We start from the raw sequence: 47822 nt of genomic DNA on the forward strand, positions 1-47822 counted from the left end.
TCGGTGTACCAGCAGGCGGGAGCGGCAGGAGCCGATGGGGCCGGCCCCCAACCGGGCGCCAACGGCAGCGGTGCCGCCAGCGACGACGTGATCGACGCCGAGTTCACCGAGAGCAAGTAAGCCCTCGGGTTCGCCGGGGTCCCAGCGATCCAGATCAGCCCCCGCTCCGGCGGGGGCTTTTTTCATGCTTCGATCTGCTCGGCCACCCAGGCGGCGCTGGCCGGTGCCAGCAGGATGCCGTTGCGGTAATGACCGGTGCTCACCAGTAGCCCGGGCCTCGGTTCGATCAGCACCGGGGCCGGCTGGCCCACGGGTCGCACCCGAAGCCCCTGCCACTGGCGCACGGTGCTGGCCTGACGCAGCCAGGTCGGGGCGTCACCCTGCAGGTTGGCCAGGTTGGTCAGCGCATCGGGGCTGGCGCTCTCGCCCGGCTCCAGGGTGGCCCCGATCCAGAGCCGCCGCTGGGGCCGGGGCACCAGGTTGATCCCTCGCCAGACCAGTGATCCTGGCCAGAGCTCGGGGGTTGAGGCTGCCAGTTCCAGTTCCAGGGCCTGGCCCAGCACGGGCTCCAGGGGGAGTTCGATCCCCAGCGTTTCCAGCAGGGGGGCGCTGCCCAGCCCGGCCGCCACCACGATCTTGTCGGCGCTCAGCTGCGCGCCGCCGGCCATCCGTATCCGCCAGCGGCCCGATGGACCTGGGGCGGGCTCGAGGTGCTCCACCGGTTCGTGCTGAAGGTTCAGGCCATGGGCGCGGCCATCGCACTCCAGCGCTTCACCCCAGCGGCTGGGATCGAGCTGGCCGTCACGGGGGGACCAGATCCCCCCCAGGGCGCCGCGGGGCAGGGCGGGCTCCAGCCCTTCGAGTGCGGAGGCCGTGCGCAGTTCCAGCGGCGGCCCGCTGGCTCCGCTGCGGCACACCAGGGCCTGCTGCCTCTGCCAGTCGTCGCCGTCATGGGCCAGCAGCAGCAGACCTCGCCGCAATTCCACCGGCTGGCCCGCCGCCGCCAGCAGGCCCTGCCATTGCTCCAGCAGCGCCAGGGAGTGTTGGCGCAGGCGCCAGCCCCGGCCACTGCGGCGCCGGTAGACGTCGGCCATCAGCAGCCCAAGGGCGGCTTCGCTGCCCCCTCTCACGCCCGCCGGCTGGCCCCCATCGATCAGCTGTACCTCGTGGCCCCGCCGGCTCAGAAGCCAGGCGCAGCAACGGCCGACGAACCCCCCGCCGATCACCACCACCGAACGGGCGGCGGCCGGCGGGGGGGCCATGCTCACACCTGGTTGAGGGCCGTCTTCACTTCCTGGGGCAGCACCTGGGCATAGCGACCGATGCCGCTCGCCACCTGGATGTAGGCCTTGCGCAGGCGCTCACCGTCCTGCAGGCGGGCCGCCTCATCCAGCTGGGCCAGGGAGCTCTTGACCTGGGCCGCCAGCAGGTCGGCCGAGGGGCGATCGGCCGGCAGCAGGCGTTGGTTGATGTACAGCATCTGCCGCCCCATCTCCTGGAAGGGGCCATGGATCAAGTTGCGGGTGAAGACCCAGTTCTTGTCGTTCACCAGGGTGGCCAGTTCGGTGAGCTCGTTGCGGGAGGCCAGGAAGCCTTCGGCCTGGCGCTGGATCACCGCCAGATCGGCGGAGCTGATGGTGGGTGGTTTGGAAGGTTCACCGGAGCAGGCCGCCAGAGCGAAACTGAGCACCACCGCGAGGCCGATGGCCAGGAAGTGTCGAACGGTCGAAACCAGCAGGGCGGCCATGGGGGGGGGACGAGCTGGGCGACTTTAACGGCGGTAACCGGCACAATGCCCCGATGCTTCAGCAACTGTCCGGAGGGAAGCGATGAGCGATCCCACGGCCATCCTTCAGTTGATTTGCCCGGATCGTCCGGGGTTGGTGAGTGAGCTCTCAGGCTGGGTGGCGGCCAACGGCGGCAACATCCGCCATGCCGACCACCACACCGACCTGGGGGCGGGTCTGTTCCTGAGCAGGATCGAATGGCAGCTCGAGGGATTCGGTTTGCCGCGCGAAGCGATCGTGCCCGCCACCTCGGCCCTGGCCCAGCGGCTCGAGGGGGTGGGTCAGGTCCATTTCTCCGACGAGACGCCCCGGGTGGCGATCTTCGTGAGCAAGCAGGACCACTGTCTGGTGGACCTGCTCTGGCGCACCCGCGCCGGCGAGTTGCCGATGCAGGTGCCGCTGGTGATCTCCAACCACGGCGACCTGCGGCCGCTGGCGGAGGATTTCGGTGCCCGCTTCGAGCATCTGCCGATCAGTGCCGCCACCAGGGAGCTGGTGGAGCAGCGTCAGCTGGAGTTGCTGGCCGATGAGGGGATCGAACTGGTGGTGCTGGCCAAGTACATGCAGGTGATCAGTCCTGCTTTCCTGCAGCGCTTCGACGCCCCGGAGGCCTTTCAGCGGGTGATCAACATTCACCATTCCTTCCTGCCCGCGTTCAAGGGCGCCCAGCCCTACCACCGGGCCTGGGAGCGGGGTGTGAAACTGATCGGCGCCACGGCCCACTACGTCAGTGAAGACCTTGACGGCGGCCCGATCATCGCCCAGGCCACCGTGGGTGTGAGCCACCGCGATGAGGTGGATGATCTGATCCGCAAGGGCCGCGACACCGAGCGCTTGGCCCTGGCCCGGGCCCTGCGCCTGCACCTGCGGCGCCAGGTGATGGTCTACCGGGGCCGCACGGCGGTGTTCGATTGAGAGATGAGGGGCCGGTCGGTATGGGGCGGTTCGAGTTGATCAGGGCGCGCTGGGGTCGCCAGCTGCTGGCGGAGCGGCCTCCCCAGGCCCATCCCCTGGGCTGGCGATGCTTCCAGTTGGGTCTGTTGCTGCTCGCCTCCAGCGCCCTGTTCGGCTCCCTGCTGCTGCTGTTGGCGCTGGTGCTGGGCAGCCGCGGCCGGGAGCCGTTCTGGCGCGACCGGGTGAACCGCCTGCTGGTGCTGGCCGCCGCCCTGATGGTGCTGGGCTGCTTCACGGCCAGCAGCGGTTGGCTGGCCTGGGTGGGCCTGGGCAACTGGGTGCCCTTCTTCTGGGCGTTCTGGGGCTTCCAGCCCTACGTGGCCACGGCCGCTGCCCGGCGCAAGGCGGCCCTGTGGCTGGTGGCCGGCACGGTGCCCGTGGTGCTCACCGGTCTGGGCCAGCTGTGGTGGGGCTGGAGTGGTCCGTTCCGATCGCTCCACGGCCTGGTGGTCTGGTGGATCGAGCCGGGGGGTGACCCGCCGGGACGGCTTTCAGGCTTGTTCGACTACGCCAACATCGCCGGTGCCTGGCTGGCGCTGGCCTGGCCCCTGGCCTTGGCGGCCCTGCTGGAGCGGCGCCTGGGCTGGAAACTGCGGAGTGTTGCCCTGCTGCTGGTGCTGGGCCAGGCGGTGGCCCTCTACCTCACCGATTCCCGCAACGCCTGGGGTGCCCTGGTGCTGGCGCTGCCGGTGGTGGCCGGGCCACTCACCTGGAGCTGGCTGCTGCCCCTGCTGCTGGCTGGGTTGCTGCTGGTGGGCCTGGCCAGCCTGCCGATGGTGCCGGCGGCCCTGCAGCACGCGGCCCGGGTGCTGGTGCCCGATCCGATCTGGGTGCGGCTCAGCGATGCCAACTTCGCCGGTCAGCGGCCCCTGGCGATCACGCGATTGAGCCAGTGGTCGGTGGCCGTGGGCCTGATCGCCGAGCGCCCCTGGCTGGGGTGGGGGGCGGCGGCCTTCAGCGTGATTTATCCCCTGCGCACGGGCCACTGGCATGGCCATCCCCACAACCTGCCGATCGATCTGGCCCTCAGCCATGGGCTGCCGGTGGCGGCCCTGTTGGTGGGCCTGGTGCTCTGGCTGTTGATCCGGGCCTGGAGGCTGGGGATGACCGCTGCCCCGGTCTTCGAGCGGGCCTGGTGGGCCTCGGCCCTGGTGCTGGTGGCCCTCCATGCCACCGACATGCCCTTTTACGACAGCCGCATCAACGTCGCCGGCTGGATCCTGCTGGCGGGCCTACGCCGCTTCGAGGGCCGGCCCGGCCGGATCGAGGGCGCTGCGGCGATGGCCGGCGAGGGTGGACTTGGGCAGGGGACCCTCCAGGTGGTCCCAGGGGAGCACCCGCAGGGGATCCCAGCTGTCGTGGATCACCTCCCCCCAGGGGGGCAGCGGGGCTGATCCTGGCTCGGGGCCCTGCTCCACCAGCTCCCGGTAGGTGCTTTTCCAGCCCCCCAGGCTTTCGTGGCGGCCGCGCACGGCGGCAATCACCGGCGCCAGGCGCCGATCGCTGCGCGAGAGCAGGGCCTGGATCACGCTCCAGCCGTAGCTCTCGGGCCGCAGTTCGATGCCCCTGGGCTTGAGGCGCTTGGCCAGCAACTTGAGGCGCTTCTCGGCCTCAGGGCGCACCCCTTCCCATTGGAACGGTGTGTGGGCCTTGGGCACGAAGGTGCTCACCCCCAGCGACAGCCTCAGCCCGGGGGTGGCTTTTTTGAGGGCCAGCAGCAGCTCGGCGGTGGCCTCGACGTCCGCCTCCTCCTCACTCGGCAGCCCGGCCATGCCGTAGAGCTTCAGGCCCGTGAGGCCACCTTCTCTGGCGTAACGGGCGGCGGCGAAGATCTCCTCGCCGCTCAGCTTCTTGTTCACCACCTGGCGCATGCGCTCGCTGCCGCTTTCGATCGCGATCGTCAGTGATTTGCTGCCGCGCTTGGCCAGGATCCGCCCCAGCTGGGGGGTGACCGTGGCGGCCCGCACCGAACTCACACTGAGGCGTATCCCATCGAAACGGTCAGCATCCAGCCAGCCCAGCAGATCTCCGAACTGAGGGTGCTGGGTCACAGAGGCCCCCAGCAGCCCCAGCCGCTGGGTGGCCCCCAGCCCCTTCTCCACCGCCGGGATCAGGCCGTCGTCGAGGGAGGGGGTACGAAAGGGCAGGGTGAGGTAACTGGCCAGGCAGAAGCGGCAGAGCTCCGGGCAGCTGCGCACCACCTCGACCATGTGAATCGAGGGCCAGGCCGCCTCGGGGGTGATCACGGTGGAATGGCTGAGGGTGTTGCCGCCCCAGGTCTGCTTGGCCACGGTGGCGGGGATGCCCGGCTCGATCGGCTCAACGGCCAGCAACCGGCCATCGGAGCCATAGCGGGGGGCGTAGAGCGAGGGCACATAGATCCCAGGCACCTGGGCCAGGGCCCGCAGGCGCTCGGCCCTGGGCGCGCTTCGGTGCGCCTGCACGGCGTCGATGAAGGCGGGCAGCAGCAGCTCCCCATCCCCCAGCAGCACCGCATCGAAGAAGGGGGCCAGGGGTTCTGGGTTGGCGGTGAGCACCGGACCGCCGCCGAACACGAGCGGGTCCGTCTCATGGCGATCGTGGCTCCAGATCGGGATGCGCTGTTGCTCCAGCAGGTCCAGCAGAACAGGGCCGTCCAGCTCCCAGCTCAAGGAGAGCCCGAATAGATCGAGACCGCCCCTGCCTTTCTGGTGCGGTGGGTCCCCCTGGTCGGTGAACAGCCGCCGCACATCCACATCGGGGCGTCGGGCCAGGGTCGCCCAGACCACCTGGAAGCCCAGGCTGGTGATCCCCACGGAATAGGTGCTGGGGAAGGCCAGCACCGTGCGCAGGGCATCGGCCGCCGGGGTGGCGGGCTCGAACAGCAGGGTTTCCTGGTTCAGTGGAGGTGGGAGGTCGTCACTCCCCCCAGCGTGTCACCGCCCCGAGCCTCCTGGGTGGAAGCAGGCCTGCGCCTACTGGCCCATCAGCCCCGAGAGGGGGCCGATCAGGCCGCTGATGGCGGAGCTGGCGGCAGCCTTGTCCGGGGTGGCGCCCGCGAAGGTGCTGGTCACCTTGGCGGCGGCGGCCTCGATGGCGGGGAACTTGTCACCGGCGAGGGGCTTGATCACCGGAGCCGCCTTCTCCCAGAGCCCTTTGAAGCCAGCGATGGTGGTAGAGGCTCCGGCCAGATTGCCGCCCTCCACCTCACCCTGGCCTTTCTTGAGCAGCTCCAGCACCGGGTTCACCGCGGGCGCCAGGGCGCCTTGGGCGCCGGCCGTGGCGGCGGTCTTGGCCGCATCGACGGCACCGGAGGCCGCATCCTTGACGGTGTCGGCGGTCCTGGAGCAGCCGCTGAGGACGAGTGCACCGGCCAAGGCGGCGGAGGCGGCCAGGTTCAAGCTGAAGCGGAACGGATGGGTCATCCCAAGGCATGAGGGGGGTCCGTCCGCAACGTAGGGAGGTCTCTTGGGCCCGAAGGACCCCGTCGCGAGTTGTTACTCCTGCTACAAGGTTCTGCTCAAACCGCGGCCAGCACCTGGGCCTGTTCCGCGCTGCTCACCACCCGTCCGTCATCCGCGAAGCCCTCGATCTGGTCGAAGTTGAGGTAGCGGTAGAGCTCGCCTGAGAGGGGATCGATCTTGGCGGCCGCAATCTCCAGGTACTCGGCCGGGCTGGGGATGCGGCCCAGCAGGGCGCAGACCGCCGCCAGCTCGGCGCTGCCCAGGTACACCTGGGCGCCGTTGCCGAGGCGGTTGTTGAAGTTGCGCGTGCTGGTGGAGAACACGGTGGTGTTGTCTTCCACCCGGGCCTGGTTGCCCATGCAGAGTGAGCATCCGGGCAGCTCCATGCGGGCGCCGGCGGCCTCGAACTTGGCGGTGTAACCCTCGGCGCGCAGCACCTCGTCGTCCATGCGGGTGGGGGGGCAGACCCACAGCCGCGCGGCGCTGGTGCCGGCTCCATCGAGCACCGTGGCGGCGGCGCGGTAATGGCCGATGTTGGTCATGCAGGAGCCGATGAACACCTCATCGATCCGCTCGCCCACCACTTCACTGAGAAGTTTGACGTTGTCGGGGTCATTGGGGCAGGCCAGCACCGGTTCGCTGAGCTCATCGAGGTTGATCTCGATCACCTCGGCATACTCCGCATCCGCATCGGCGCCCATCAGCTGGGGATCCGCCAGCCAGGCCTCCATCGCCTGGATCCGCCGGGCCATGGTGCGGGCGTCGGCGTAGCCGCGGGCGATCATGTTCTTGAGCAGTGCCACGTTGCTGCGCAGGTACTCGGCGACGGTGGCTTCCGAGAGCTTGATCGTGCAGCCGGCACAGGAGCGCTCGGCGGAGGCATCCGTTAACTCAAACGCCTGCTCCAGCTTGAGATCGGGCAGCCCCTCGATTTCCAGGATGCGGCCGGAGAAGACGTTCTTCTTGTTGGCCTTCTCCACGGTGAGCAGACCCTTCTGGATCGCCACCCAGGGGATGGCGTTGACCACGTCCCGCAGGGTGATGCCGGGCTGCAACGAGCCCGTGAAGCGCACCAGCACCGATTCGGGCATGTCGAGGGGCATGGCGCCGATGGCGGCAGCGAAGGCCACCAGCCCCGAGCCGGCAGGAAAGGAGATGCCCAGGGGGAAGCGGGTGTGGCTGTCGCCGCCGGTGCCCACGGTGTCGGGCAGGAGCATGCGGTTCAGCCAGCTGTGGATGATGCCGTCGCCGGGGCGCAGGGCGACGCCGCCGCGGGAGGCCATGAAATCGGGCAGCTCGGCGTGGGTTTTGAGGTCGACCGGCTTGGGGTAGGCGGCGGTGTGGCAGAAGCTCTGCAGCACCAGATCAGCTGAGAAGCCCAGGCAGGCGAGTTCCTTCATCTCATCGCGGGTCATCGGTCCAGTGGTGTCCTGGGAGCCGACGGTGGTCATCAGCGGTTCGCAGCTGGTGCCGGGGCGTACGCCGCTCAGGCCGCAGGCCTTGCCCACCATCTTCTGGGCCAGGGTGAAACCCTTGCCGGTGTCGGCGGGAGCCACGGGGCGGATGAACAGATCGCTGGGCGCCAGCCCCAGCTGGGCGCGCACCTTGTCGGTCAGCGAGCGGCCGATCAGCAGCGGGATGCGGCCTCCGGCGCGCACCTCATCGGTGATCGTGCTGGGCTTGAGCTCGAAGCGGGCCACCAGCTCGCCGGCGCCGGGTTCCCCCGCGGCCCGCTCGATCGTGCCGGCGTAGGGGCGGATCGTGATCACATCGCCGGTGTTCAGGGCGCTGACGTCGCACTCGACCGGCAGGGCGCCGGAATCCTCAGCGGTGTTGAAGAAGATCGGCGCGATCTTGCCGCCGAGCACCACGCCGCCGCTGCGCTTGTTGGGCACATGGGGGATGTCGGTGCCGGTGTGCCAGAGCACCGAGTTGATCGCTGATTTGCGCGAACTGCCGGTGCCCACCACATCGCCCACGTAGGCGACGGGGTATCCCTTGGTCTTGAGCTGCTCGATCAGCGCCAGCCCGCCCGGCATGCGGGTTTCCAGCATCGCCATGGCGTGCAGGGGGATGTCGGGCCGGGTGGTGGCGTGGGTGGCGGGCGAGAGGTCGTCGGTGTTGGTTTCCCCTTCCACCTTGAACACCGTGACCGTGATCGCGGCGGGCAGATCCGGCTTGGCGGTGAACCACTCGGCGGCGGCCCAGGAATCGACCACCCGCTTCGCCCAGGGGTTCGTTTCCGCCAGCTCCAGCACGTCGTGGAAGGAGTCGTAGACCAGCAGGGTGCGGCAAAGACCGGTGGCGGCCTCGGCGGCGATGGCTGGATCGGCGCTGGAGAGCAGCTCGATCAGGGCGCCGACGTTGTAGCCGCCGATCATGGTGGCCAGCAGGCGGGTGGCCTCGATCGGGCTCACCAGGGGGCTCGCGCTCAGCCCCTGGGCGATGGCGCTCAACCAGCTGGCCTTCACATAGGCCGCCTCATCCACTCCCGGGGGGATGCGTTCGCTGAGCAGATGCAGCAGAAAGCCCTGCTCACCGGCGGGGGGCTGCTCCAGCAGTTCTGTGAGGGCCTGGGTCTGGGCGGCATCCAGGGCCAGGGCCGGCACCCCCTGCGCCTCGCGATCAAGGGCGGCCTGGCGGTAGGCAGCAAGCATCACAGCGGTTCGATCTCAGCCCATTGTTCTTGGCCGCCGGACCGGCTTTGGTGACGATGGCTTCCAAAGCGACTGTTTAGGCTGGACGATTGGCCCGACCAGGAGACCGTCCCGGCATGATCCCCACCTCCGATTTGCACGTGGTGGAGACCCGCCCCCTGGTCGCTCCCGCCCTGCTGCACCGGGAGCTTCCCCTCACCGACAAGGCGGCCAGCACGGTGCTGGGGGCGCGGGAGCGCATCAAGGCGATCCTGCGGGGCGAGGACAGCCGCCTGCTGGTGATCGTGGGGCCCTGCTCGGTCCATGACGTGGCCGCCGCCAAGGAGTACGCCACCGCCATCGCCGAGCTGCACCAGCGTCACCGCCACCAGCTGGAGGTGGTGATGCGGGTGTATTTCGAGAAACCCCGCACCACCGTGGGCTGGAAGGGCCTGATCAACGACCCTCACCTCGATCACAGCTACGACATCAACACCGGCCTGCGCCTGGCCCGGGGGCTGCTGCTGCATCTCGCTGAGCTGGGCCTGCCCGCCGCCACCGAACTGCTGGATCCTGTGGTGCCCCAGTACATCGCCGATCTGATCAGCTGGACCGCCATCGGCGCCCGCACCACCGAGAGCCAGACCCACCGGGAGATGGCCTCGGGGCTGTCGATGCCGATCGGATTCAAAAACAGCACCGACGGCAGCGCCGCCACCGCCATCCATGCCATGGAGGCCGCGGCCCGCCCCCACCATTTCCTGGGCATCAATGCCCTTGGCCAGGCGGCGATCGTCACCACCACCGGCAACCCCGACGGTCATCTGGTGCTGCGGGGCGGCAAGGGCGGCACCAACTACCACCAGGAGGCGGTGGAGGAGTCGGCCGCTGCCCTGGCCAAGGCCGGCCTGCCCGCCCGGGTGATGGTGGACTGCAGCCACGGCAACTCGAACAAGGACTACCGCCGCCAGGGGGAGGTGGCGGAGCAGGTGGCCGAGCAGCTGCGCTCGGGTTCGCGCCACGTGATGGGGGTGATGATCGAGAGCCATCTGGTGGGCGGTAGCCAGAAGATTCCCGCCGATCTGAGCCAGCTCACCTACGGCCAGAGCATCACCGATGCCTGCATCGACCTGGCCACCACCCGTGGGCTGCTGGAGCAGCTTGGATCGGCTGTGGCCAAGGCGCAGTCTGGGTTGATGGCGTCGGTTTGAGTGATTGGCACTCGGCTGACTCGAGTGCCAGCTTGACATCAACCAGCGCAAACTGTTCCTGCTGAACAGAGTCTTTGGCCATCGTCTTTAGGGTGCGTTGGATCCACTCAACGCAGGCCCAGCCATGGTCTATTTCCTGCAGTTCTGCGGCTTTTCCAATCCGCTCCAGGTGTTTCACCTCGAGCAGAGCGCGGTCGCCCGTGGCCCCGCCTATGCCGGCTTCCGCCCCTTTCAGCTCGACGACCTGCTGGATTGGGCCCTCAGCGCCGCCCAGCTGAGGAACTGGGACGCCGATGTCATCCAGAGCATGGTGCTGGCGGAGTGGATGGAGCGGTCCGAGGCGATCCGCCAGTGGCAACGGCGGCTGCGTCAGGAGCCCTCCGACCGGCTGCTGGTGGCGGCCCTGGGTAGCGAAGCCGATTGGCGCGATCGCTGTGAGCAGTTGCTCAGGTGCTGAGCTGACTCCAGAGCACACCCACCGCCACCGGCACCGTGAAGTTGTCGAGGCCGGCCACGGCGATCTGCTCCAGCAGGGTGGCGACGAGGGTGATCAGCAGCAAGGCCGGTGCGGCCGCAGCCCAGGTGCTGGGGCCGGTGCCGCTGGCCAGGCTGAGGGCCGTCAGCACGGCCAGGCTGGCGGCGGCCATGGTGGCCGTGCCCAGCAGGGATTTGCGTTGGCCCCAGAGGGTCCAGCCGGGGGAGCGAAAGCCGGTCCCAAGCAGGCCGGCCAGGCCATCCCCCACGGCCATCACCAGCACCCCTGCCGCCACGGCCTCCGGCTGCTGCGGCCAGAACAGGGCCAACAGCAGGCTGATCGAGGCCCCGTAGGCGATCGTGCCGTAGCTGCGGCGACCCACGTCTTCGATCGCCCCCAGCAGCCGGAAGCGGTGATTGAGGCTGGTGAGGAGGGTGGCGATGAGGGCGGCCCCCAGGGCGATGGTGCGGTTGATGCCGAAGCCCCAGGCCAGCAGCACCACCGCACCGGAGCCGATGTGAACCAGCTTGCGGCTCCACTCCTTCTGCTCCGGCCAGCGGGAGCGCAGCAACAGGGCTCCGCCCGACACGAAGGCCAGCCACAGGGCCACCGCACAGACCCCCAGCAGCTGCCGCTGCGTGTCGGGCGCCATCAAGGGATCAGGCGGCCTGTTGGTAGTTGGTCATCAGGCGCAGCTTGAGGATCGCCTTGGCTTCCAGTTGGCGCACCCGTTCGCGGGAGACGTTGATCTGGCGGCCGATCTCGGCAAGGGTGAGCGGTTCGGCCCCTTCCAGACCGAAGCGCAGCTTGAGGATCTTCTGCTCCCGCTCGTTGAGCTGGGAGAGCCAGGCACTGAGGTGCTCCTTCTGGATGCTGCGGTCCATGGAATCCATGGGCTCGGTGCTGGCCGGGTCGGCGATCAGCTCCCCGAGGGTGCTGCGGTCGTCCTCACCGCGGGCGTGGGCATCGAGGGAGGCGCAGGGTGCGCTCTGGGCGATCAGATCCTCCAGTTCCTTGGGGGGGATGCCCATGGCATGGGCCAGCTCCAGCCGGTTGGGTTGGCGGCCGAAGCGGTGGGAGAGTTCCCGGGTGATGCGACGCATCTTCGAAAGCTTTTCACTGACGTGAATCGGCAGGCGAATCGTGCGGGCGCTGTTGTCGATGGCCCGGGTCATTCCTTGGCGGATCCACCAGTAGGCGTAGGTGGAGAACTTGTACCCCATGGCGGGATCGAACTTGTCGACGGCCCGCTCCAGGCCGATGGCCCCTTCTTGCACCAAATCGAGGAGCTCGAGCCCCTGGTTCTGGTACTTCTTGGCCACACTCACCACCAGCCGCAGGTTGGCGGCCATCATGCGGTCCCGGGCACGGGTGCCCATGCGGATCTGGTGGCGCTGGCGGGGCGTGAGTGTTTCGGCAGGCAGCTCGTTCAGGCGCTTCATGGCCTGAACGTGATGGGCCAGTTCGATCTCTTCCGCTGCGGTGAGCAGCGGCACCCGGCCGATGGTGCTGAGATACCAACCGATGGAATCGGCACTCAGGCGACCCGCAGGGCGGGCGGCCGCACGGGAAGATTTCTTGCGTTCAGCCGGTGCGTTGGTAGCGCTGTCCGTGGCTTCGACAACAGGATCTGACGTCGAAGACGAACGCACAGGCGTCGCCTTCTCCGTGGATCGCAGAGGTGTCCCCATCACCCCGAGCTCCATATTTGATTTGCGCGGAATGTAGCACTGTGGCGGAGAAAACAACGGGCCAAAAGCGCAGAGTTCCTTAATTGTCCACAAAGTTTCCTTGCGGATGCGTTTGGATGGCTAAGGATTTTGTCGTCTTCAGCACACTTCTGCGCTTTTTGATTCGCATGCGCAGGCGATCTGCATCACTGATCTGTGCCACTGATCGGCATCAGTCATCGGCATCAGTGATCTGGATCCTTCAGCTCCAGCCCATGGCTTGCTCAGCCTGTGACCGGTTCGTCTGGTAGGCGGCTGCTCCGGTTTCGATCAACTGCGGGCGCTGAAACCACCTCGCCAGGTCTCGATCAGCTCCTTCTGCACCGCCCGTTGTTCGTCCTCCGGCTGGCGCCGCTCGAAGCTGCCGTCGCTGTGCATGTCCCAGGCGCTGCTGTTGTCGCCGAGATACGCCTCCAGCAGTTGTTCCAGTTGCCATTGCAACTGGGAATCCTCCACCGGTGTGATCGCCTCCACTCGCCGGTCCAGGTTGCGGGGCATCCAGTCGGCGCTGCCGATGAAGAACTCCGGTTCACCGCCATTGGCAAACGAGAACAGGCGCGAGTGCTCCAGGAAGCGACCGATCACGCTGCTGACGCGAATGTTGTCGCTCACCCCCTCGACCCCGGGGCGGAGGCTGCACATGCCCCGCACCACCAGATCGATCTGCACGCCGGCCTGGGAGGCCTCGTAGAGCAGGGCGATGAGGCGCGGGTCCACCAGGGCGTTCATCTTGGCCTTGATCGCTCCGCCCCGGCCCTCGAGGGCGTGAAGTGTTTCCCGCTCGATCAGCGCCTCCATCCCCTTGCGCAGGGTGACCGGGGCCACCAGCAGCCGGCGGAAGCTCTGCTGCTTGGAGAAGCCGGTGAGGTAGTTGAACAGTTCCACAAGGTCCTGGCCGATCTTCGGGTTGGCCGTGAGCAGGCCCAGATCGGTGTAGAGCGTGGAGGTCTTGGAGTTGTAGTTGCCGGTGCCGATGTGGGCGTAGCTGCGCAGTCGTTCCTTTTCCTTGCGCACCACCAGCATGATCTTGGTGTGGGTCTTGAGCCCGAGCACGCCGTAGACCACGTGCACGCCGGAGCGCTCCAGCTGCCGAGCCCACTGAATGTTGTTGTCCTCGTCGAAACGGGCCTTGAGCTCCACCAGGGCCATCACCTGTTTACCGTTCTCGGCGGCGCGAATCAGCGCCGCGATCACCGGCGAATCCTTTGAGGTGCGGTACAGCGTCATCTTGATCGCCAGCACCGAGGAATCGTCGGCGGCCTGACCGATGAACTCCTCCACCGACGTCGAGAACAGATCGAAGGGGTGGTGCAGCAGCACGTCGCCCCGGCGCAGCACCGAGAACACGCTCTCAAATTCCTCGGCCTTGATCGAGCCGTCCTCCAGGCGGTTCTTCTGGGCCCGGGCCAGGGCGGGGTGGGTGCGGCCCTTGTGGGGTTTGTCCTTGAGCTTGGGCAGGGGGATCGACAACAGGCTCATCAGGTCATCGAGACCCAGAGGCCCATTGATCCGGTAGAGGTCGTCGGCCTCCACGTCGGTGCCCTCCATCAGAAGCTCCACCACCTCATCGGGCATCTCATCGGCCACCTCCAGCCGCACCACCTCGCCGCCCCGGCGCCGTTTGCGCAGGCCCTCCTGCAGGGCCTCCATCAGGTCGTCGGCCTCGAGGTCACGAAGTTCCAGGTCGGCGTCGCGGGTGACCCGGAAGAAGTAGTGCCCCTCGATCGTCATGCCGGGGAACAGCAGCTGCAGGTTGAAGGCCACCACCTGTTCCAGGGGCACGGCGGTGAAGATCGGGGCCGGCTCCCGGGTGCAGAGCTCGGTGGGGATCGTCACGAACCGGGGCAGGTTCTTCTGCGGCACCTTCACCCGGGCGAACTGCTGCTGGCCGGTGTCTGGGTCACGGATCAGGGCCGCCACATTGAGGCTGAGGTTGCTGATGAAGGGAAAGGGGTGGGCCGGATCAACCGCCAGGGGCGTGAGCACCGGAAAGATGGCGGTCTGGAAGTAGTCGTTGACCCAGGTCTTCTGGTGGGCATTGAGCCGTTCGTAGTCGATCAGCTGGACGCCGTGTTCCGCGAGCTGGTGCTTGAGGTAGAGGCGGTAGTGCTCCTGCTGCTGCCCCAGCAGGGGGCGCAGGGTTTCACGGATGATCTTGAGTTGTTGCAACGGCGTGTGGCCGTCGTCGCTGAGGCTGCCGACGCCCGCCTCCACCTGCGACTTCAGGGACGCCACGCGCACCATGAAGAACTCATCGAGGTTGTTGCTGAAAATCGCGCTGAATTTGGCCTGCTCCAGCAGCGGGGTGTGCTCGCTCAGCGCCTGGGCCAGCACCCGCTGGTTGAAGGCGATCCAGCTCAGTTCACGGTTGATGTAGAGCTCCGGCGCCACCATGGGTTCGCTCATGGTGGCTCTCGCATCGCCCGAAAGGTTCAGGGTGTCAACGTAGCAATCAACCTTGGCTGCTTTCGGTGTTGGAGCTGCTTGCCAAAGGACCGGAACTAGGCAAGCCACCGGCCACCAGGGCGGCCACCGCAGTCAGCAGGCCCATGCTCAGCCAGAAGGGACTGGTGTGACCCGTGAGTTCGTAGGCCAGGCCCGCCAGGGGTGGCCCCAGGAAACTGCCCAGGCTCTGCAGACCTTGCAGGCTGCCCAGGGCGGCCCCCTGGCCGCTGCTGTCGAGGCGGCGGGAGACCAGGCTGCGCAGGCAGGGGGTGACCAGGCCCGTACCCAACGCCAGCACCGCCACGGCGCTGAACACCACCGGCTGGGCGTTGGCTTTGGTGGCCAGCGGGACCAGCAGGCAGCCGGCGATCACGAAGCCCAGGCCCGCCAGGGTGAGGCGCCATTCGCCGAAGCGCTTCACCAGCGGCCCGATCAGGCCACCCTGCACCACCGTGGCCACCACGCCCACGATCAGAAAGGCGGTGCCGGCCAGGGCCGGCCCCCAGTCGAAGGCCTGCTTGAAATAGAGCACCAGCACGGCGGTGAAGCCGTTGAAGGCCAGGAAGAACAGGAAGAAGGCCAGGCAGAGGCGGCGCACCTGGGGGTTGGTGAACACCTTGCGCAGGGCGCTGAAGGGGTTGAGCTCGCGCCGGCGTGGCATCGGCTGGCGGGCTTCGGGGGGGTGGGTTTCCGGCAGCAGGGTCAGCACCAGCACCAGGTTCGCGGCGGCGAAGCCCACCGCCACCAGCACCGGCAGGTTCACGTTGATCTCCCCCAGCCGGCCCCCCAGGCCAGGACCGAGGATGAAGCCCAGCCCGAAGGCCACACCGATCAGACCAAAGGCCTTGGCCCGCTTCTCCGGCGGGGAGATGTCGGCGAGCACGGCCCCGGCGGTGGCGGCGGTGCCGCCGCTGACCCCATCGATCAGACGGGCCACGAACAGCAGACCCAGGGGGAGGCTGGTGCCGGCCGCCCAGGGGATTCGGGCCCAGTCGGTGGCGACGGTGAGGGCAAACAGCCCCAGGCCCAGCACCGAGCCGGCCACGCATAGGGCGATCACTGGCTTGCGGCCGTAGCGGTCGCTGAGGGCGCCGATCAGGGGGGTGGCGGTGAACTGGGCCAGGGCGTAGCTGCCCGCCAGCAGGCCCAGGGTGCGGCCGTCGTTGCTGAAACTGGCCAGCAGGAAGGGCAGCAACGGAAAGACGATGCTTTCCCCCATGCGGTCGTTCAGCAGGGTGACGAAGGCGCAGAGGTAGGTGGAGGGCCGGGCGAGGCGCAAGGACGACGGTGCCGAGGAGATCTTCAGGCTCCCATGGGGCCGCCAGAGCGCCATAGGGTTGGATCCGATCGAAGCGAGGGGACGCCCGTGGTTCAGCCGGTGTTCGTGACCACCACCTTCAGCATCGAGGGCTATGCGATCAAGGAGTACCTGGGAATCGTGCGCGGCATCGTGGTGCGTTCACCCACCCTGCTGCAGGGCTTTTTCGGCGGGCTGAAATCGATGATCGGCGGCCGCATCGGCGCCTACACCGAGATGTGCGAGCAGACCCGGCAACAGGCCTACGAGCAGATGATCAGCCATGCCCGCAAGCTCGGGGCCAACGCGATCGTGGGTACCCGCTACGACGGCTCGGAGGTGGAGAGCGGAGCCTCGGCGGCCACCGAGGTGCTCTGCTATGGCACGGCGGTGGTGATCGAGAAGCTGGAGTGAGGCGCCAGGGAGCGCTTACTTGTAGGCGATGCCGGCGCTGGCGGGCCCGGCCAGGGGAAGCACCTCCGTGCGCTGGAAGCCCGCCTCCAGGCACCAGCGGTTGAAATCAGCTCCGGTGAAGTCGAAGGCGTCACCGTTTTCGATCAACATGTTCAGCGACATCATCAGGCCGAAGGCGTTCTCACGCCGGGCATCGTCGATCAGGTGCTCCAGCACGATGAAGACGCCCCCCTCGGGCAGGGCCTCGTAGGCAGCGGCGATCAGCTCGCGCTTCCTCTCCAGGTTCCAGTCGTGGAGGATCAGGCCCATGGTGATCACATCGGCCCTGGGCAGCGGCTGGGCGAAGAAATCCAGCGGCACGGCACTGACCCGATCAGCCAGCCCCGAGGCGGCCACCTGACGCTCCGCGATCGCCGTGGCAGGGGGCAGATCGGCGGTGAGGCAGCGCAGATGGGGGTGTCGTCGGGCCAGGGTGAGCGCTAGCAGGCCGGAGGCACCGCCCACGTCGCAGAGGCTGCGATACGGGGAGAAATCGAAGCGCTCCGCCAGGGCCGTTGCGTTGCCGGCGGAAATCCCCGCCATGGCGGCGAGGAACTGCTCCAGTCGTTCGGGGTCCGCATAGAGCGCCTCGAAGAGGGGGGCACCGTTGTGTTTGATCTCGTTTTGAGGTGCGCCCGTGCGCAGGGCCTCGGTGAGATCGCCCCAGAAGGGGTAGAGGCGGTCGTTGGCCATGGCCAGAAAGCCGCCGATGTAGGCCGGATGGGCCGTGTTCAGGAACGTGGCTGTTTCGGCGCTGTTGCGGTAGCGGGCCTCCGCCCCATCGCCCTCACGTTCGAGAAAACGCAGGGCCACCAGGGTGTCGAAGAAGTCGGGGTTGGCGCGGGGGTGCAGCTTCAGCTCCGCCTGGAGCTCAGCGCCGCTGAGGGCACGCTCACCCAAGGTGCTGAACAGATCCAGTTCAACGGCCGAGAGCAGCACCTTGGCGGGCCAGAAGGCCATCGCCACGTCGAGGATCCGGTCCGGGGAGAGGTCGTTGGTGGCCATGGCAGCGGGTGAAAGGGTCGTTCGTTCGTCAAGCCTGCGGGCATTCAATCGCGCTTCAGCCGCTCCCCCACGAACTCCATCACGGTCGCAACAACCGCCGGGCCCTCCAGATCGAGAACGAGCTCATGGCCCGAGCGCTCGAACCAGACCACACGCTTCTCGGCGGCCGGGGTCGCCAGGCCGGCGCACAACAACGGGACGCTGGCGTCCAGCACCACCGGATCGGCATGGCTCTGCAGGATCAAGGCAGGGCAGCTCACCTCCCCTAAGCGCGCTCGGGTGTGGGCGCCGAACTCCAGGAAGGAGATCAGCGGAGCCATGGGCGACCAGTCGTAGCTGCTGTCGTGGATGGCCAGGGAGGGGTCGCGGTAGGTCTTCGGGATCGGCCAGCGGCGCAGCAGTCGTTGCACGAGCGGTCGCAGCCGTTGCAGGGGACGGCCGGGGGCCAGCGGCGAGGCCAGCTGGATCGGGGTCGCCACCAGCACCAGGCTGTCGATGCTGGCGCCGTGGTCGGCCGCCAGCTGCAGGGCCACCAGGGCTCCCATGCTGTGGCCCACGATGATCACCTGTTCGGCCTGGGCGCTCAGCTGCTCGAGGGCGGCAGCCCCATCGGCGACCCAATCGGGCCAGCGCACCGCCCCAAGGGCCTCGGGGCTGGGCCCCCCATGGCCCCGCAGCAGGGGCATGGCCACGGGGAGCCCCAGGGCCCGCAGCGGTGCCGCCAACGGCCCGAGCGTTTCGGGGTTGCCGGTGAAGCCGTGCAGCAGCAGCGCAGCGAAGGGGGTGCGACCAGCCGCCATCAACGGAAGATGACGAACATCACATAGCCGATCCAGGCCACGATGGCGAACAGGGTGCCCACGGAGCCCAGAATGCTGCGCGAGTTGGTGGGCTGATTCAGGGGGGCTGCGGAGCTGGACTGGGCGGTGTTGATGAAGGTGTCCTGGTCGCGGATGATCGCCTGGGGTAGCAGTTGCTCGGAGAGGGTGTGCACCCCGGGCATCGCCTTGACGGCGGTGCCAATGGCCAGGAATTCGACGATGCCGCCGCCGAGGTTGTAGACGTAGGTCTTGATGCCGACCACCTGATCGGCGCCGCAGCGGCGGGCATCGACTTCGATGTGGCGCAGTGCCTGCTCGCGGGCGGCGTAGATCAAGCTGCTGAGTTCGCGGATTTCACCGCGCACGAACGATTTGAAGAAGGCCGAGAGGCCGCCCCAGAGCCCCAGCGAATAGACCGAAACCCCCAACACCAGCTGCACGGGCATCAGGCCCTGGTCGATCAGGTTCCACATTTCCTCGTTGGTGAGGTCACTGGTGATCGGCGCATCGGTGTAGGCCGCCGGCAGGGCGGGGTGGTGGGAGGCGGTGCCGATCATCACCATCTCCTGCAGCCCGACGAAGGGCAGGATCGTGGTGCGGATCCCCACCACGGCGTTGGCGCCCACGGCCGTGGCCTCCGCCGAGATGCGCTGGAGCGCCAGGTGGCGGATGGTGTTGAACAGGCGAGAGAACTCCACCACCTCGCCGCGCACCAGGCTGCGCAGGCCCCCCAGCAGGCCGCCCCCGAGGCCCACGGCGTAGGCCACGTTGCCGAAGACGAACTGCAGCGGCCTGAAGCCGCAATCGAGCTGGCAGTAGAGCGCCTGGCCATCGGCAGAGGTGGAGAACGCCAGCTCGTCGTCTGGTGTTCCATTTTCCCGGTGCAGGCAGGAGCCGATCGCCAGGAACTCCACGTTGGTGCCCTGGAACACCAGCTCGTTGGCCACGCCGGTGATGCCGACGCCACCCCGCTGGCCGGCTTCACGCACCAGACGCCGGTAGGCGCGCGAGCGACCCTCCTGGATCAGGGCGGTGATCTGATGCACCTCTCCCCCCACCAGGGTCTTGAGGCCGGAGAGCAGGCTGCGCACCAGGCCGAGGGCGATCACGCTGTTGCCGATCACCAGGTCACCCGGCGTCAGGCCTTTGCGGCGCAGACAGTAGATCTCGTTGCCGGAGAGGCCGGTGATGAGGGTCATGGCGGCTGAGCGAGGAGGCGCTGCTCCCGGGGGAGCAACCGCAGGCAATCTCCCGCAGGTTGTCCTGGGACGTCCAGCCGTGGGTTCCTAATGAAGGCAGCGCCGCTGGCGTGCTCCAACCTCATGGCCACGGTGCGGCAACGCTGGGGCATGGGCGTTCATGGTCCGCGCGGGCCAAGTTGATCAGATTGAGGCCCCCCATGATCCTGCTTCGGTTGCGATCCGCCATGGAATCGTCATCCCTGATGGAGAGCAGGGTGGTTGAGGCGGGCTTGCCAGAGCTTTGGGCGAGGGACGCCCAAGCGGCTTAAACAGTGTTTGGTGTGAGCTGGTCGATGCAGAGCACGTAAGCACCACCATCAGGTATGTTCAACTGCCTGGCCAGGGTTCGGCAGAGCCGACCCGTTGCCAGGTCGATGTAACTGTTGGTGAGGAATTGATCCGGTCCGTTCTCGATCAAGCCGAGAAAGTATTCTTTGTTGCTGTGATCGGTTCCTGGCGTGGCTGGCGCGAACAGGCGATGCTGGGAGGGTCTGACCCCACGTCCCAGGTGGGTTTTGCTGAGTTGCACCCCTTCATTGTCGAGAAGGTAGGCCGCATTGATCGATGGTTGTTCCAGAACCCAGGCCGCGAGGATCGGATCAAACTCAGTGGGAGTACCAGAGCGCAGGCGGTCGCTGCAATCAATGGCCATGGCCTGCAGGTCTTGATCGGATTGCTGCTGGGCTTGCTGAGCGGCGATGACTTTGGCGCGGTGTCGGTGGTTCGCCTTGAGGATCAAGAGCTGCACATCTGATAGATGCAGATCCGTCGGTGCTGCCGGCCGTGCGAAGTAATGGCCCTGGAAGTAGTTGATACCAACATAGGCACAATAATCCAATTCTGCCTGGGTTTCAATTCCCTCTGCCAGCACAAGCGTGCCGATGTTTTTGCTTAAATGAACAAGCGATTTGATCGTTTCCTGCTTGATGTAGCTTTTCTCAACGCCCTCCACGAGGCAGCGATCGAGTTTGATGATGTGTGGACGTAATTCAGATATTTTTGTAAGGTTGCTGTATCCCGAGCCAACGTCATCGATGGCGATCAGAAAGCCTAGTTCCCGGTAGTTGTCTACGAAGTTTTTGATGGCCATGGAGTTCATGGCCCTTGTTTCTTTTAGTTCGATCACGATGTCATTGGGCTCTAGGCCCGCTTCCTTTGTGGCATTCATCAGGGCCTCTGATCCCTCCGCTCCTTCATCGATCAGGGAGGTTTCAAATTGCAGAAATAACAAAGGCTGCTGGGCCAGCTGTTGGGACAGATTGCGAAATCCGGCCATGGCCAGGGCACGGCAGCGACGATCCAGTTCCAGGAGCTTGCCACTTTGGCGAGCTTCGGAGAAGAAGGCTTCGACGTTCATCTTCAGGGGCCTGGCCAGGGCCTCCAACCCAATGACAGCACTGGTCTTGAGGCTGATGATCGGTTGAAAATGAATCTCCAGATCGTCAGATGTCATGGTGTTGGAGGCTTGGCTTGATGAAACCTTGCCACTGTTGTTGAGCATGGAGATTCCTTTGGCCGCGAGAGTATGGGAGGCAAGGGGCTTGCTTGGTGTTGATTGATACATGACTCCCACCCTGGCCTGGGCGTTGGGTGCTTGTTCGCCGATCAGTCAAACAATTCAGGTGTCTTCTGGTCTGTGATTCGGTTGATCAAGTGATTTGCTCAGCAAACGACGGCCGAGATCCCCGTAACCCTGCCTTAGGTAAAGGGCGGCGGCGCGGAGGTTGTCTGCTTCGGCCTCCAGCCTCAGGGTGCCCACCCCCAGTTCCCGGCAGGCCGCCTCCGCCAGGGACAGGGCCCAGGCGCCAGTGCCTTTGGAGCGCCCTTCCGGTGCGATGAACAGCTCATCGACGAAGGCGATGCGGCCTTCCATTTCCAGGCTGAAGGAGAAGGCGATCAGCACATAGCCCACGGGTGCGTCGCTGTTGACGATGAACCACAACCGACCGCTGTTTCCATCGTTCAGGAACGTCTCCAGCAACGAGCGTTTGCGGTCGTTGTCGTAGGAGTAGCCGAAATGGGCGTAGAAGGCCGCCACCAGGGGCATCAACTGGTCCAGTTGCTCCGGTTGCACGGGGCTCAGGCGGATTGACTCCTGCGTCATGGCGTCGCGAGGTGGTCCTCGATCATCGGCGCCAGCTCCGCCGCGTGGCTGAAGGCCAGGTCATGGTCGGCGCCGGGAATCACCCGCAGCTTCGAGCGGGGCAGCAGCGCTTCCAGTTTCCGCCCGACGCTTAGTGGGCTGATCGGATCGGCGTCCCCCCACACCAGCAGGGTGGGCATACGGATCTCAGGGAGCAGGGGAGTGAGGTCCTCAGTGGCGTCTGCGAACCAGGGGGGAACGGAGGCCTGGCTGGCCATGAAAGCCGGCCGCCAATCCTCAGCGCCGTGCTCCGCCATGGCGAGGCCGCCGGAGGTGGCGATCAGCACAAGGTGGGTGATGGATTGCGGTTGCTTCAGGGCGGTCAGCAAGGCGATCACCCCGCCCATGGATTGGGCGATCAGCGCGCTGGGTCGATCGAGGGCGCCGCTGACCAGGTCCACCAAGTCGGTGAGGCTGTTGATGGCGGGATCCGGCGGCGTTGGCCCAAAGCCTGGCCAGCCCAGGAACCTGCGTTCGGCTGGGTGGGTGAGCCGCTCCGCCAGTGGTTGCCAGAACGCTGTGCTGCCGGAGGCCCCGGGCAGGAAAAGCAGTTGGGCGTCGATCAACGCAGGCGAAAGGGGAGCCCCATCAACAGGACGCAACTGAGGGCCAGCAGCCATGGATTGGTGAGGAACCAGGGGATGAGCGTCAAGGTCAGCCCGCAGAGCAGGGCGATGGTGTGGCTCTGCTTGCGCCCATAGAGCACGTAACCGCTGCCGATCAGGCTGACCATCAGCCCCACCAGCAGCGCGGTGGCGTCGGTCATGGCGTTGGGGCAGAGGGAACCTGAGGACCCGGTCCGACCCTAGGGCGAATTCAGTGGTGGGTTTCGCGCAGGCGAGCCGAGACCATGGCCTCGGGATCGACGCCGGCGAAGGTGGGTGGCAGCCAGACCCGCACCACCAACAGAACCGCCATGGCCATCAGGAACACGCACACCGCCAGGATCTGGTGCCAGTCCGTTTCCAGCACCCCCTTGACGATCACCTCCCGTAGCACCGAAACGATGGCGATCTCCACCGACACCCCGATCGAGACGCGCTGTTCCTGGAGGTAAATGATCATCAGGCGGAACAACTCCACCAGGATCAGGATGAAGAGGATGTCCGCGGTGATTTGGTGAAAATGTGGCTTGGTCAGCAAGGAGAGAAAAATGGCGCGTAATTGCAGCGCCATCACACAGAACAACCCCACGCAAAGCGACACGGCAATCATGTCCTGAACCGCTTCGAGCGCTTGCACGATCTGGCGTCGACGGAACTGTTGATGCCAGGGAACGGGTGTGTTTGTGGCAGCTGGATCAGTGGGCGGGGAGGTGGAGGTTTCCGGTGGCTGAGCATCAGCTGACGGCCTGGAATCGAGGCTGATCACAGTGGTCATGGCGGTTTATTTGAGTCGATCGTGTGGCGTGGCCAGACGCTATCCGTAGTTGTTCTGATGGGTCAATCCTCTCGCCATCAGACTCACTGATGGCAGTGATGGGGGCCACAGCGGCTCGTCGCTTCAGGCGCGCACGCGGAGCTGGTCGCGGCCCTCCGCTTCGCGCTCAAAGCGCAGCTCCCGCAGGGGTAGCGCGGTCTCCGCCCGCAGGCGACCGATCAGCTCGCTCTCCGTGAGCTGGCACTCCAGCACCAGCTCCTGGCCATGGGGATGGCGCTTGTTGGCCAACCACACACCGGGCATCAGCGGTTGCCTGATCTCGGCGCCAGGCGGGGCGCTCAGATCGATCGGGTCTTGATGGTCGCAGCTGAAGATCAGGTCCGAGCGCTGGTCACGCCACAGCCGCCACTCAGGCGAGTGCCCATGGCGGGGACCGCGGAGGCTGACCAAGGCTGGCATGGCTCCGCTGGCTGAACACGCCCAGTCAGCAACCATGGTGTTGAGCGCTCGCCGTTGATCTACCCATTCTCTGCTTTGTTCGGTAAGGTCACAATCAAAGACCAGGCTCGATTTGAAGAAGTTCTTTCTGCCGTGGATCAAGGAGGAACGCGTCGATCTGCGCCGGAGCCAACTGCGCCAACGCCAGGCTGTTTTGCTGGCACTCCTTGTGCTGACCCCTCTGATGGTGATGGAGCTGATCCGTCGAGGGGTTGATGTCAACAACAAAAGGCTGAATGAGTTGAAGGATTCGACGGCCCAGTCTTCTCCATCGCAAAAATGGCTGCAGGGAAAGGCGGATGATTGGACCCGCAGAACTGAGTTTCTTGACTATCTCAGGAAGAAGACTCCAGAGGGCTATATACGTCTGAACGAAGCCAGCAAAAGGGTTGAACCCGGTGTGATGCTGCTGCTTTTTTCGAGCACGGGTGATCTGTTGTTTAAAACCAACAGGCTGTCCAATGGTGGCCTCGATGATCCTTTGCTGAAGAACTGCGCCACCGGTCAGTTGAAGCTGTTGCCGAAGCGAGGCGTTACCCGTCAGTTTTTCTGCCGCGACAGTCGCAACCAGGTTTTCAAAGGGGTAGTGAGACCGGTGGGCGTGAAGCCCGCCAACGAAGCGCCATGGGGACAGTTGGTTTATCTGACACCCTTCGCCCCAGACGGCTCACTTCTGAAATCTCCTGATGCTGAGGTGGTGGAAGGCACGATGCGGTCTTTGGTGGATGATCTGCCCCTGATGTTGGTGCTGTTGGCAGCGCTGCTCACCTTCCGAATGGTGATGATGCTGGAGCGTCGTCGGGTGATGGTTCTTCAGCGCCATAGAGAGCATCAGGCGGGCCTGCGGATTCGGAGGAGCAGTGAGCGGTTGGATCACATGCTTGAACGGCTCGGAGCTTCAGACGGATCCCGTGGCTTGGCAGTTGAAGATGAGGTGACCTCGATCATCTTTGGAGTCAACAAGCAAGCACCCTTGGAGCAGGAAGCCTCAGCTCCCAAGACTGATGGCATGGAGCACAAGCTCGGAGTAGTGGCGAAACGCTTCGAGCAGTTTCTGGAATCTGCCCGGGCTTTGGCACTGCTTGATTCTCTTACCGATCTACCGAATCGCCGCTATTTTCTCGTTCGCCTTGAGATTGAGGCTCAGCGCGCCAAAAGAAGTGGTAAGCCCTACGCGGTCATGTTTGTTGATATCGATAAATTTAAGCAGATCAATGATACCTATGGGCATGGTGTGGGCGATGCAGCGCTTTCGACCGTCGCAGACAATTTGCGCGAGTGGTGCCGGCGTGAGGACTTTGTCGCTCGTTATGGAGGGGATGAGTTTGCGGTCTTGATGGATCTCTCTGGTTTGGAGGATCGTAGCGAAAGTAATCTCAAGGCCAAGGCCTATCTGTTCGCAAATAGGCTGATATCTAGGTTTGAAGCCCCCTTTGAACTTGGCGCTGTATCGCTACCGATTCGGCTAAGTATCGGCATTACGATTGTACAAGGGGGCGATACTGACTTCAGGCAAGCGATGAAGCGATCAGATGTTGCAATGTATCAGGCTAAGAAGCAGTTTCATAGCCGCATCTTTGTTTTTGGTGAGGAGGCCTTAAGGGAGGAGCTTGACGACTATCAGCTGTTTGCTGATCTACAGAAAGCACTGGAGAATCATGAGCTGGCGGTGTTTTTTCAGCCGATTCTTTCAACCAATGGAGGCATCCATACCGTCGAGGCGCTGGCGCGCTGGACCCACCCAACCGAGGGAGACGTGTCGCCAGAAACGTTCCTGGCCCTGGCGGAGCGCTATCGATTGATTGGCCCCCTTGGTGAAGAGCTTCTGCATCTTGCTGTGAAGGGTTTTGCGACTCTGCTGGCCAGCATGAACAGTGATCTCAGGCTGGCGATCAACGTGACCGCATCTCTGCTCAACAATCCGGATTTCGCTCTGATGCTCCTTCAGATGCTCAGCAAGCAGAGAGTCCTTCCGACTCAGGTGACTCTTGAAATTACGGAAACTTCCCTGTTCCAAACCGATTCCGCCACAGAAGACAATCTGCGGATCCTCAGGGATTCTGGGATGGATTTATCTCTTGATGATTTTGGAACCGGTTATTCCTCGCTCAACAGGCTGTTTCTTGTCCAACCCAATGAGATCAAGATTGACAAGTCTTTCGTGAAAGACCTTGATACAGATGCAACGGCGATGCGGATCGTCAAGCTGATCACCGGCCTGGCTACATTGATGAAGATAAGGGTTGTCGCCGAAGGCGTGGAAACCAACGAGATTGCCGATCTTCTCTCTGAGCTCGGCGTTCATCATCATCAAGGATACTTGTATTCCAAGGCTCGTGCCACTAACGATTTGATCGCATCAGGCGCCAAGGCCTTCGAGCGAACGCAGAAAGCGTCAACGTCCTGAGCTGCTTGCAGCTATCCGTTGCTCAGGGCGGTTGATCTCACTGCAACGTTAAGGGTTGTCGTCAGTTCAGCCCGCCGTTGAAGGCTTGGACCCCTTGGGCGCGATCCCCCATCGATGGGCAGTTCACGTGGTGCAACGTTCAGCACGTTCAAAGCTGTGCTTTGTTTCGAATCGATTGATTCATGAAGTTCTCATGGCGAGGTGGGTGTGTCGGGGTCCGTCGGCGTGACGCGCACCTGATCGAAGAGCTCTGGCGCTGGCCCAGCGCTCACGCCTTGGGGCTCAGATCGGACCGCTGAGCACCATGGGCCCCTTCGGCGCCGTGCCATTGGGATCCCGCTCCAGGCTGACACTCACGCCCTTGGCCAGGCTGGTGGGCATGGTTGGGATCAGCATCGCCACATGGCCCTGGGCTGTCGGCACGAAGGCGACACAGCCGACCTTGTGACCGTCCACGTTGGCCCAGAGCCTGTACACATGGCCGGGGGGCGCCGCTGGCAGATCATTGAGCATCAACACGTTGTGGGTGGTGTTGCCCGTCACCAGCACCTCCCCGTTCGCCGCGGCGCCGGGGGCCATCGCCGTGAGCGTTAGCAGACGGTGGGGGGCCTGAACGGCGGCTCCCTGCGGTTTTCTCTGTTGGCCTGACAACTGGTTCTGCACCTGGGCGAGCTGGGTGCGCGTTTGCTGCAGCTCCACCCCCAGGATCAGCAGGCCCAGCCCCAGCAGGGCCGGTACCAGCCACGGCAGCCGGGAGCGTGAGGGAGGGTTCGGTTCGAGCAGCCGCTGGCGCAGCCGGGCCGGGGGCGTCGCCGTGGCCGGCAGGGCCAGGGGCAGCAGTTCGAGGGTGGTGCGGAACTGATCGAGCCGCTGGCGCAGTTCGGGCTGCTCCCGCAACAGGGAGGCCAACCGCTCCCGTTCGTCGGCATCGAGATCCCCCAGCGCGTGGCCAGCGAGCAGGGCGTCGCGGTCGTCGTCGAGGGAGGAGCGGCGGTTGTCGTTGGGGTTCATGGTTCGCTCCGGAAGTCGATCAACAATTCCCGCAGTCGGATCAGCCCCTGGCGGGAGCGGGTCTTGACGGTGCCGAGCGGCAACTGGAGCTGCGCGCCGATCGCCGACTGGCTCAATCCCTCGTAATACGCCAGCTCCAGCACCTGACGCTGGTTGGCGGGAATCGACTCCAGCGCGACCTTGACCCGACGGGCCAGGTCGTCCGTTTCCGCCTGCTCGTGGGGGCTGGGCACGGCGGTGGCAAACAGCTGGGATGACCAGCGTTGCACCAGTCGCCAGCGGTTCTGCCGCTGCTGCAGACGATTGAGGGCCATCGAACGCGTCAGCAGCAGCAGAAAGGCCAGCACCGGCCCCCGGGAGGGGTCGTAGCGGTCCTGCTGCCAGTAGCGCAGGAAGACGTCGTGGGTGAGGTCTTCCGCTTCCTGGCGGTCGCGGCACAGCCGCAAGGCCAGGCGGTAGACCGGGCCGCCGCAGGCGTCGTAGAGCGCGGCCAGGTCGCGGTGGTCGCCGGGATCGCTGGCTGGGAGGTCTCCCGTTCGCCGTTGGGCCGGGGCATCGGATTCGGGGGGAGTCACTCCCAAGGGAGGGGCCGTGCGCACATCGTCAAGGCAAGTACCGCTGGGGAGGCCGATCGGATTGCCCCGGGGCACTGCTCCAGAACGCGCCCGCCAGCACCAGAGCGAGACCCAACACAGCCTGGAAGCTGAGTGGTTCCTGCAGCAGCAGAGCGGCGCTGACCACGGCCACCGGCAGCGACAGGCTGCCCCAGAGCGACACCATGGCGACGCTGCTGTGGCGATAGGCCAGGCGCAGGCAGAGTTCGCGCCCCAGGCTGAGAACGACGGCATAGACGCCGATCACACCCACCACCCACCACAGCTGCAGCAACAGGAAATGGTGGGGTCCGAACAGCACCAGGGCGATCAGAGCGAAGACCAGGGCGGTGAGCAGGGAGGGCACCCCCACACTCACGGCGACCGGCCAGCTGCGTCCGGCGATCGTCCGCCCCGTGATCGCGGCCGAACTGAAGGCCGCCACCCCCACAAGCGCCCAGCCGATCCCCACCCGATCATCCATGGGCCCGCCCATGGCCGCCGAGGCCACCTGGGGCAGCAGCAACCCTGCAGCGATCAGGCCGAGGCTGAGGGCGAAACCCCGGGGCAGGGGCTCGCCCAGGAGCCAGCGGGCCAGCAGGGCTGAGAGCGGCAGCACCAGCGCGAACAGAAGCGTCTGGCTGACGACCGAGAGCGCCTGCAGGGCCAGGTAGTAGGCGATCGGACCGAGGAACAGACCCAGGCCAGCGTCGAGGGCCAGCAGGCAGCGGTCGGCGGTGCTCAAGGCGGCCAGCTCCCTTGGCAGCGTCTGCCGGGCGGGCAGCAGGGCCACCAGACCTACCACCAGCTGGGAGAAGAAGAAGACATTGCAGAAGCTGATCGGATTCTCGCCGAGAACCAGGTGGCTGGCCCCGGCCAGTTGCAGACCCTTCAGCGCCGTGGCGTCGAGGCCCCGCAACAGCACGTAGAGCAGCAACGCCAGCACACCGAAGCGGCCCGACATGGATGTGTGCAATCCGAACGGTCCGGTCATCGGTAGTAGGGGGGCGCGGGAGCCGATCCGTCTTGGCTCAAGGCTTTCGCTCTACTCACACCCTTTGAATCAATCATGGCCCACGTCAACCGTTCACTGACCAAGAGCCTCGCCCTGGCCCTGATCGGTGCCTCCGCGCTCAGCGGTGCCGCTCTCCATGCCGAGTCCATGTCCAAGCCGGATGGTGGCGCGATGATGAAGAAGGAAGGTGCCGGAATGATGGCGCCCGCCGCGATGATCCAAGGCACGTTCCGCAAGGCCGAAGCGCCAGTCAGCGGTGGCTTCACGATCAAGAAGGAGGGAAGCGGCAAGGTGCTCGTCTTGAGCAGCGATTTCAAGACCAACGACATGGCCCCGGATCTCAAGGTGATCTTCAGCCCCTCGAGCACCCCCCTGGCCAGCACCAAAGCCCCCGGTTTCCCGCTCAAGCCCGGCAGCTACACGATCCTGGCGTCGCTGAAGTCGAGCTCCGGTGCCCAGACTTACGCAATCCCCGCCTCGGTCGATCTGAAGGCCCAGGGATCGGTGTTGATCTGGTGCAAGAAGTTCAACGCCACCATGGCCTGGGCGCCCCTGAAGCCCTGAACAACCCATGTTGCAGACCATCGATTGGCTCTGGTTGTTGCACCCCGCCCTGGCGGTGGTGCTCGTCTACCCCTTGCTCGGCATGGTGCTGCGGTTGGCGCAGCAGACCCGGGACCGGCGTCTCAACCAGGCCAAGCTGCCGCCCACCGTGGGGCGCGACCATGCCGACCTAGGCCAGTGGCTGGCGACGTCGGTGGTGGCCATCGTGCTGATCGCCCTGGGGGTGGTGATCGCCACCAAGCATCCCCTTGGCGCCTTTGAAGGCGGACCGTTCCGGTTGCTGCTCCTGCTCATGGTGCTGGCCGGATCGGTGGGAGCGCTGGTGGCCCTGGGCCGCGTCAAACAGCCGCTGTACCGGGCCACCTTTGCGTTGCTCTGCTGGGCGGGCGTGCTCGCCCTGGGGATGCAGCCGGAGGTGTTCCGCCTCAGCGACAACCCCTTCACCCTCCCTTTCTGGCAATCGCACTTCTGGGGCGGGGCCGGCCTCACCGGGCTGATGCTGTTCTCGGTGGCCTGCCGCCCCGAGATCCACAAGCACCTGCGCTGGCGGCGGTGGCACCTCAGTGCCAATGTGCTGGCGGCCCTGATCTTCCTGGCCCAGGGGATCAGCGGGCCCCGGGATCTGCTCGAGATTCCGCTCGGCTGGCAGAAGCCGGCCGTCTACGCCTGTGATTTCCAGGCCCAGCGCTGTCCCACCCCCGTGCCTTTGGCCGCTCCTTAAGGATTCATCCCGACCGCCGGATTCATGTCCTTCCGTTCGCCGGCTCCTTCGATGGCCCGCCGCCGCCATTGGCAGTCCCTGGGTGTTCAGCACAGCCCCTGGCAACGGCTCTGGCGTCAGCCGGTGTCGATGGTGATGCGCATGCCCTGGCCGCTGTTCTTCCTGGCGATGACCGGGCTGTATCTGGCCGAATTGGTGGTGTTCACCCTGGCCTTTCAGCTGGATGCCGGCCACCTGGAGGGCATGGGGGCGATGGGCCTGCCCGCCAGCCTGGTCTTTGCCCTGCAGAACCTGTTCAGCGCCAGCTTCCGCGCCGCCGAGTTGACGTCGGGCTATGGCCTCGCCGTGGCGGCCATCGAACGGCTGGTGGGTCTGCTCACCAACGCGATGGTGACTGGCCTGTTCTTCCTGCGCTTCACCCGGGTGGACGCGCCGCTCACCTTCAGCCGGGCCCTTTGCCTGAGCTCCTGGTCCGGCGGGCACCTCAGCTGCCGCTTCGTCACCACAGATCCCAGCCACTGGCTGAAGGTGTCCTACGGGATGTTCCTCTTCCAGGATGAGGAAATCGAACCTGGGGTAGTGCAGCGGCGGGTCGAGGCCCTGCCGGTGCTCAACGGCCAGACCCCCCAGCTGCAGGTCACGGCGGTGATCAGCCACCGGCTCTCGCCGGACAGCCCGCTGCGGCGGCTGGGCCTGGATGGGCTGCAGCGGGCCAATGGGCTGCTGATGGTGCAGGTGGAGGGCACCGACGCGGTGACGGGAGCCCCGCTGCTGCAGATCAACGCTTACCGCCCCGACGACATCCGCGTGGGCGAGGTGTTCGCCGATCTGGTCAGCCTTGACGCCTCCGGGCGCCGCCAGGTGGACCTCGACGCCCTCGATCGCACCCGCCCTCACCCATGACCCTGCTGCTCTTGGCCTATCTGGGGGGTGCGCTCACCCTGCTGAGTGCCTGCATCCTTCCAGTGCTCCCCTTCGTGTTCGCCCGCGCGGGCGAGCCGTTCCTGACCCATGGCCTGCCCCTGCTGGGGGGCATGGCGTTGAGCTTTGCGTCCGTCGGGTCGCTCGCCGCCGTGGCCGGCGGCTGGGCCGTCCAGGCCAGTCAGTTCGGGCGTGCCGCGGCGCTGTTGCTGATGGCGCTGTTCGGGCTGTCGCTGCTGTTTCCTGCCCTGGCTGAGCGCCTGGGTCGGCCCCTGGTCCGGCTGGGGGAGCGCCTGTCGTGGCATGCAGAGGCGGGGGGCAGCCCCGGGCGCCCGGTGGGCTCCTCGCTGCTGCTCGGTGTAGCTGTGGGTCTGCTCTGGGCCCCCTGCGCCGGTCCGATCCTGGGCCTGATCCTCACCGGTGCCGTGGTCGGGGGTGCCGGCGTCCGGACGCCCCTGCTGCTGCTCGCCTACGGCCTCGGTGCCGCCAGCTCCCTGGCCCTGGTGCTGCTGGCCGGCGGGAGGCTGGCGGCGGCCCTGAGGCGCACGGCGGCGGCCACCGCCTGGATCCGCCGCGGCCTGGGCGGTGCCGTGCTGGTGGCCGTGGGCGTGATCGCCCTGGGGCTGGAGCAGGCCTCGCTGGCCCGCTTTGCGTTTGCCGACACGGGTGCTTTGGAGCGGGCGCTGCTGGCACAGGTTCAGCCCGCTGGCAGTAGCCCGAAGCCGGCTGGAACCGCCAGCAACCTGCCGGTGCTGGGCACCCTGCCACCCTTTCCGAAGGGGTCCGCCTGGCTCCATTCCCCGCCGCTGAGCCGCGATCAGCTCTGGGGCAAGGTGGTGCTGATCGACATCTGGACCTATTCCTGCATCAACTGCGTGCGCACGCTGCCCCATGTTCGGGCCTGGGCGCAGAAGTACAAGGACCACGGTCTTGTCGTGATCGGTGTGCACACGCCGGAATTTGCCTTCGAGCGCGACCTTGCCAACGTGCGGGAGGCCTCGAAGCGTCTTGGGGTGAGCTATCCGGTGGTGATCGACAACGACTACGCGATCTGGAAGGCGTTCAACAACAACTACTGGCCCGCCTTCTATTTCATCGACGCCCAGGGGCGCATCCGCGCCACCCACTTCGGAGAAGGCGCCTACGACAGATCGGAGCGGATCCTCCAGAGCCTGCTGCGGGAGGCCGGCCAGACCAACATTCCGGGCGGTCTGGTGCAGCCCTGGGCCCGCTGAGGCTGCCGCGAGGTTCGGGGGCTTCGCCATGATCGGTTGATGCAGGATTCATCCCCCCGGCTCAGCCACCTCAACCCCCGCGGCGAGGTGCACATGGTGGAGGTGGGCGATCGCCCCGCCACCGACCGCCGCGCCGTGGCCGAGGGGTTCATCGCGATCGCAGCGCCGGTGCTGGAGTCGATCCTCTCGGGTACCGCCGCCAAGGGCGATGTGCTGGCGGTGGCGCGGGTGGCGGCGATCCAGGCGGCCAAGCGCACCTGGGAGCTGATCCCCCTCTGCCACCCGATTGCCCTGACCGGCCTTGAGGTGCGGATCGAACCCGCAGGCGATGGCTCCGGCCTGCGCCTGGAGGCCACGGCCCGCACCACCGGTCCCACGGGGGTGGAAATGGAGGCGCTCACCGCTGTGCAGGTGGGTCTGCTCACCCTCTACGACATGGTCAAATCCGCCGATCCGGCGATGACGATCGGACCCGTGCGGTTGCTGCGCAAGGAGGGTGGTCGCCATGGGGTGTGGGTGTCCCCCAGCAGCGCTCCAGCGGAACCCTTCCCCGCCGAGGGTCTGCCCCTCGAAGAGGCGCGCCGTCTCATTCTCGAAGCCCTTCAGCCCCTGGGCGGCAGCGAGAACCTGCCCCTGGCGGAGGTGCTGGGCCGGGTGAGCGCCGAGCCCGCGCTCGCCCGCGAGGCGGTGCCGGGGTTCAGGGCTTCGATCATGGATGGCTATGCCCTGGCCGATGCCGGGGTGCCGGAGTTGGGGCAGAGCTGGCGCCTGGTGGGGCGCTCGGCCCCGGGGGCTCCCTATGAAGGCGTTTTGGCGGCGGGGGAGGCGATCCGTATCCTCACCGGTGCGCCCTTGCCGGAGGGGGGGAACAGGGTGTTGCCCCAGGAGCTGGTGGAGCGGGAGGAGTCCAGCCTCCTGCGTCTGGGCCGCCCGGCGGGGCCGAACCCCTGGATCCGCGCCGCCGACGAGGAGGCCTCAGCAGGCCAGGAGCTGCTGGCGGCGGGGGAGCGGCTCGGGGTGGCCGACCTGGCGCGTCTGGCCAGTTGTGGTGTGGGGGAGTTGGCGGTGCGTCCCCGCCCCCGGATCGGTCTGCTGATCAGCGGCGATGAGCTGGTGGCGCCAGGGAAGCTCCGTGCGCCCGGTTGCATTTGGGAGAGCAACGGCACCCTGCTGGAAGCCCTGCTGGCGCGGCTGGGCTACGGCGTCAGCGAACGGCGCGTGGAGGCTGATGACCCTGGCGCCCTGCGCCAGGCCCTGATCGAGCTGGCGGCAGGCTGTGATGTGGTGGTGAGTACCGGCGGCGTGTCGGCGGGCGACAGCGACTGGATGCGTGCCCTGGTGGCGGAGCTGGGGGAGGTGGCCTTCTGGAAGCTGTTCCTCAAGCCGGGCCGCCCCTTCGCCTGGGGCCGGGTACAGGACCGGCCGTTCTTTGGTCTTCCGGGCAACCCCGTGGCGGCGGCGATCACGGCGTTGCAGCTGCTCTGGCCGGCACTGCAGCGGCTGGAGGGGGCCGAGATTAAGCTCTTGCCGCGGCTGAAGGTGCACCTGGCAGCGGATCTCAACCGCGGCCCCGGCCGCCCGGAGCTGGCCCGGGCGCGGCTGCAGGTGGGAGCCGATGGGGCCTTGCTGGCGCTGGTGGAGGGCAGCCAGGCCTCCTCGCGGCTGGGTTCGCTGCAGGGGGCGGACTTGCTGCTCGAGATCCCCGCCGAAGCGGGAAACCTGGCGGCTGGTACGGAACTGTGGGCCCAGCTGCTGCGGCTGCCGATCCTTTAGGAGCCGTTCAGAACGGCGTGTTGCCCTCCACCCAGGTGCCCACGCCACCGCTCCATTCCCGTTTCCAGAACGGCGCCTCGTGCTTGAGCGCCTCCAGCAGCTCCTGGGCGCAGCGCTGGGCGGGGCCGCGGCGGTCGGCCGCCACAGCGACCAGGACGATCGCTTCACCGGGTCGCACCCGCCCGACGCGGTGGGCCAGGCGCACACGGCTCACCCCGTGGCGCTCCGCCAGCTCCTGGGCCAGGTCCTGCAGGCGCCGTTCGCTCATCCCCGGGTAGTGCTCCAGCTCCAACGCCTCCAGGGCCGTGCCATCGGCGCCCACAGGTCGCACGCGGCCGATGAAGTGGCTCTCGGCTGCCGCCAGGGGCGCCAGGGCCGAGGCGGCGAGCTGCCAGGCCGCCAGCAGCTCCAGGGGCATGAACGGCTCCGGGTGCAGGCTGATCAGCAGCTCGGCGGGGAGGTCCATCAGCCGCCGCTGATCGGGGGCAGGAAGGCCAGCTCATCGCCGGCCCTGAGCCGCGCATCGGCGGCGGCGAACTGCTGGTTGATGGCGACCCGCAGCGGGGCGGGCAGCGGGCTCGGCCCGAGCCCCAGCCGCTCCCAGATCTCGGCGGCGCTGACGACACCCTCCCCCAGGGGCACGGTCCGCTCGCCCCAGCCGGCCTGCTCCCGCAGCCGCGCGAACAGACGCACGGTGATGGTGGGGGTGGCCTCGGGGGCGGTCATCACGGCGGGGTAGCTCCGATGAGCCTGGCACCTCCCGCCCGACGCCGGTAAGACTTCCGGTCGCCCGTGTCTAGGGTCGGGCTTCCATCTGACGCTGTCTCCGTGGGCCTTGCGATCGCCCTGCTCACCATCTCCGATCGCCGCAGCGCCGATCCTGAGCTGGCCGATCCCTCCGGCGATGCCCTCGAGCAGCGCCTGGGCGCGGCGGGCCATCAACTGCTGGAGCGTTGCCGTGTTCCCGACGATCGCTACCGGGTGCGCGCCGAGCTCAGCCGCTGGATCGCCGATCCTGCCGTGCAGGTGGTGATCACCAGCGGCGGCACCGGCCTCACCGGCCGCGACGGCACCCCGGAGGCGGTGGCGCCCCTGCTCGACAAGACGATCGAGGGCTTCGGCGAACTGTTCCGGGTGCTGTCGTTTGAGACCATCGGCACCAGCAGCCTGCAGAGCCGCTGCCTCGCCGGGGTGGCCAACGGCACGGTGATCTTCGTGTTGCCCGGCTCCCTCGATGCCGTCACAACGGCCTGGGATCGCCTGATTGGCGCCCAGCTGGAGGCCACCACCGCCCCCTGCAACCTGGTGCAGCTGCTGCCAAGGTTGCGCGAATCGCCGCACCTACCGGCCTGATCACCGATGGAGCCTTCCACCTGGCTGCTAGCGGCCCTGGCCACCGTGGCCTTTCTCTATGCCGGCGTCGGCCATGCCGGCGCCTCCGGCTACATCGCCGTGCTGGCTCTGGCGGGATTCGCCGCCGCTGAGATCCGCCCCCTGGCGCTGGTGCTCAACGTGCTGGTGGCGGGCCTGGCCAGCTGGCAGTTCATCGGCGCCGGCCACTTTCGCCGCGCGGTGTTTCTGCCCCTGGCGCTGGCCTCGGTGCCGGCCGCCCTGGTGGGAGGGATGGTGGCCCTGCCGGGCCCCTTGCTGCAACGGCTGATCGGCGTGGTCTTGCTCCTCTCCGCCTGGCGGTTGCTGCGGCCCGCGCTGCCGGAACCGTCCGCCGCCGCCGTGCCGGGGCCGTTGGGTTTGGGGCTCACCGGCGGCCTGCTCGGTCTGCTGGCTGGCCTCACCGGCACCGGAGGCGGCATCTTCCTCACGCCGTTGATGATCCTGCGCGGCTGGCTGGCGCCCCGCCAGGCGGCGGCGATCTCGGCGCCCTTCATCCTGGTCAACTCCCTGGCGGGGCTGACGGGTTTGTTGATCGCCAGGGGGCCCGCCGCGCTGCCTTCCCTTGCCCTGGTGGGGCCGATGGCCCTGGCGGTGGCGCTGGCCGGGGCCCTGGGGGCCTACGGCGGCAGCCGGCGCTTCAGCCCCCTCTGGATCCGGCGCCTATTGGCGCTGGTGCTGGTGGTGGCCAGCGGCAAGTTGCTGGGCCTGGGGGGATGAACGGGGCGGGGCCCGGGCTCAGAGCCCGGCGAACCACTCGTAGCCCTGGTCTTCCCAGGTGCCGCGTCGCTCCCCCAGGGTCGCCGTCACCCGCAGGCCGGTCACCCACTTGCTCTGCTTGTACCCCAGCTTGATCGGCGCGGCCAATCGCACTGGGGCGCCGTTCGGAGCCGGCAGGGGGGCCCCGTTCATGTGGGTGGCCAGCAGGGTCTGGGGGTGCAGGGCCGAGGCCAGATCCCAGCTTTCGAAGTAGCTGTCGGCCGAATCAATCAGCACATAGCCGCCCAGGGGCGAAAGCTCCGCCAGCCGCAGCACGTCCGCCAGGCGCACCCCCGACCAGGCCACCACCGCGGACCAGCCCTCCACACACACGTGGCGCATCACTGAGGTGTGCTGGGGCAGGGCGGCAAGGTCGGTCAGATCAAGGTTCAAGGGACGGCCCACCAGTCCCTTCACCTGGAGGCGGTAGCGCTTTGGATCAAGGCGGGGTGTGCCGTTGAAGCTGTTCACCAGCAGCGCGGCTGGCTCCACCTGATCGGGCCTGAATTCCGGCACCTTCCCCTGGCCCTGGAGCAAGGCTTCGAGGCGTTCGTTCAGGGGCTGGGTGCCGTTGCCCACCGCTTCGCTGACGCCGTTCAGGGCGCAGCCCCCCAGCAGCAGAGACGAACTGCCTCCGAGGCCCAGGCCGAGGAGCTGACGCCGGTTCACAGGGTCATGGCCCGCAGCAGTCGCAGGCCGCCGACACGCCAGCTCAACACCACGTGCGCCAGCACCAGCAGGACCATGGCCGGGATCGTGGCCAGGTGGCTCACCCGCAGCGCCTGCCAACTGCTCACCCCGAGCGGTTCAGCCAGGGCAAACAGGCTGGTGAGCCACCAGAACTGCGCCGGTTTGTACATCGCCAGACCACTGATCAGACTGAAGGCCAGCACGATCAGCATCAGGGTGTAGACGATCCGGTGGGCCGAGAGCCGCCGCCGTGGCGCACTGGCGCTGGCCTTCAGAGCGGTGAGATCACCGAGTTCCCCCAGGCGCCGGCGGCGGCGCTGGATCAGCAGGGCCAGCCAGAGGCCCAGGTTCAACGCATAGAGGCCCATGAAGCCGAAGTGCCAGTCGCGGCCCCCCGACAGCCAGCCGCCGAGGGTGAACAGATCCGGCACGGTGGCGCCTCCCCGGCCCCCGAAGACGGGGTTGGCGTTGTAAATCTGCAGGCCGCTGGCGGCCATCACCAACAGCACCACCAGGTTGAAGCCGTGGAAGGCCCGGGTCCAGAGCGGGTGGTGGGGCTGGCGGGCGGACGTGTGGGCCATCTCAGAGCGCCATCGCCGGATACAGCGCCCGCAGCCGCGCCAGCTTCGGCTGGTCGTGGACCACGATGTAGGGGTGGAAGGGGTTCCGTGCCATGAAGTTCTGGTGGTAGGCCTCGGCGGGGTAGAAGGCCTGCAGGGGCACCACCTGGGTGACGATCGGCTGTGGGAAGCGGCGGGCGCGGCTGAGCTGGTTGATCGTCTCGACGGCCGTGCGTTGTTGCTCCGGGTTGGCGGTGAAGATCGCTGAGCGGTACTGGGGGCCCTGGTCGGGCCCCTGGCGGTTGAGCTGGGTCGGATCGTGGGCGACCTTGAAGTAGATCGTCAGCAATTGACCGTAGGAGACCCGCCGGGGATCAAAGCGGATCCGAACCGCCTCGGCATGGCCGCTGCGGCCGCTGCTGACCGTGTCGTAGCTGGCCTCCGAGCGGCTCCCGCCGGCGTAGCCGGACACCACCTCGCGCACTCCCTTGACGTGCTCGAACACGCCCTCCACCCCCCAGAAGCAGCCCCCCGCCAGCACGGCGGTCTGCAGGGGTGGTGGTGGGGCCGCCGCCGCCCTTGCGGCGCCCAGGGAAAGTGGCATCAGGGCGAAGAGGGCCGTCAGCAGGGCGGAGAGGTGCGGACCCATGGCAGGTGCGGGGCGTGATGCAGGGAATACCGGTGAACGCCCGGATCGGATGGGGGAATCCTCGACCGGTTGGAGGGCGGACGCCGTAGCTTGAATCTTCGCTCTGGCGGCCGATGGCTGACCCCGGCTCCAGTCCCGATTCCTCCACCCCGGCCATGGGCGGCGGCTGGCCTGTGATCGACGGCTGGGCCCGGGCCACTCTTTCGCCCCGCGGCCCCCTGCTCTGGCAGACGCTGCTGCACAAGAGCGCCTGCCTCTCCTGTGCCTGGGGCACCGGCGGCCAGAACGGTGGCTTTGTCGATGAACTGGGTGAGCCGCTGCAGCGCTGCCTCAAGAGCGTCGAGGCGATCAGCGCCGAACTGCAGGCGGCGGTGCCGGAATCCGTCTTCTCAGGCCGCAGCGTCAGCGAGCTCCAGCGCCTGAGCTCCCTGGAGGCCGACCGGCTCGGCCGGCTCAGCCATCCGCTGATCCTGCGCGAGGGCCGCAGCCACTACGAGCGCCTCGGCTGGGACGACGTCTTCGAACTGGCCGAGGCCGCCTTCCGCGTGCCGCCGGAGCGGCTGGCCTCCTACAGCTCCGGCCGCTCCTCCAACGAGGCCGCCTACCTGCTGCAGTTGCTGGTGCGCGCGCTGGGCTCCAGCAACCTCGCCGACTGCTCCGACCTCTGCCACGCCCCCTCCACCGTGGGGCTGGGCGAGGTGTTCGGCTCGGGCACCTCGATGGTGAGCCTCGAGAGCCTGCAGCAGGCTGATTGCGTGGTGCTGGTGGGATCCAATGCGCCGGCGAACCACCCGCGGCTGATGAACGAGCTGATCCGCCTGCGGGAGCGAGGCGGCTCCGTGATCGTGATCAATCCGGTGCTGGAGGTGGGCCTGCTCAAGTTCGGCTCTCCGGCCTTCCCGATCAAATCAATGCTGCAGGGATCGGCGATCGCCTCGCTGTTCCTGCAGCCGATTCCCGGCAGCGATACAGCCGTTTTCCTGGGGATCCAGAAGGCCCTGCTGGAGGCCCACCAGGTGCGCCACGATTTCCTCGCCGCCCACACTGAAGGCTCCGAGGCGGTGCTGGAGCAGCTGCGTTCCACCCCCTGGGAGGCGATCACCGCCTGCTGCGGCCTCAGCCGAGAGGAGCTCGAGCACACCTCCGCCGTGATCGCCCGGGCCAGGGGTGTGGTGTTCGCCTGGGCAATGGGCATCACCCACCACGCCAACGGCACCGCCAACGTGCACGCCATCGCCAACACGGCGCTGCTGAGCGGCAATGTGGCCAAGCCTGGGGCGGGCACGATGCCGATCCGCGGCCACTCCAACGTGCAGGGCTTCGGCTCGATGGGCGTGACCGTGAAGCTCCGCGCCGAGATGCAGCAGGCGCTTGAGCAGCTGCTGGGCCGGCCCCTGAGCCGTGTGCCTGGCTACGACACCCGCGCCCTGATCGAGGCGGCCGAAGCCGGTGCCGTCGACACACTCCTCTGCCTGGGCGGCAACCTCTGGGGCGCCAACCCGGATTCGGCCCAGGCGAGGCTCGCCCTAGGGCGGATCGACACCGTGATGTATCTGGCCACCAAACCCAACCAGGGCCACTTCCACGGGCTAGGGGCGAAGCGCACCCTGGTGCTGCCGGTGTTCAACCGCTTCGAGACGCCGCACCGCACCACCACCGAAGCGGGCAACAACTTCGTGCGCCTCAACGAACCCGGCAGCACCCACCTCAAACGCGCCGATCTGATCAGCGAGGTTGGTTTCCTTTCCACCTTGGCGGCCCGGTTACTGGGCTGCGATCCCGTGGATTGGCCCCAGCTCCAGGATCCGGTGTATGTGCGCCAGCTGATCGCCCGCACGGTGCCGGGTTATGGCCCGATCGCCAACATCGATGCAACGAGGCGGGAATTCAGTGTGCAGGGGCGGCTGTTCAGCGAGCCGACGTTCCCCACGCCATCCGGGAAAGCGCGGATGGAACCCACACCCCTGCCGCAGCTGGCGTTGCCCGAGCCGGCCCACTTCGGCGGCCTGGCGCCGGACGACACGGGGCTGGTGCTGGCGTTGATCACGGCGCGCAGCTACTCCCAGCACAACACCGTTGTGTACAAGGAGGGCGACGCCTACCGGGGCATGTCCCATCGCAACACGATCCTGATGAACCGCGCCGATCTGACGCGCTCCGGTCTGCGCGCCCACCAGCGGGTGACGGTGCAGGGGGAGGCCGGAGCCCTGGAGAACGTGGAGATCATCCCCGGCGAGATCCGCGAGGGGGCGGCGCTGATGTTCTATCCGGAGGTGAACGCGATCGTCAGGGCCCAGATCGATCCCCGCAGCGGTACCCCGGCGTTCAAGCGGGTGCCGGTGCTGGTGCGGGGGGCCTTGGCGGCAAACCGTGTCGGCTGAACGGCAGCGGCTCGTCGCTGACGACCTCCGTGAAGCCCGCTGGCGCCGCTGGGGGCCCTACCTCAGCGATCGCCAGTGGGGAACGGTGCGGGAGGACTACAGCGGCGATGGCGAGGCCTGGAACCACTTCCCCTTCGACCAGGCCCGCTCGCGTGCCTACCGCTGGGGGGAGGACGGCCTGCTGGGCCTCTGCGACAACCACCAGCGCCTCTGTTTCTCCTTCGCCCTCTGGAATGGCCTGGACCCCTTCCTCAAGGAACGGCTCTTCGGTCTGAGTGGCCCCCAGGGCAACCACGGGGAGGACGTCAAGGAGATCTACTTCCACCGCGACAGCACCCCCAGCCATAGCTACATGAAGGGGCTGTACCGCTACCCCCATGGCCGCTTTCCCTATGAGGAGCTGATCGCGGAGAACGGCCGCCGGGGCCGCGACGCTCCTGAATACGAACTGCTCGACACCGGCATCTTCGCGGGCGATCGCTTCTGCGACGTCCAGGTGGAGTATGCCAAGCAATCCCCGGACGACATCCTGATCCGTCTCAGCGTCACCAACCGCGGCCCCGATCCCCACACCCTTCACCTGCTGCCCACCCTCTGGTTTCGCAACACCTGGAGTTGGGGAGGCGATGAAGCGCGCCCTTCGATCCGGCCCGACGCGCCGTTTGTCGCAGCCTCCGCTCCTGATGCCACACCCTGGCTCAGCCTGGTCGCGAGCCACCCTGCCATGGGGGAGTTCTGGCTGCATGCCGAAGCGCTGGTCGCTGCCCCTGATGGGTCCATGGGCGCGCAGCCCGGGCTGCTGGTCACCGACAACGAGACCAACGCCAGACGACTCTTCGGTGCGGACAACCCCAGCCCCTTCGTCAAGGACGGCATCAACAACTGCGTGGTGGAGGGCGAGAGGGGGGCGGTGCATCCGCAAGGCATCGGCACCAAGGCGTCCCTGCACTACGTCCTGCCCCTGGCGGCGGGGGAAACCCGGGTGCTGAAGTTGCGGCTCGTGAATCGCCGGCTTCCGGTCGATCCCCTCGGCGACGGATTCGATGCGATCTTTCGGGCACGCCTGCAGGAGGCCGACGCCTTTTACGGCGAGCTGATCCCGGCTTCCTTGTCGCACCCTCTGCGCGACCTCCAGCGCCAGGCCTTTGCCGGGCTGCTCTGGAGCAAGCAGACCTACCTCTATGTGATCCGCGACTGGCTCGAGGGGGATCCGGCCACGCCGCCGCCACCGGGGCACCGGCTCGGCCGCAACCATCAGTGGCAGCACTTCCACGCCGACGACGTTCTGTCGATGCCCGACAAATGGGAGTACCCCTGGTTCGCCGCCTGGGATCTGGCCTTCCACTGCGTGCCCATCGCCCTGGTGGATCCCGGCTTCGCCAAATCCCAGCTCGATCTGTTGACGCGGGAGTGGTACATGCATCCCAACGGCCAGCTGCCCGCCTACGAATGGGCCTTCGACGACGTCAATCCGCCTGTCCACGCCTGGGCCACGTGGCAGGTGTACAGCATGGAGAAGCGGGCTACCGGCACAGGTGATCGACCTTTTCTAGAGCGGGTGTTCCAGAAGCTGCTGCTCAATTTCACCTGGTGGGTGAACCGCAAGGATGCAGAGGGCAACAACATCTTTCAGGGAGGTTTCCTTGGACTCGACAACATCGGCGTGTTCGATCGAAGCGCGCCTCTGCCCACTGGGGGCTTCATCGAGCAGGCCGATGGCACCAGCTGGATGGGCATGTTCTGTCTCAACATGCTCACCATTTCTCTCGAGCTGGCGCTGGAAAATCCCGTCTACGAGGACATGGCGACGAAGTTCTTCGAGCATTTCCTCTACATCGCCGCGGCGATGAATCCCATCGGCAGTGGTGGCAACCGGCTCTGGGACGATGGGGACGGCTTCTTCTACGACGTGCTGCATCTGCCGGACGGCAGCCGCCTGCCCCTGAAGATTCGCTCGATGGTGGGGCTGATTCCCCTCTTCGCCACAGCGATCCTGGAGCCCGATGTGCTTGAGCGACTACCGAAGTTCAAGGAGCGGCTGGAGTGGTTCATCCGTCACCGGCCTGATCTCAAGGTCAACGTGGCCTGCATGGAGACCCGGGGGCAGAAGGCCCGCCGCCTGCTCGCCCTCACCTACCTCAGCCCCAACCGCTTCGTGGCGCAGGATCGCTTCCGCCGCATCCTGAATCGCCTCCTCGATCCCGCCGAATTCCTCAGCGATCACGGCATCCGCTCCCTCTCCCGCCACCACGCCGAGCACCCTTACGTCTTCTCCTTCGAAGGCCACGAGCACCGGGTCGGATACGAGCCGGCGGAGTCGCGTTCCGGCCTGTTCGGGGGCAATTCGAATTGGCGCGGCCCGGTGTGGTTTCCGGTCAACTACCTGCTGATCGAGGCCCTTCACCAGTTCCATCAATACGCCGGTGACGACTTCCAGGTGGAATGTCCCACCGGTTCCGGACGCTGGATGAGTCTCCAGCAGGCCGCCGACCTGATCACAGACCGGTTGATCGCCCTTTTTCTGCCCGGTGCCAATGGTCCTGCACCGGCCTACGGCGCCTCCGCCGCCTTCCTCAGCGATGCAGATGGACAGCCCCTGCATCTGTTCAATGAGTATTTCCATGGCGACGACGGCACCGGTCTGGGCGCGAGCCACCAGACGGGCTGGACCGGCCTGGTGGCCCAGCTGATCCAGGACCGAGCCCGGTCACGGGCCCCTTCTTGATGGCGGTGGCCTGACTCCCGGGCTAGGCAGAAGTGGATCGCTGGAGACCCATGGATGTTCCTTGAAGTGATGGCTGATTTCTTTGATGAAGGCATCGACCCGGGCCGCAACGAAGCGATCGCGTCGGTGCAGCGCGTGGATCGGCAATGGTTTGGGCTGGTAGGCCTCAAGAACAACCCGCAGCCGATCGGATTCGATCTCCTCGCCAAAGAGCCAGACGGGACAGACGCCAATCCCCATGCCGGCCAGAACGGCCTCCCTGATCACCGAGGAGTTGTCGGTTCTGAAGTTCCCCCCGACGCTCACCCGTAGGGGCCCGTGGAGGGGATGGTCAAAATGCCAGTCGTTCAGCGTCGTATGACGGCTGAAGATGAGGCAATTGTGTTTGAGGAGGTCATCGGGAGTCTGGGGAACGGGTCGCTCGGCGAAATAGGTGGCGGCCGCCACGGTGACGCGCCGGGTGATGCCGATGGGATAGGCGATCAGGGATGGATCGCGGATCTCTCCGATCCGAATGGCCACATCCACGGCCTCTTCCACCAGATCAACAAAGGCGTCGCTGAGCTTCAGATCCAGCTGAAGTCCTGGATGGCGCTCCAGGAACGACCGCACAAAAGGCATGACCTCCTGCTGGCCGAACGCCACCGGGCAGCTCACGCGTAGGAAGCCCTCCAATCGGTTGCGCTGACCGACGCTGGCCGTTGCCGCTGCCAGGGCATCCAATGCCGGCTGGCAATGGGCGAAGAACCGCTCCCCTTCGGGGGTCAGGCTCAAGCGGCGGGTGGAGCGGCGCAGCAGTTGCACGTCGAGGTTGCGCTCCAAGCTGGCGATCTGCTTGCTCACGGTGGGCTGGGACGTGCCCAGCTCCCTGGAGGCGGCCGAAAAGCTCCCCAGCTCCACCACCCGAACGAAGACCTGGAGCAGGGTCAGCCGATCCACGGTTCAATCATTCGCCAATGGAATGAATCCTAGTCTCATTGGCCCTCTTCTCAAATCCATGGGAATGGAACAGGCTTTGGGCTGACCACTCATCCCAGCGATCCATGGAGCTTTCGAACACCAGCGCCCTCGTGACCGGTGCCAACCGCGGCATCGGACGTGCCTTCGTCGAGGCCCTGCTCGAGGGCGGCGTGCGCCGCATCTATGCGACAGCACGCTCCCTGGAGAGCCTGCAAGAGCTTGTGACCCTCGCCCCGGAGCGCATCCTGCCGCTTGCCCTGGATATCACTCAGATCGACCAGGTTCAGAAGGTCGCCGCCATCGCTGGAGACATCTCCGTATTGATCAACAACGCCGGGGTGCTCGGCTCAGGCGGTTTGTTCACCTCCTCCAGTGTCCAGACGGCCCACTGGGAAATGGAAACGAACTACTTCGGCACGTTGACGATGGTGAGGGCCTTCGCGCCGATCCTCAAGGCCAACGGCGGCGGCGCGATCGTCAACATGATGTCTGTGGTTGCGCTCGCCAATGCACCGCTGTTCAGCTCCTACAGCGCCTCCAAGGCCGCCCTCCATTCGTTGACCCAGGGCATCCGCGCTGAACTGGCCGCCCAGGGCACCCTTGTGGTCGGGGTCTACCCCGGGCCGGTGGATACGGCGATGGCCGAGGGTCTGCCCGTGGAGAAGGTCGCCCCGATCGATGTGGCCAAAGCCTCCCTGGAGGCGATCCTTACCGGTCAAGAGGTGGTGCTGCCTGATCCCGTTTCGCAGCAATCCTTCCAGGAGTTGCTGGCTCCGCTCAAAGCCCTGGAGCTGCAATTCGGTGGCTGGATGCCCGGTTGAGCGCCTGGGCCTCTGGCCAGGGATTCTGCCGACACATCCAGCGGGGGTCGTGAAATCCCATCAGCTGTTCCTTCAACGGTCGGGTTGGTGCGGCGAAGGTTCGCGAACGGGATGCTGAGCCTGGAGCCGCTCGTGCTCAAGGACCGCGATGCGCTCCCGCAAAGGCCGTTCCCGCGCCTCCAGCTCCGCCGCCGTGTAACGGGGGGTGATGAATTGCGGGCAGTTCCAGTCGAAGGCCTCCACCTGGATGCGGAAGAGGCGCTCAGGTTCACCGGCCTCGGGCTCATCCAGCCACAGCCGTTGCCGCAGAGCTGGATCGCCTTCGAGTGAAACGACCGCGGCCTCGCCGTCAATCTTCAGTCTCCGCCTGGCGCCGTAATCCATCAGGAACAGGGCCACCCGCGGATCGCGCCGGAGGTGTCCCGTGGTGAGCAGCTGCCGGTTGCCGCCGTAATCGGCGAAACCAAGGGTGTGGTCATCCAGCACCTTCAGAAAGCCCACCGGGCCACCGCGGTGCTGGAGGTAGGGCGCGCCCGTCTCGGTGAGGCTGGCCAGGTAGAAGCTGTCGCGAGCTTGGATGAAGGCGGTTTCCTTCGCTCCGAGCCGATCGGACTCGGGGGCCGGTGGTACCGCCTGGCTCTGCCCGTAGGCCTGGCGCTGGGCCTCCCCTACGGCGGGGGTGAGATGGCGATGCAGGTAGTGCTGGGTCATCGGTGGATGCTCCGCTTAGGCCTTCAGGCCCGCCATCGGTTTGTAGCCCGGCAGCGCTTGAATCCGTCCGATCCAGGCACGAACGTTGGGATAGGGAGCCAGATCGATACCCCCATCCCCAGCTAAGGCCACGTAGGGGAAAACGGCGATGTCGGCGATGGTGGGGCGATCCAGCTCCAGCCAGAGTCGATCGCTCAGGTGGCGCTCCAGCTGGTCGAGGATGAAGGCGGCCTTCTCCAAGGCGCGCTCGATCGGAAGGCTTGTGACCCCGAAGAGGTGGTGCAGACGGGCGCTCTCGGGGCCCTGCCTGACCTCCCCGGCGGCCGTGGAAAGCCAGCGCACCACCCTGGCCTGCGCAAGGGGCTCACTGGGGAGCCATTGGCCGTCGCCCTGGAGGGCCGCCAGGTAGTAGAGGATCGCCTGGGCATCGGAAAGGATGGTGTCGTCCGTTTCCAGAACGGGCACCTGGCCGAAGGGGTTGAGCGTCAGAAAGGGCTCCGACTTGTGCTCGCCCTGCATCAGATCGACGCGCACCCATTCGTAGGGAACCCCGAGAAGTTCGAGCAGCAGGCGCACCTTGTAGCTGTTGCCGGAGAGTTCGTGGCCGTAGAGACGAAGCATGGCAGTGAGGCGCGAAGGGGGGCAATGGCTGAGGCGAAGCCCCTGAAAAGAACAGGGGGCCGACCGCACAGTCCGACAGGAATTAGACAGATCGGTCTGTCTCTTCATATGTAGCAGACCGTTCTGTCTACTGTCTAGGCTTTGTTCACGACAGGAGCGCCATGACTGCCAGCGCCACCGCCAACCGGGCTTCCGCCAAGCGTGAGGCCCTGCTGAGCACGGCCCAGGAGCTCTTCTCGCGGCAGGGCTACAGGGCCGTGGGCATCGACACCCTGCTGGCCGAGGCCGGGGTGGCCAAAATGACGCTCTACAAGCAGTTCGGCTCAAAGGAGGAGCTGATCGCCGCCGTGCTGGAGCGCCTGGCCGGGGAGATCAGCGCGGCGCTCATCGCCCGGCTGGCGCACGCCGCGGGAGGGAGCCAAGGCCGGATCCTGGCGGTGTTCGACTGGCTGGCGGACTGGGTCCGCTCCCCCGATTTCCACGGTTGTCTGTTCATCAAGGCGGCCAGCGAGTACCCCGAGGCCACCGATCGCCCCCGCCAGGCCGCGGAGGCGTTCAAGGCAAGTTGCCGCGTGCTGTTGGAGGAGCAATGCCAGGAACTCGGGATCGCTGATCCCTCTCGCCTGGCCCGCCAGCTGCATCTCCTGCTCGAAGGCGCCCTTGTGCTGTCGTTCCTCGAGCGCGATCCCCGTGCGGCCCAGGCCGCACGGGAGGCGGCAGCGGTGCTGATCAACGCCGCGGCTCCCGGTTGAGAACCAACGCCCCGCCTTCGGTCTCAGCCCGCGCGCCGCTGGGTCTTGAGCAGCCGGCAGGCCAGCAGAAACCCGCCGCAGGCGACCAGTGAAACGGTGAGCACCTCTCCCCGCCCGGGGATCAGCAGCACGTAGCCCTTCCCCTTGGTGAGCGCCGCGAAGCTCGACACGCAGAACGGCATCAGGAACAGCCGCAGGGTCTGCCAGCGATCGGTCGGCGAAGCGACATCCCTGGAGACGCTGAGCATCAGGCCCACACCGATGATCACGCTGAGGCCCAGGGAGTTCAGCCACAGCAGGGGGTCGGGCTCGATCAGGGCGATGGCGCTGACCAGATACCAGATCAAATAGCACCAGAGCACCTGCTTGCCCGGGCGCAGCTTGGCGAAGTAGCGCAGCAGGGTCAACGGCGCTTAACCCCCGAGGTAGGCCATCTCGGCCCGTGGGGCCGCGGCTTGGGCGCTGCTCGCGACAAGTTGTCGCTCCTGGCGCTCCTCGCTGTAGCGATCGGTGCGCGCCTCCCAAAGGCCCCCCAGGGCGCCTGCCAGGCCAGTGGAATCGAGGGCGGGCCGCAGCCAGGGTTTCAGATCGGTGCCGCTGGTGGCGAACAGGCAGCCGTAGGCGATCCCATCGGCGGTGACGCGCAGGCGGTTGCAGTCGCCGCAGAAGGGGGCGCTGATCGAGGCCACCACGGCAACGTGCAACCCGCCATCGCGGTAACGCCAGCGGCTGGCGGTGCCGTGGGCGCTGCGGCCAACGGGTTCCAGGGGCCAGCGCTCACCGAGGCGGGCCACCATCTCTGCGGCGCTGAGCACCTGATCGGCTGACCAGCCGTTGCGATGGCCCACATCCATGAACTCGATCAGGCGCAGCTCCAGCCCCCGCTCCCGGGCCAGTTCCGCCAGGGGCAGCAGCTTTTCGCCGTTGCCGCCGCGGGTGAGCACAGCGTTGAGCTTGAGCGCCCCGGTGGCTGGATCAAAACCGGCGGCGCGTGCGTGCTCGATGGCCGCGAGCACCTTCTCCAGCACCACCGCTCCGGCGGCGG

At 66.7% G+C, this 47822-nt stretch carries 47 protein-coding genes and 3 pseudogenes (1 of these 50 cut by a window edge); 19 read left to right on the top strand and 31 right to left on the bottom strand.

Annotated elements, in window-relative coordinates:
- Positions 1-120: the final stretch of a molecular chaperone DnaK gene (dnaK, locus tag KBZ13_RS11630; RefSeq protein WP_261358989.1), read on the top strand. The gene continues 1929 nt to the left of window position 1, outside the view; only the last 120 of its 2049 coding nucleotides appear in the window; the start codon falls outside the window, past its left edge; it ends in the stop codon at positions 118-120.
- 62 nt (positions 121-182) lie between these two features.
- Here the strand turns inward: dnaK and KBZ13_RS11635 are convergent, their stop codons facing one another.
- Both KBZ13_RS11635 and psbQ read right to left on the bottom strand, forming a co-directional pair.
- Entirely contained in the window at positions 183-1262 is a 1080-nt protein-coding gene (locus KBZ13_RS11635; RefSeq protein WP_255009324.1) for an NAD(P)/FAD-dependent oxidoreductase, read from the bottom strand.
- Between the two features lie 2 nt (positions 1263-1264).
- Positions 1265-1747 (bottom strand): photosystem II protein PsbQ, encoded by a 483-nt coding sequence (gene psbQ, locus KBZ13_RS11640; protein ID WP_255009326.1) that lies wholly within the window; start codon positions 1745-1747, stop codon positions 1265-1267.
- An 82-nt stretch (positions 1748-1829) separates the two neighbouring features.
- Between psbQ and purU the strand changes: the two genes are divergently transcribed.
- Both purU and KBZ13_RS11650 read left to right on the top strand, forming a co-directional pair.
- A complete protein-coding gene (gene purU, locus KBZ13_RS11645) occupies positions 1830-2702 on the top strand; it encodes a formyltetrahydrofolate deformylase (RefSeq protein ID WP_255009327.1) in 873 nt (290 codons plus the stop codon).
- Positions 2703-2722: 20 nt separating this feature from the next.
- Positions 2723-3979: pseudogene (locus KBZ13_RS11650) on the top strand (O-antigen ligase family protein); the annotation flags it as partial.
- On the opposite strand, the gene KBZ13_RS15745 reads toward KBZ13_RS11650, so the two are convergent.
- The 3 genes from KBZ13_RS15745 to acnB form a co-directional block, all read right to left on the bottom strand.
- On the bottom strand, positions 3974-5563 hold the full coding sequence (locus KBZ13_RS15745; protein ID WP_315859628.1) for a radical SAM protein: 1590 nt from the start codon (positions 5561-5563) through the stop codon (positions 3974-3976). The pseudogene KBZ13_RS11650 and the gene KBZ13_RS15745 sit on opposite strands and share 6 nt — an antisense overlap.
- 132 nt (positions 5564-5695) lie before the next feature.
- A complete protein-coding gene (locus KBZ13_RS11660; RefSeq protein ID WP_255009331.1) occupies positions 5696-6145 on the bottom strand; it encodes a hypothetical protein in 450 nt (149 codons plus the stop codon).
- 95 nt (positions 6146-6240) lie between these two features.
- Complete coding sequence (gene acnB, locus KBZ13_RS11665) at positions 6241-8841, bottom strand: bifunctional aconitate hydratase 2/2-methylisocitrate dehydratase (protein ID WP_255009333.1); 2601 nt, start codon at positions 8839-8841, stop codon at positions 6241-6243.
- A gap of 116 nt (positions 8842-8957) precedes the next feature.
- Here acnB and KBZ13_RS11670 point away from each other — a divergent pair, with 116 nt between their 5' ends.
- Both KBZ13_RS11670 and KBZ13_RS11675 read left to right on the top strand, forming a co-directional pair.
- Entirely contained in the window at positions 8958-10031 is a 1074-nt protein-coding gene (locus KBZ13_RS11670; RefSeq protein ID WP_255009335.1) for a 3-deoxy-7-phosphoheptulonate synthase, read from the top strand.
- A gap of 124 nt (positions 10032-10155) precedes the next feature.
- A complete protein-coding gene (locus KBZ13_RS11675; RefSeq protein ID WP_255009336.1) occupies positions 10156-10488 on the top strand; it encodes a hypothetical protein in 333 nt (110 codons plus the stop codon).
- Here KBZ13_RS11675 and KBZ13_RS11680 read toward each other — a convergent pair.
- The 4 genes from KBZ13_RS11680 to KBZ13_RS11695 form a co-directional block, all read right to left on the bottom strand.
- Positions 10478-11158, bottom strand: a complete 681-nt coding sequence (locus KBZ13_RS11680; RefSeq protein WP_255009338.1) for a diacylglycerol/polyprenol kinase family protein — start codon at positions 11156-11158, stop codon at positions 10478-10480. The genes KBZ13_RS11675 and KBZ13_RS11680 overlap by 11 nt on opposite strands.
- Positions 11159-11165: 7 nt before the next feature.
- On the bottom strand, positions 11166-12197 hold the full coding sequence (locus KBZ13_RS11685; protein ID WP_255009339.1) for an RpoD/SigA family RNA polymerase sigma factor: 1032 nt from the start codon (positions 12195-12197) through the stop codon (positions 11166-11168).
- Positions 12198-12506: 309 nt separating this feature from the next.
- A complete protein-coding gene (gene ppk1, locus KBZ13_RS11690) occupies positions 12507-14642 on the bottom strand; it encodes a polyphosphate kinase 1 (RefSeq protein ID WP_255009341.1) in 2136 nt (711 codons plus the stop codon).
- Positions 14643-14688: 46 nt separating this feature from the next.
- The gene (locus KBZ13_RS11695) at positions 14689-15960 is read right to left on the bottom strand and encodes an MFS transporter (protein WP_255009343.1); all 1272 of its coding nucleotides are present in this window, start codon (positions 15958-15960) and stop codon (positions 14689-14691) included.
- Positions 15961-16047: 87 nt separating this feature from the next.
- On the opposite strand from KBZ13_RS11695, the gene KBZ13_RS11700 reads away from it, so the two are divergent.
- A complete protein-coding gene (locus KBZ13_RS11700) occupies positions 16048-16392 on the top strand; it encodes a YbjQ family protein (RefSeq protein ID WP_255009344.1) in 345 nt (114 codons plus the stop codon).
- Between the two features lie 15 nt (positions 16393-16407).
- On the opposite strand, the gene KBZ13_RS11705 is transcribed toward KBZ13_RS11700, so the two are convergent.
- From KBZ13_RS11705 to KBZ13_RS11745, 9 genes are all read right to left on the bottom strand, one after another.
- Positions 16408-17436: an acetylserotonin O-methyltransferase gene (locus KBZ13_RS11705; RefSeq protein ID WP_255009346.1), complete on the bottom strand. Its 1029-nt coding sequence runs from the start codon at positions 17434-17436 to the stop codon at positions 16408-16410.
- A gap of 44 nt (positions 17437-17480) precedes the next feature.
- Positions 17481-18236 (bottom strand): alpha/beta hydrolase, encoded by a 756-nt coding sequence (locus tag KBZ13_RS11710; protein WP_255009347.1) that lies wholly within the window; start codon positions 18234-18236, stop codon positions 17481-17483.
- Positions 18236-19456 (bottom strand): heavy metal-binding domain-containing protein, encoded by a 1221-nt coding sequence (locus KBZ13_RS11715; RefSeq protein WP_255009349.1) that lies wholly within the window; start codon positions 19454-19456, stop codon positions 18236-18238. Before KBZ13_RS11715 ends, KBZ13_RS11710 begins: the two co-directional genes overlap by 1 nt.
- A gap of 307 nt (positions 19457-19763) precedes the next feature.
- A complete protein-coding gene (locus KBZ13_RS11720) occupies positions 19764-20999 on the bottom strand; it encodes an EAL domain-containing protein (RefSeq protein WP_255009351.1) in 1236 nt (411 codons plus the stop codon).
- A 117-nt stretch (positions 21000-21116) separates the two neighbouring features.
- The gene (locus KBZ13_RS11725; protein WP_255009353.1) at positions 21117-21602 is read right to left on the bottom strand and encodes a GNAT family N-acetyltransferase; all 486 of its coding nucleotides are present in this window, start codon (positions 21600-21602) and stop codon (positions 21117-21119) included.
- Positions 21599-22207 carry an alpha/beta fold hydrolase gene (locus tag KBZ13_RS11730; protein WP_255009355.1) on the bottom strand — a complete coding sequence of 203 codons (609 nt, stop codon included), beginning with the start codon at positions 22205-22207 and terminating at the stop codon, positions 21599-21601. The genes KBZ13_RS11725 and KBZ13_RS11730 overlap by 4 nt, the downstream gene beginning before the upstream one ends.
- Positions 22204-22407 (bottom strand): hypothetical protein, encoded by a 204-nt coding sequence (locus KBZ13_RS11735; protein ID WP_255009357.1) that lies wholly within the window; start codon positions 22405-22407, stop codon positions 22204-22206. The genes KBZ13_RS11730 and KBZ13_RS11735 overlap by 4 nt, the downstream gene beginning before the upstream one ends.
- Positions 22408-22457: 50 nt before the next feature.
- Positions 22458-23021 carry a phosphate-starvation-inducible PsiE family protein gene (locus KBZ13_RS11740; RefSeq protein ID WP_255009358.1) on the bottom strand — a complete coding sequence of 188 codons (564 nt, stop codon included), beginning with the start codon at positions 23019-23021 and terminating at the stop codon, positions 22458-22460.
- 123 nt (positions 23022-23144) lie between these two features.
- The gene (locus KBZ13_RS11745; protein WP_255009360.1) at positions 23145-23480 is read right to left on the bottom strand and encodes a hypothetical protein; all 336 of its coding nucleotides are present in this window, start codon (positions 23478-23480) and stop codon (positions 23145-23147) included.
- 112 nt (positions 23481-23592) lie between these two features.
- On the opposite strand from KBZ13_RS11745, the gene KBZ13_RS11750 reads away from it, so the two are divergent.
- Positions 23593-25926, top strand: a complete 2334-nt coding sequence (locus KBZ13_RS11750; protein WP_255009362.1) for a putative bifunctional diguanylate cyclase/phosphodiesterase — start codon at positions 23593-23595, stop codon at positions 25924-25926.
- A gap of 282 nt (positions 25927-26208) precedes the next feature.
- Here the strand turns inward: KBZ13_RS11750 and KBZ13_RS11755 are convergent, their stop codons facing one another.
- Genes KBZ13_RS11755 through KBZ13_RS11765 form a run of 3 tightly spaced genes read right to left on the bottom strand, consistent with a single transcriptional unit; the run spans position 26209 to position 28524 of the window.
- Positions 26209-26937, bottom strand: a complete 729-nt coding sequence (locus KBZ13_RS11755; RefSeq protein ID WP_255009363.1) for an anti-sigma factor domain-containing protein — start codon at positions 26935-26937, stop codon at positions 26209-26211.
- Positions 26934-27512, bottom strand: coding sequence for a sigma-70 family RNA polymerase sigma factor (locus KBZ13_RS11760; RefSeq protein WP_255009365.1), 579 nt, complete (start codon positions 27510-27512; stop codon positions 26934-26936). The genes KBZ13_RS11755 and KBZ13_RS11760 overlap by 4 nt, the downstream gene beginning before the upstream one ends.
- A gap of 28 nt (positions 27513-27540) precedes the next feature.
- Entirely contained in the window at positions 27541-28524 is a 984-nt protein-coding gene (locus tag KBZ13_RS11765) for a DMT family transporter (protein WP_255009367.1), read from the bottom strand.
- A gap of 75 nt (positions 28525-28599) precedes the next feature.
- On the opposite strand from KBZ13_RS11765, the gene KBZ13_RS11770 reads away from it, so the two are divergent.
- From KBZ13_RS11770 to KBZ13_RS11795, 6 genes and pseudogenes are all read left to right on the top strand, one after another.
- On the top strand, positions 28600-29109 hold the full coding sequence (locus KBZ13_RS11770) for a DM13 domain-containing protein (protein WP_255009368.1): 510 nt from the start codon (positions 28600-28602) through the stop codon (positions 29107-29109).
- A gap of 10 nt (positions 29110-29119) precedes the next feature.
- The gene (locus KBZ13_RS11775) at positions 29120-29830 is read left to right on the top strand and encodes a DUF4079 domain-containing protein (RefSeq protein WP_255009404.1); all 711 of its coding nucleotides are present in this window, start codon (positions 29120-29122) and stop codon (positions 29828-29830) included.
- 24 nt (positions 29831-29854) lie between these two features.
- On the top strand, positions 29855-30733 hold the full coding sequence (locus tag KBZ13_RS11780) for a hypothetical protein (protein WP_255009370.1): 879 nt from the start codon (positions 29855-29857) through the stop codon (positions 30731-30733).
- Entirely contained in the window at positions 30730-31986 is a 1257-nt protein-coding gene (locus KBZ13_RS11785; protein ID WP_255009371.1) for a cytochrome c biogenesis protein DipZ, read from the top strand. Before KBZ13_RS11780 ends, KBZ13_RS11785 begins: the two co-directional genes overlap by 4 nt.
- Positions 31987-32025: 39 nt before the next feature.
- Positions 32026-32502, top strand: a pseudogene (gene moaC / locus KBZ13_RS11790) (cyclic pyranopterin monophosphate synthase MoaC); the annotation flags it as partial.
- Entirely contained in the window at positions 32503-33759 is a 1257-nt protein-coding gene (locus tag KBZ13_RS11795; protein WP_255009405.1) for a molybdopterin molybdotransferase MoeA, read from the top strand. It abuts the pseudogene before it with no gap.
- A gap of 7 nt (positions 33760-33766) precedes the next feature.
- On the opposite strand, the gene KBZ13_RS11800 is transcribed toward KBZ13_RS11795, so the two are convergent.
- Together KBZ13_RS11800 and KBZ13_RS11805 are read right to left on the bottom strand one after the other, a co-directional pair.
- On the bottom strand, positions 33767-34225 hold the full coding sequence (locus KBZ13_RS11800) for a molybdopterin synthase catalytic subunit (protein ID WP_255009373.1): 459 nt from the start codon (positions 34223-34225) through the stop codon (positions 33767-33769).
- On the bottom strand, positions 34225-34485 hold the full coding sequence (locus KBZ13_RS11805) for a MoaD/ThiS family protein (RefSeq protein WP_255009374.1): 261 nt from the start codon (positions 34483-34485) through the stop codon (positions 34225-34227). The genes KBZ13_RS11800 and KBZ13_RS11805 overlap by 1 nt, the downstream gene beginning before the upstream one ends.
- 102 nt (positions 34486-34587) lie before the next feature.
- Here KBZ13_RS11805 and moaB point away from each other — a divergent pair, with 102 nt between their 5' ends.
- Both moaB and KBZ13_RS11815 read left to right on the top strand, forming a co-directional pair.
- On the top strand, positions 34588-35112 hold the full coding sequence (gene moaB / locus KBZ13_RS11810) for a molybdenum cofactor biosynthesis protein B (RefSeq protein ID WP_255009376.1): 525 nt from the start codon (positions 34588-34590) through the stop codon (positions 35110-35112).
- A gap of 6 nt (positions 35113-35118) precedes the next feature.
- Positions 35119-35868 (top strand): sulfite exporter TauE/SafE family protein, encoded by a 750-nt coding sequence (locus KBZ13_RS11815; RefSeq protein ID WP_255009378.1) that lies wholly within the window; start codon positions 35119-35121, stop codon positions 35866-35868.
- Between the two features lie 18 nt (positions 35869-35886).
- Here KBZ13_RS11815 and KBZ13_RS11820 read toward each other — a convergent pair whose 3' ends face one another.
- Genes KBZ13_RS11820 through msrA form a run of 3 tightly spaced genes read right to left on the bottom strand, consistent with a single transcriptional unit; the run spans position 35887 to position 37806 of the window.
- Positions 35887-36576 carry a molybdopterin-dependent oxidoreductase gene (locus tag KBZ13_RS11820; RefSeq protein WP_255009379.1) on the bottom strand — a complete coding sequence of 230 codons (690 nt, stop codon included), beginning with the start codon at positions 36574-36576 and terminating at the stop codon, positions 35887-35889.
- Positions 36573-37178 (bottom strand): cytochrome b/b6 domain-containing protein, encoded by a 606-nt coding sequence (locus KBZ13_RS11825; RefSeq protein ID WP_255009381.1) that lies wholly within the window; start codon positions 37176-37178, stop codon positions 36573-36575. The genes KBZ13_RS11820 and KBZ13_RS11825 overlap by 4 nt, the downstream gene beginning before the upstream one ends.
- Position 37179: 1 nt before the next feature.
- Positions 37180-37806: a peptide-methionine (S)-S-oxide reductase MsrA gene (gene msrA / locus KBZ13_RS11830; RefSeq protein WP_255009383.1), complete on the bottom strand. Its 627-nt coding sequence runs from the start codon at positions 37804-37806 to the stop codon at positions 37180-37182.
- A 113-nt stretch (positions 37807-37919) separates the two neighbouring features.
- On the opposite strand from msrA, the gene KBZ13_RS11835 reads away from it, so the two are divergent.
- Both KBZ13_RS11835 and KBZ13_RS11840 read left to right on the top strand, forming a co-directional pair.
- The gene (locus KBZ13_RS11835) at positions 37920-40187 is read left to right on the top strand and encodes an FdhF/YdeP family oxidoreductase (RefSeq protein WP_255009384.1); all 2268 of its coding nucleotides are present in this window, start codon (positions 37920-37922) and stop codon (positions 40185-40187) included.
- Positions 40177-42912, top strand: a complete 2736-nt coding sequence (locus KBZ13_RS11840; RefSeq protein ID WP_255009386.1) for an MGH1-like glycoside hydrolase domain-containing protein — start codon at positions 40177-40179, stop codon at positions 42910-42912. The genes KBZ13_RS11835 and KBZ13_RS11840 overlap by 11 nt, the downstream gene beginning before the upstream one ends.
- Here the strand turns inward: KBZ13_RS11840 and KBZ13_RS11845 are convergent.
- Positions 42895-43851, bottom strand: coding sequence for a LysR family transcriptional regulator (locus KBZ13_RS11845; RefSeq protein WP_255009387.1), 957 nt, complete (start codon positions 43849-43851; stop codon positions 42895-42897). The two genes, KBZ13_RS11840 and KBZ13_RS11845, sit on opposite strands and share 18 nt — an antisense overlap.
- A gap of 104 nt (positions 43852-43955) precedes the next feature.
- Here KBZ13_RS11845 and KBZ13_RS11850 point away from each other — a divergent pair, with 104 nt between their 5' ends.
- A complete protein-coding gene (locus KBZ13_RS11850; protein WP_255009389.1) occupies positions 43956-44693 on the top strand; it encodes an SDR family oxidoreductase in 738 nt (245 codons plus the stop codon).
- Between the two features lie 72 nt (positions 44694-44765).
- Here KBZ13_RS11850 and KBZ13_RS11855 read toward each other — a convergent pair whose 3' ends face one another.
- Together KBZ13_RS11855 and KBZ13_RS11860 are read right to left on the bottom strand one after the other, a co-directional pair.
- The gene (locus tag KBZ13_RS11855; protein WP_255009391.1) at positions 44766-45404 is read right to left on the bottom strand and encodes a pyridoxamine 5'-phosphate oxidase family protein; all 639 of its coding nucleotides are present in this window, start codon (positions 45402-45404) and stop codon (positions 44766-44768) included.
- Positions 45405-45419: 15 nt separating this feature from the next.
- Entirely contained in the window at positions 45420-46025 is a 606-nt protein-coding gene (locus tag KBZ13_RS11860; RefSeq protein WP_255009392.1) for a glutathione S-transferase family protein, read from the bottom strand.
- A 161-nt stretch (positions 46026-46186) separates the two neighbouring features.
- Here KBZ13_RS11860 and KBZ13_RS11865 point away from each other — a divergent pair, with 161 nt between their 5' ends.
- The gene (locus KBZ13_RS11865) at positions 46187-46777 is read left to right on the top strand and encodes a TetR/AcrR family transcriptional regulator (protein ID WP_255009394.1); all 591 of its coding nucleotides are present in this window, start codon (positions 46187-46189) and stop codon (positions 46775-46777) included.
- A gap of 23 nt (positions 46778-46800) precedes the next feature.
- On the opposite strand, the gene KBZ13_RS11870 is transcribed toward KBZ13_RS11865, so the two are convergent.
- Positions 46801-47184, bottom strand: coding sequence for a hypothetical protein (locus KBZ13_RS11870; RefSeq protein WP_255009396.1), 384 nt, complete (start codon positions 47182-47184; stop codon positions 46801-46803).
- 6 nt (positions 47185-47190) lie between these two features.
- Positions 47191-47822: pseudogene (locus KBZ13_RS11875) on the bottom strand (cyclic pyranopterin phosphate synthase MoaA); the annotation flags it as partial.

Origin of the sequence: Cyanobium sp. ATX 6F1, assembly GCF_024346315.1 — a bacterium.
Taxonomy (GTDB): domain Bacteria; phylum Cyanobacteriota; class Cyanobacteriia; order PCC-6307; family Cyanobiaceae; genus ATX-6F1.

Coding starts and splice junctions, on each gene's coding strand:
- KBZ13_RS11635 (WP_255009324.1), bottom strand. CDS start 1,262: ATGGCCCCCCCGCCGGCCGCCGCCCGTTCGGTGGTGGTGATCGGCGGG.
- psbQ (WP_255009326.1), bottom strand. CDS start 1,747: ATGGCCGCCCTGCTGGTTTCGACCGTTCGACACTTCCTGGCCATCGGC.
- purU (WP_255009327.1), top strand. CDS start 1,830: ATGAGCGATCCCACGGCCATCCTTCAGTTGATTTGCCCGGATCGTCCG.
- KBZ13_RS11660 (WP_255009331.1), bottom strand. CDS start 6,145: ATGACCCATCCGTTCCGCTTCAGCTTGAACCTGGCCGCCTCCGCCGCC.
- acnB (WP_255009333.1), bottom strand. CDS start 8,841: ATGCTTGCTGCCTACCGCCAGGCCGCCCTTGATCGCGAGGCGCAGGGG.
- KBZ13_RS11670 (WP_255009335.1), top strand. CDS start 8,958: ATGATCCCCACCTCCGATTTGCACGTGGTGGAGACCCGCCCCCTGGTC.
- KBZ13_RS11675 (WP_255009336.1), top strand. CDS start 10,156: ATGGTCTATTTCCTGCAGTTCTGCGGCTTTTCCAATCCGCTCCAGGTG.
- KBZ13_RS11680 (WP_255009338.1), bottom strand. CDS start 11,158: ATGGCGCCCGACACGCAGCGGCAGCTGCTGGGGGTCTGTGCGGTGGCC.
- KBZ13_RS11685 (WP_255009339.1), bottom strand. CDS start 12,197: ATGGGGACACCTCTGCGATCCACGGAGAAGGCGACGCCTGTGCGTTCG.
- ppk1 (WP_255009341.1), bottom strand. CDS start 14,642: ATGAGCGAACCCATGGTGGCGCCGGAGCTCTACATCAACCGTGAACTG.
- KBZ13_RS11705 (WP_255009346.1), bottom strand. CDS start 17,436: ATGGCCACCAACGACCTCTCCCCGGACCGGATCCTCGACGTGGCGATG.
- KBZ13_RS11710 (WP_255009347.1), bottom strand. CDS start 18,236: ATGGCGGCTGGTCGCACCCCCTTCGCTGCGCTGCTGCTGCACGGCTTC.
- KBZ13_RS11715 (WP_255009349.1), bottom strand. CDS start 19,456: ATGACCCTCATCACCGGCCTCTCCGGCAACGAGATCTACTGTCTGCGC.
- KBZ13_RS11720 (WP_255009351.1), bottom strand. CDS start 20,999: ATGCTCAACAACAGTGGCAAGGTTTCATCAAGCCAAGCCTCCAACACC.
- KBZ13_RS11725 (WP_255009353.1), bottom strand. CDS start 21,602: ATGACGCAGGAGTCAATCCGCCTGAGCCCCGTGCAACCGGAGCAACTG.
- KBZ13_RS11735 (WP_255009357.1), bottom strand. CDS start 22,407: ATGACCGACGCCACCGCGCTGCTGGTGGGGCTGATGGTCAGCCTGATC.
- KBZ13_RS11740 (WP_255009358.1), bottom strand. CDS start 23,021: ATGACCACTGTGATCAGCCTCGATTCCAGGCCGTCAGCTGATGCTCAG.
- KBZ13_RS11745 (WP_255009360.1), bottom strand. CDS start 23,480: ATGCCAGCCTTGGTCAGCCTCCGCGGTCCCCGCCATGGGCACTCGCCT.
- KBZ13_RS11755 (WP_255009363.1), bottom strand. CDS start 26,937: ATGAACCCCAACGACAACCGCCGCTCCTCCCTCGACGACGACCGCGAC.
- KBZ13_RS11765 (WP_255009367.1), bottom strand. CDS start 28,524: ATGACCGGACCGTTCGGATTGCACACATCCATGTCGGGCCGCTTCGGT.
- KBZ13_RS11770 (WP_255009368.1), top strand. CDS start 28,600: ATGGCCCACGTCAACCGTTCACTGACCAAGAGCCTCGCCCTGGCCCTG.
- KBZ13_RS11780 (WP_255009370.1), top strand. CDS start 29,855: ATGTCCTTCCGTTCGCCGGCTCCTTCGATGGCCCGCCGCCGCCATTGG.
- KBZ13_RS11785 (WP_255009371.1), top strand. CDS start 30,730: ATGACCCTGCTGCTCTTGGCCTATCTGGGGGGTGCGCTCACCCTGCTG.
- KBZ13_RS11800 (WP_255009373.1), bottom strand. CDS start 34,225: ATGGACCTCCCCGCCGAGCTGCTGATCAGCCTGCACCCGGAGCCGTTC.
- KBZ13_RS11805 (WP_255009374.1), bottom strand. CDS start 34,485: ATGACCGCCCCCGAGGCCACCCCCACCATCACCGTGCGTCTGTTCGCG.
- KBZ13_RS11815 (WP_255009378.1), top strand. CDS start 35,119: ATGGAGCCTTCCACCTGGCTGCTAGCGGCCCTGGCCACCGTGGCCTTT.
- KBZ13_RS11825 (WP_255009381.1), bottom strand. CDS start 37,178: ATGGCCCACACGTCCGCCCGCCAGCCCCACCACCCGCTCTGGACCCGG.
- msrA (WP_255009383.1), bottom strand. CDS start 37,806: ATGGGTCCGCACCTCTCCGCCCTGCTGACGGCCCTCTTCGCCCTGATG.
- KBZ13_RS11835 (WP_255009384.1), top strand. CDS start 37,920: ATGGCTGACCCCGGCTCCAGTCCCGATTCCTCCACCCCGGCCATGGGC.
- KBZ13_RS11850 (WP_255009389.1), top strand. CDS start 43,956: ATGGAGCTTTCGAACACCAGCGCCCTCGTGACCGGTGCCAACCGCGGC.
- KBZ13_RS11855 (WP_255009391.1), bottom strand. CDS start 45,404: ATGACCCAGCACTACCTGCATCGCCATCTCACCCCCGCCGTAGGGGAG.
- KBZ13_RS11860 (WP_255009392.1), bottom strand. CDS start 46,025: ATGCTTCGTCTCTACGGCCACGAACTCTCCGGCAACAGCTACAAGGTG.
- KBZ13_RS11865 (WP_255009394.1), top strand. CDS start 46,187: ATGACTGCCAGCGCCACCGCCAACCGGGCTTCCGCCAAGCGTGAGGCC.